Below are 57,671 nucleotides of genomic sequence, written 5' to 3'. Positions count from 1 at the left end.
CTGATTACCGGATTGGTTGATCTCCTGCCGTATCTCGGCACGGGAACCGTCTTCGTTCCCTGGATCATCTACATGTTTTTCAAAGGCAACTACACCATGGTCATCGGTCTGTCGATTTTGTACGCTGTCGTGCTCATCTTCCGCCAGATCATCGAGCCAAAGGTTGTAGCAGAGAGCGTCGGCCTCGATCCGCTGCTCACGCTGGTCGCCCTGTTCGTCGGGTTGCAGCTGTTCGGGTTCCTCGGACTGATCATCGGCCCCGTCTCCCTCGTGTTGATCAACGCCCTGGTCAAAGCCAATGTGTTCGTCGACATCTGGATGTACATCAAGGGAAAACGCATCTAAAGAAAAAACCGCTTGCGAGCTGCCTGCTGGCGCAAAGCTCGAAGCGGTTCTTTTTTTGCCATAACCTGTCTGTCTTCTACCTAGCGACTTAGCGACGGAACAAAAAGCGAATCCGTCCCGAAGAAATCAAATACCACAGCCATTGCTTCAGCAAGTGCCGCAGCATCATCCGGGTGTAGGGGATGAGAAAAATCAAACCGATCACATCCGACACAAACCCTGGGAGCAAGAGCAAAATGCCGCCAACCAAGATCAGCACACCGTCGATGATCGTCTCTGTCGGCATCTGCCCGCGAGACAGTTGGAACTGAAGCGTGCGAAACACTTGAACCCCTTGTTGCTTCGCGAGCCAAGCGCCCAACAGCCCCGTAACAATGACCAGCAAAACGGTGTTCCATCCGCCGATCAGCGAGCCTACTGTAATCAATCCCCACAGCTCCAGACCAAATCCGATCACAAACAGGATCACGAGAAAGCGCAACATGCTATTCCCCTCCTTTGTGCTGGGCATCCAGCCAAGCGTAAACTTCCGGCTCCGTTTTGGCCAGGCGTATCGGTCTAAGCTCGCTGTTCGTGAAGACGTGCATCGTCTCCCCCGACACAAGCAGCTCCTGATCCGACACGCGAATAACTTCGTAAGCAAACGTCAGGCGAACGGCAGTCAGTTCTTTGACCCGCGTCCTGATCTCCACCATATCATCGTAACGAGCAGGCTTTTTGTAAGAAATGGCGGCATCCGTAACCGGCAAAAGCACGCCTCTTTCCTCCAGCTCGCGATAGGTGAGTCCCGCTTGGCGGATCAACTCTGTTCGCCCCACCTCAAACCAGTTCAAGTAATTCGTATGGTAGACCACACCCATCTGATCGGTTTCGCCGTAGCGCACTCGCAATTGATGAGTATGAATAATTGGACTCACAAACCATCGCCCCTTTCTCTCTAAGGCTATTGTACCATAGACAAACTGCGCTTGCGGTTGACGATGGTATGGCATTTTTTCATTCGGTCAATACTCGAAGAAAAGACTGCCTAAATCAGGAAAGTAGGAAAAAAGGGAATGTGGGGAGCAGCGTTTGTTTTGGTCACAGCGGCCATCATCGCCTGGTTTGAAGTCCCGAAGCTTGTTCGAAGACGCTATCATCGGGAGCTCGTCGTGTTTTCCCTCTTGCTTCTGCTAGGCGCCATTACAGGAACGCTCAAGATATTGGACGTACCTGTCCCCAATCCGGGCGACTGGGTGAAAGTCATCTTGAGTCCCTTCGGAGAATTTTTGCAGAAACTGTTCGAATAGGAGGACGTCAGGTGCTGTCCACAGTCAAAATCTCGAATCGGCAAATGACGATCATTACTTGCCTATTCAGCATCGGCACGACGATTCTGGTCGCCCCTTCCACTCTGGCTGCGAACGCACAACAGGACGCCTGGATTTGCGCCCTCTTGGGAAATGCAGTCGGCTTGGGCCTGGCCTGGCTGTACATCTCCGTCGGCTTGTTTTATCCAAAAAACAACCTGCTGGAAATAAACGAACGGATCTTGGGCAAATGGCTCGGCTGGCTTGCTTCGTGCTTCTTTCTGTTCACCATGCTGCTCTCCTCCGCTCAGGTGCTTTTTTACATCGGCAATTTTTTAAAGACAAACATGTTCCCGGAGACGCCCATCATCGCGCTGCACATTCTTTTTTTGCTCGTCGTCATGCTCGCTGCCCACCTGGGACTGGAGACGTTTGCGCGAAGCATCGAGTTGTTTGTGCCGCTTTTGCTCTTGTTGTTTTTCTCCCTGATCTTTTTTCTTTTTCCGAGCATGGAGATCGAAAATATCCAGCCGATTCTGGAAGCGGACGGGAAAAGCCTCGTAAAAGGAACCTTGACGTTTGCCAGTATGACGTATTTGACACTTCCCACCTTGCTCGTCTTTTTTCCCGTTTGCCTCACTGATCCCCGCTCCGCGCGCAAATATTTTATTGCCGGAGGGCTGATTGCCGGTTTGAAATTATCCATGGTCATCCTGGTCAGCATTTTGGTACTGGGGCCGGATGGCTCGATCCTTTACGCCTACCCCAGCTATACGCTGGCCCAGCGGATCAGTATTGGAAATTTTTTGCAGAGGGTGGAGGCGATCGTCGCCATCCTCTGGTTCTTTACCATTTTTGTCAAACTGAGCATGTACTTTTACGCCGGATTAATCAGCATGACCCACGTGTTTCGGCTCCGCACCTACAAACCGTTGATCATCCCGACCGCTTTCGTCGTAGCCGTTTTTTCGCTGATTGTCTACCCGAACACAGCGTACATGGCAAAATGGGATGTCGATGCCTGGTTTCCCTACAGCCTGATCTTCGGACTGTTTTACCCGCTGCTCCTGCTCGTCGTCGGCCTGATCCGGGCCAAAACAAAACCAGGGAGAGACCCATCGTAACGGTCTCTCCCTGGTTGATGACTGACTGGATTAGCGAATCGGGCAAGCGCCGCCTTCGCAAGATTCTGCGGTCGACAGGTCTGCATCTGTGCCTGTCTCGTATTGCTGCAAAATAGCAGGATCGAACGGCTTCATCGACTGCTTGAGCGCTTCGTACTGCTCTTTGCTGCATTCCTCGTACGGAGCCAACTGGTAGTTTCCGCCATCGAGCTGCAAGAAAGACACGCCGACAAAATTGTCCCAGTTTGCATAGACGATCTCTTCCACTTCGTTCCATTCTTCCTTGCGAACGGTAATCGTATTAGAAGAATTGTGCTCGGTGTACTCCTTTTGGAAACGGAAGTACGTATCGAATTGGCGCTTGGCGCTCACTTCGTTTTTCGTTTCCTGCGCACCCGACGCTACCGGGAAGTCAATCACGAGCGTGCGGGCATTCGCCATGCGCTCCTCGTGCGTCTCCCCTTGTGTGCCGACCTCCGGGTGAACTGTCCAGCCGAGAGCTTGTACCGCTTTTGCCAACGGGTCTTGCGCGTTGATGCGAATGCGGCGGATGTAGTACGGCGAGTGCGACCAGTGCAAGCCGCTGGAAACCCCGCCAGCCACCTGTGACAGCGTTCCTTCCGGCTTCACTGTCGTGACCAGCAGCGGCGAATTGACGCGCAGCTCGTACGCATAGCGGTTCGCTTCGTCGCGGGCAGCATTTCCGAGCTGACGCAGCAGTTCAAGCTCCTGCTCCTCCGTATAGCCGAGAGACGCGAGCGCATCTTTCAAGCCAGTCAGCGACGTTCCTAGCAAACGGTCGCGCTGTTGCACCGTATCCCAATGTGGCAGCTCCAGTGTAACGAGCGTCATCCGCAGTCCTGCACGGGCAGATTTGCGTTGCGCATCCAAAAGTCCATCCAGATCCAAATACTTGGAGCCGTCTTCGTTCTCACGCACAAACTGAACGAGATTGACCGTAGTCAAGTTGCAAACGCCATATGAATCAAGCAAAATTTCCGCACAAGGATTCAAGCCCTCCGCATTTGGACGACGGCGATTGGCTTCTTCCAAGTTGATAAAGCCAGGCTCGCCTTCCAGTTGCATCAAGGTGAACACGAGATGCAAAAACTCTCTAGACGGTTGTTTCGTAAAGGCGATGGAGTTGTTGGACATGCGGCGGTGATCCAGGCCGAATCGTCCGTCCCCTACCTTTTCAATGCTGTCAAACCATACAGGCTTGTGCTCGCCCAAAAGTTCGCCGACGCGGCGGTGATGCGCCAACTGCTCTTCCGTCCAGAAGCCGTTGATGCCGTATTTCGCCAGCATGCACTCGTAGTCGTCGTGATCGAACAGGAAAATTTCCGCTGTGCGGCGCACGCCCCCAACTACGACGTTTGCTCCGATCAGATTGCCAATGTCGAGAATATGTACGGGGCGAATCTTGCCGTACCCTTTTTCGTCACTTTCAATCGGGGCCAGATGCTCGTCGATCTGGTTTTTCAGCACTTTGTCGATGCCTTCAAACATCTCGCGAAGCGGCTCATGTCCGCTTGCTGTACCGCCAAAACGCTTCAGTCGCTCTCCTTTTGGACGCACGCTGTTGTAGGAGATTTTCACTGTATGAATATGCTCGTAGGAACCGTCGGTCAAAATTTGCAGGTACAAGCGCAGCGACTCTACCCAGCCCTCTTTGCTGTCTCCCACGTAAATTTTGGCGAAACCGTTATCCAGCACATTCAGCTCGGAACGCTCCAGTCGCTGATGCTTGGGCAATGGGCGGTACTCGGAAGAAAGCAAGGCCACGTTGGTCCGGATCGGACCGAGTCCTGCTGCCATCGCTTTCGTGCATTTGAAGCCGACACCTGTTCCTACCAGCAGCAGGTAGAACAAATCGCCAAGGTCGTCCCACGATTTGATGTTCAGGAAAGAGCAGTTGAAGTTGGCCAGCGGGTACAAATCGGCCACGCCGTTTTCAGCTCCGCCCACCCACAGCGTCCGGCCGGACAAAAACTGACGCAGGTTGAACATGTTGTCAAACAGACCTTCCGCTTCTGCTTCCATCGCACGCTCATCCGGGTACAGGCCGATTTTTTGCAAATGTTGATACGCAAGCTTCATATTGTAATCCACCGAACGGCGGCATGTTTCTTTCCATGTTTCCCGTCTGCCTTTTTCCGGGATAAAACGAGAATAAGTCCGATAGTACACAAATTGTCCCAGAGGATTCATATGATCGGGAAAGTCTTTGTATTGTGCTAAAAATTCATCCCTCAAGAAAGCGGTGCGGGATACAGTTTCGGTCGCCAGCATAACGTTCCTCCTTCGAATAGTTCCTCTCTAGTTAACTATCTTTATGGGAAAAACTCAATAGTTTTATCTATATCTTGTACGCAATAAAATTCGACAACACTATATGTTGTGTTTTGCTTAAAAATAGTTCTTGACATCGCTCATCCTGCAACGGGAAGCGATTTTCGGTGTTTTCGCTCCTTGCAAACAGGCCATTACAGTGAAAACTCAACACTTTCCCGGCGCTTGCTCAGACGAACACCTGATCGATTTTATCAGATTCCCTCCCCGTTTGCACCACCTAAAAAACACCGTATTCTGGAAAATGCTATCAGCGAAAATCGCGTTGCCACCAGTCTGCCCAATGCAAAAAGGGGTGACAAGATGCCACCCCCAAAAAGTGCTTTTGCTATAAAAATGAGTCTGATGACCTACAGAACCCGCGTCTGCCCTGAATAAATATGCCCACGCTCGGAGTCAACCGTAACGATTTGGCCTTCCTTCAGCAAGTCGGTGGCAAACTGCACGCCTACGATCACTGGGACGCCCAAATTGAGCCCGACGATCGCTGCATGGGATGTCAGCCCGCCCTCTTCGCAAATGACCGCTCCTGCCTTGCTGAACGCTTCAATCATGTCCGAGTCCGTTCCGATCGTCACCAGGATCACGCCGTCTTCTACTTTTTGCAGCGCTTCTTCTGCCGAACGGGCGATGACGACTTTGCTCGTCACGACTTTGCGACCGATGCCTTGGCCTTTTGCCACGACATCGCCGATCACGTGAATCTTCATGAGGTTGGTTGTCCCTACTTCACGCACAGGCACACCCGCGGTAATGACTACGAGGTCGCCGTGACGCACGAAGCCTGCGTCGATTGCTTCCTGGACAGACATCTCCAGCATCTCATCGGTTGTGTTTGCCAGCACGCCTTTGACCGGATATACGCCGTTTACGAGCGCCAGTCGGCGAATGACAGCTTCGTGCGGTGTGACCGCTACGATGGGAGCTTTCGGACGGAATTTGGATACCATGCGCGCTGTATGTCCGCTCTCTGTCGCCGTAATGATCGCTGTCGCATCGAGATCGAGCGCTGCATTGGAGACAGCCTGGCTAATCGCATCGGTAATCGTCACTTGCTTGAGCTGCGCTTGCGCATACAAAATCTCACGGTAGTTAAGCTCTTGCTCTGCTCGTACCGCGATGCGGTCCATCGTTTCGACCGATTCTACCGGATATTTGCCCGCAGCCGTCTCACCGGACAGCATGATCGCGTCTGTGCCGTCAAAAATCGCATTGGCTACGTCGCTTGCTTCTGCGCGAGTAGGACGAGGGTTGCGCTGCATGGAATCGAGCATTTGCGTCGCCGTGATGACAGGTTTGGCCAGCTCGTTGCATTTTTTGATCAGCTTTTTCTGGACGAGCGGCACTTCCTCAGCAGGTATTTCCACGCCGAGGTCGCCACGCGCTACCATGATGCCGTCTGTTACGACGAGGATTTCATCGACATTGTCGACGCCTTCCTGGTTTTCGATCTTCGCGATGATGTCAATGCGCACGTTGTGGCGCTCCAAAATTTGGCGGATTTCGAGAATGTCGCTCGCCTTGCGGACAAAAGAAGCCGCAATGAAATCGACTTGCTGCGCAATCCCGAACTCGATATCTTGTGCGTCCTTTTCCGTAATTCCCGGCAAATTGATTTTGACGCCTGGCACGTTGACGCCTTTTTTGCTTTTCAGCGTTCCGCCGTTTTTGATTTGGCAAACGATCTCGTTGCCTTGCACTTCCAGAACCGTCAGCCCGATCAGGCCGTCATCAATCAAAATCGTGTCGCCCGGATTGACATCCTGAGGCAGTTCCGAATAAGTGATCGAAACTTTCTCTGCCGTTCCTGCCAGTTCTTCTGTCGTCAAAATCAGCGTCTTGCCTTCTTCCAGCTCGACCGAATCTGTAGCAAGCGTGCCTGTGCGGATTTCCGGCCCTTTTGTATCCAAAAGAATCGCCACCGGCTTGCCTGTCTCTTCGGACGCACGACGAATGTTCACGATCCGCGCTGCGTGCTCTTCATGGCTTCCGTGGGAAAAGTTCAGACGGGCTACGTTCATCCCCGCATGAATCAGCTTTTTCAACGTTTCAACGGACTCACTCGCCGGTCCGATTGTACACACGATTTTTGCTTTCCTTAACATAGGAATTATGCCTCCTCTATACACTGCTATCCAGGCTTTGCCTGATCAAATAGACAGTGTGCGCGCCAGTTGATATACGGATAAATCCAGTTGGTGTTTCTGGGACAATGCTTCATTGAAATCGACGTCGACGATTGTGTTGTTCTGGATGCCAACCATCCGGTCTTTTTTGCCTTCCAGGAGCAAGTCGACTGCGGCTGCTCCCATCCGGCTCGCCAGCATGCGGTCCATCGCGGTAGGTGAGCCTCCGCGCTGAATGTGTCCGAGCACGGTCACACGCGTCTCCCAGCCTGTTTCCTTGGTGATGGCTTCCGCGTACGAAGCAGCGCTGCCTACGCCTTCCGCCACTATAATGATGGAATGCTTTTTGCCACGGCGCTGTCCGGCATGCAGGCGTTCTATAATATCGCTCATGTCTTGGGATTCTTCCGGGATGATAATCGACTCGGCCCCAGCAGCAAGTCCTGCCCACAGTGCCAAATCGCCTGCATCCCGGCCCATTACTTCGATAATGTAGGTGCGCTCATGAGAGGTTGCCGTGTCGCGAATTTTATCGATCGCTTCCACAATCGTATTCAGAGCGGTATCGAACCCAATCGTAAAATCGGTGCACGGAATGTCGTTGTCAATCGTTCCCGGCACGCCGATGGTCGGGAAGCCTTTTTCCGTCAGCTTCTGTGCGCCACGGAACGACCCGTCTCCACCGATGACGATCAGCCCTTCAATCCCGAATTTGCGCAGCTGCTCCACTGCTTTTTGCTGCCCTTCCTCTGTTCTGAAGGCTTGGCTGCGGGCAGAGTAAAGGATGGTTCCTCCTCGCTGGATAATGTCCCCAACGGAGCCCAGTGTCATTTCCTGGATATCGCCATTCATCAGACCTTCGTAGCCGTGATACACCCCGTACATTTGCACTCCGTGGTAAGCAGCACGACGAACTGCCGCACGCACCGCGGCGTTCATGCCGGGCGAATCTCCTCCGCTGGTCAGAACCGCAAGCTTTTGCATGGAATCCACCTCTCCAATCCATTTCGTCTTTAGCATGTCATGAAACGGAAACAGTATGTACCATAACGACTATGAAACATGCTGTATTACTCCATTTCGTATATCTGTTATACACAGAACAGAAATGTGCCATACTTTTTGAAAGCTCTGATAACTCGCTTGTTCGAAATCGATTGTAGCAGATTTTCCGTGCCAAAAAAAGATAAGAAAACTTGGCTGTGCCATGATTTTATTGCGGTCTGTGTTCAGACCATACGATCGTCCATCAATAGACTCAGTCTTTTTACCGCACAAAAAACGCCCCCTGTGACTTACAGGGAGGCGTATTCGCCGATTCGTTTGAACTTCTCATATCGGTCCTGTATCAGTTCATCCGGGCTCAAACGACCCAACTGTTCCAATTGCTCGGCAATCACCGTCTTGACCGCTGTTGCCTGCGCAATCAAGTCTCGATGCGCCCCGCCGAACGGCTCGTCAATGATGCCGTCGATCACGCCGAGCGCGAGCAAATCAGGAGCCGTAATTTTCATCGACTCCGCTGCGCGCATGCCAAGGCTGGAATCTCTCCACAAAATGGCCGCCGCGCTCTCCGGTGCAATCACGGAGTAATAGGAATTCTCCAGCATATAGATGCGATTGCCGACGCTGATCGCCAGCGCACCGCCACTGCCGCCTTCGCCGATGACGATACAAATAATCGGCACGCGAAAAGTAGCCATTTCCCGCAAGTTGCGAGCAATCGCTTCGCTCTGGCCGCGCTCTTCTGCCGCTTTGCCCGGATACGCTCCCGATGTGTTGATGAAACAAATAATCGGACGTCCGAATTTGTCGGCCTGCTGCATGATGCGCAGAGCTTTTCTGTACCCTTCAGGATGCGCCATCCCGAAATTGCGCTTGATGTTGTCCTTGGTGTCTTTGCCTTTTTGATGGCCGATCACAGTCACCGGACGACCGTCCAGCTTGGCGATGCCGCCCACGATCGAATGGTCATCCCCGTACAACCTGTCCCCGTGTACTTCTATAAAATCAGTAAAAAGAAGTTGAATATAGTCCAAAGTCGTTGGTCTTTCCGGGTGACGGGCCAGTTGGACGCGCTGCCACGGCGTCAAGTTGCCATAAATTTGTTCGGCAAGCTCTTTTGCCTTTTGCTCCAGACGCTTTACTTCGTCGGAGAAATCAATGCCTTTTTCTTCGGTAAAGCGGCGCAATTCCTTAATCTTGTCTTGCAATTCTACTAATGGCTTTTCAAAGGGGAGTTCGCCTGCCATATTTCCACTCCTTCCCGTGACGTGTGCATCTCTACCAGTTTGGACAGCGTTTGACGCATGTCCTTGCGATGTACGACCATGTCGAGCTGACCGTTTTTCAGCAAAAACTCCGCAGTCTGGAAGTCTTTTGGCAGCTCCTGGCGAATCGTTTGCTCAATGACGCGACGTCCCGCAAAGCCGATCATGGCTCCCGGTTCTGCGATATTGTAGTCGCCAAGGGAAGAGAAGCTTGCAGATACACCGCCATATGTAGGATTCGTCATGACCGAAACGAACAGCAAGCGCTCGCGGTCCAGTCTGGACAAAGCGGCACTGGTCTTCGCCATCTGCATCAGACTCAGTACGCCTTCCTGCATGCGCGCACCGCCGGATGCGGAGAACAGGATGAAAGGCAGACGCCGTTCGATCGCTTGCTCAATTGCACGCGTAATTTTTTCCCCGACAACCGAGCCCATGCTGGCCATGCGGAAGCGGGAATCCATAACCCCGATCACGATGCGGTTGCCGCCGAGCAAGCCCTCGCCAGTGATGATCGCTTCGTTCAAATTCGTGTTTGCCATATCCTGCTCCAGCTTTTCCAGATAGTCAGGGAACCCGAGCGGATTGGACGCGATCAGGTTCGCGTCAAACTCCTCTGTCAGGACACCTTCATCCAAAAGGGATTGCAACCGCTCTGGCGCGGACATGGAATAGTGAAACTGGCAGCCTTTGCATACGCGCAAGTTTTTTTCCAAATCCTTCGAGTAGTGGATCGTCCCACAATGTGGGCATTTATTCATCAATCCCTCAGGGACTTCCTTCTCCTTCGTACCCGCTTCCTTGCTAGCGTCGGTGGAAGCAGGGACACGTGCCAGCGTCTCGGAAGGGACAGTGGCAAATTTGCGCTTTTTCCCAAAAAGATCTTTTAGCACAGGTACACCCCACCTTTCTCATCAGTGAAGGATCGAGCCGAGTACATCCCGGACTTCGTTCAGTTCGCCTTCGGGCACAAGAATCTCGTATTGCTTCGAAACTCTCGCCTCGCGAACCTTGACCAAAAATCCTTCATCTGTCAAACGTTGCTGTATCCGTTCAGCTATTCTAGCGCTAGGAGCGATGTAGATGACCGTCCACATGCTGGCTTCCTCCTTCATCGTCCAATACAGGTCTGCATCATCATATCACAGCGCCAGCGCCCCTCGCAAATAGGAGTAAAATCTAGAGCTTGCTGTTCTCCAAGTGGTGCCTCATTCTCTCAACCGCGACAGTGACATCGCCTTCGCGAATCGCTTCCATGATCTCGCGATGCTCCTCCAATGCCATGCGCGCCCTGCCTTCCCGCGACAACGATTCAATCCGCACACTGTTGCTGTACTCTACCAAAGGCGTCCAGATGCGGTGCAAAATGGAGTTGCGGCTGGATCGGCAAATCACGCGGTGGAACTGGTAGTCTTCTTCTGTAGGAACCTCGCCTCTCTCTACCCGCTCTTGTGCGATCGCGAGAATCCGTTCCATTTCCTCGAAATGCTTGGGCGTGGCCCGTCTACAGGCGAGACGGACAGCATCGATCTCCAGCATCTTGCGCATTTCGATCAAGTCCTTCTTGGTTTTCGTATCCCGTAGGATAAAAAAGCCAAGAATATCGATCAGTCGGTTGTGCCGATAATGCTTGAGGAAAGTGCCTTCCCCGCGGCGCGTCTCGATAAGCCCGAGCAGCTCCAGCGCACGGAGGGCTTCGCGTACAGAGGAGCGACCAGCCCCTAATTGCTCAGACAACTCTCGCTCCGACGGAAGCTTGTCGCCAGGCCGTAAGTTTTGCTCCTGAATGATTGCATGCAATTGCAGGAGTATGCCTTCGTAAACCTTTCGATCTTGAGTTGAGTCGAGCACAATGATCCCCCTTAATGGCTGCTACTGGTGAAGTGAAGCACCCCCCACATATTCACGTCTGATACAGATGCTCGTGGAGGGTGTTTGACTGCACTTCCTTACACTTGCTGATAGGAAATGGCTGCCAGACTGGCTGTTTTCTCTTTTACTGCTTCCGGATCGACAGTGATGCGGGCAACGCCGCTCTCCATCGCTGCTTTGGCTACGGCTGCCGCCACATTTGGAGCGACGCGCGGATCAAACGGAGCAGGGATGACTTTTTCTGCGGAAAGCTCTTCTGGCGTGATCAGGTCCGCGATTGCGTACACGGCTGCCAGCTTCATGTCCTCGTTGATTTCAGTCGCGCGCGTATCGAGCGCCCCACGGAAAATGCCCGGGAAGGCAAGTACGTTGTTCACCTGGTTCGGGAAGTCGGAACGGCCTGTACCGACTACGGCTGCCCCTGCTTCTTTCGCCTCGCTCGGCATGATTTCCGGAGTCGGGTTCGCCATCGCGAAGATGATCGCATCGCGGTTCATGGAGCGAACCATGTCAGGAGTTACCGCGCCTGCTACCGATACGCCGATGAAGACGTCAGCGCCTTTCATCGCGTCAGCGAGATCGCCTTGCAGCTTGCTGCGGTTCGTGATTTTCGCCATCTCTTCTTTTACCGGGTTCATCCCGAATTGACGGCCTTCGTACACGATTCCTTTTGTATCAACCATGATCACTTCTTTTACGCCCATGGAAATCAAAAGTTTCATGATCGCGATACCAGCAGCGCCCGCACCGTTCGCTACCACGCGGATATCTTCGAGCTTTTTGTCAACCACGCGCAGGGCGTTGATCAGGCCCGCAGCCGTTACGATTGCTGTACCGTGCTGATCGTCGTGGAAAATCGGAATGTTTGTTTCGCGCTTCAGGCGCTCTTCTACCTCGAAGCATGCCGGAGCTGCGATATCTTCAAGGTTAACACCGCCAAAAGTCGGTTCGAGCAGCTTCACAGTTTCTACGATTTTGTCTACATCAGTCGTGTTCAGGCAGATCGGGAATGCGTCCACGCCTGCGAACGATTTGAACAGTACGGCTTTTCCTTCCATCACCGGCATAGCGGCTTCCGGTCCGATGTTGCCGAGACCGAGAACAGCGGTACCATCGCTCACGACTGCAACGAGGTTGCCCTTCATGGTGTATTCGTAAACTTTGGATTTGTCGTCAAAAATGTCTTTGCAAGGCTCAGCAACACCAGGAGAATAAGCAAGGCTCAGATCGCGAGCATTGCGAACGGGAACCTTGGTCACTGCCTCCAGCTTCCCTTTATTTTTTCGGTGAAGTTCCAGCGCTTCCTCTCTCAAACTAGACATCCATTACCACTCCATTTCACGATAGTCTTTCTATGATTGCCTGAACAGCCTCTTTATTGCTTGAAAGCCCTAAGTGGTCTGACCACTTAACGAGTTATGAATTCAATATATAGCAAAACCTGTTATCCTGTAAACCTGCCGAAAACGGCGAAAAAGGGAGGACATTCCTCATCCTCCCCAATTTATGGGCAATTCTTTCTGGATTACGCTGTCACGTCCCACAATATCTCGCGCTTGCTCCAAAAATGACTCGTCCACCTCGACCCGAATGTCCTCCGGCAGGCGAATTGTCTGTCTTTTTCCCTCGTAAAACAGAATCACAGGAATCGTTCCTTTTTTTTCGACAAACAGCCGTTGCAAACGTTGCAGTGTCGAATCGTGCTCCTGCTGGGCGGAAATTTTGACAAACAACACCGTCTCGGCGGTCGGCGCTTGCAGTGTCTCGGCATCCCAAAAGCGCGATGCGAGCAGCTTCACCATGTCATCCTGATGATCCACCCGCGCTTCGGCTACGACCATCCGCTCTTTGCCGAGCAAGTCGCCGTACTTGGCAAACACTTGCGGAAAGACGACCAGCTCCACCTGCGCGGTTTTGTCCTCCAGCACCAAAAACGCCATCGGGTCGCCCTTTTTCGTCTGGATGCGCTTTTCTTCCGCAATCATTCCGAACACTTTCACCGTTTTGTCGCGGGCCAGCTCGCTGAGCGCTGAAACAGCCGTCACTTCGGGGCGGGCAGCCACGTGCGCATACTGGTCGAGCGGATGGCCGGAAATGTACACGCCGATCAGTTCCCGTTCTTCTTTCAGTTGCTGGGCGCGTGACATCGGCGGCACTTCCGGATATTCAGCCGGCTCGCGCAATGGCGCCGCTTGTTCTTCTCCCGCAAACAGGTCGAGCTGATTCGCGTCGCGCTCGATCCGCTTCGCATTCGTCTTGCCGACCGCCTCGTCCAAAAGCAGCAGCAACTGGCTGCGGTGACCAGGCAGCGAATCCAGCGCCCCGCAGAGCGTCAGCGATTCTACGACTCGTCTGTTCACGAGACGCGCATCTACTCTGGCGCAAAAATCGAAAACGTCCCGATACGGACGCACAGCCCGTTCTTTTACAATCGATTCGATCGCTCCATAGCCGACGTTTTTGACGGCAGCAAGCCCGAAACGAATCGCATCTTGTTCGACTGCAAAGGACGCCGTGCTTTTGTTGACATCCGGCCCCAGCACGCGAAGCCCCAGGCGCCGCGCCTCCTCCGTGTACTCGGCGATTCTCGTCTGCGAGCCGATCGACAGCGACAAAAGGGCTGCCATAAAAGCAAGCGGATAGGTCGCTTTCAAATACGCCATCTGGTAGGCGATGACCGCGTAGGCGACAGAGTGCGCTTTATTGAAGCCGTAATCGGCAAAGCGGACGATCAGATCGTACACTTGATGACCAAGCTCTTCGCCGTAGCCTTGACGGACGCAACCAGCCACGAACTTTTCCCGCTGCTCGGCCAACAGCTCGCGTTTTTTCTTTCCGACCGCCCGGCGCAAAATGTCTGCCTCACCCAAGCTGAAGCCAGCGAGCGTAGACGAGATTTGCATAATTTGCTCCTGGTAGATCATGAAGCCGTGCGTCTCGCGCAAGATCGGCTCAAGCACCGGATGCGCGTAATGCACAGCGCTCTGGCCGTGCTTGGCGGCGATGTACTGCGGGATAATTTCCATCGGTCCCGGCCGATACAAGGCCAGCACAGCGATAATATCGTCCAGACTGGTCGGCTTCAGGTCGCGGAGCACGTTGCGCATCCCGCCGGACTCCAGCTGGAATACCCCTGTCGTCTCGCCGCGCGACAACATGCGGAACGTATTCGGATCATCCGTCGGAATGCTCTCCAGCTCAATCGCAATCCCCTGTTCATGCAGATGACGAAGTGTCTCCTGAATGATCGTCAAGTTGCGCAAGCCGAGAAAATCCATTTTCAACAGACCGACTTCCTCCAGCACCTCCATCGGATACTGCGTCAGTGCCAAGCCTTCGCTGCCCGTCTGCAACGGAACGTAGCTGGTCAGCGGCTCCCGCGAGATCACGACGCCCGCCGCATGTGTCGAAGCATGGCGCGGCAAACCTTCCACGCCTTTTGCCGTCTCGATCAAAAGGGCGGCCTGTCTGTTTTCCTGGCACAGCTTGCCGATGTCCGGAATGAGCTTCATGGCGCGGTCAATCGTCATGCCGGGAGATTGCGGAATCATTTTCGCTACCCGGTCGACGATCCCGACGGACAGGCCGAGTGCCCTGCCTACGTCGCGCACCGCAGCGCGAGCCGCCATCGTTCCAAACGTAATAATCTGAGCCACGCGGTCGTGACCGTATTTTTTCGCCACGTAATGGATGACTTCGTCGCGCCGCTCCACGGAAAAGTCGATGTCGATATCGGGCATCGTCACCCGCTCCGGATTGAGAAACCGTTCAAACAGCAGATTGAAATGAAGCGGGTCTACGTTCGTTATTTTTAATACGTAGGCGACGAGGCTTCCGGCAGCAGAGCCTCGCCCTGGTCCGGTCGGAATCCCGTGCTGATGGGCGTAGCGCATGAAGTCCCAGACGATCAGGAAGTAATCGGTAAAGCCCGTGCCTGTAATGATCGACAGCTCGTGATCGAGACGCGCCTGTATGTCCGGCGTGATTGTCTTGTACCGCTCCCGGCAGCCTTGCTCGCATAGCGAACGCAAATATTGCGTCGAATCCTGGCCCTCCGGCAAGGGAAATTCCGGCAAAATGTGCGCCCCAAACGACAATGTGAGATTGCATCTGTCCGCGATTTTTCCCGTGTTGGCAAGCGCTTCGGGTACGTAAGAAAAGGCGGCGGCCATTTCTGCTTCGCTTTTCAAATAGTATTGGTCGGTTTCGTAGCGGAAGCGGTTTTCCTCGTCGATGGTCTTGCCCTCTTTGATCGCGAGCAAAATATCGTGCTGGCGATGCTCGTTTTGCTTCACGTAGTGCACATTGTTCGTGACGACCAGCGGGATGCCCGTCTCCTGGCTCAGCTTGACCAAACGGGCATTGAGTCTGCGCTCGCTCTCCAGGCCGTGGTCAGCCAGCTCCAAAAAGTAATTCGCCTCGCCAAAAACGCGAAGGTGCCACAAGGCTGCTTCTTTCGCTGCCTCGGCTTCGCCAGCCAGCAAAAGCTGCGCAACCTCGCCCTGCTGGCAGCCGCTAAGGGCGATCAACCCTTCCGCATGCCGGGCCAGCACTTCTTTGTTCAGGCGGGGAATCATGTAGTTTCCATCCGTATTGGCGATCGTGGCGAGCTTCAACAGATTGCGATAGCCCGCCTCATTTTCGGCAAGCACGTTCAAATGGCTCGGGGGAGGCGCATTGCGCACGCGATCTTGCAAATTTCCTTCGATCACGTACAATTCCATCCCGATAATCGGCTTGATCTGGTTTTCTGTACATGCTTTATAAAAAGGGACAGCGCCATACAGATTGGCGTGATCCGTAATCGCCAGCGCAGTCATGCCCAGCTCTTTGGCACGCTCCACCAGCGCATCAATCCGCGCCGCTCCGTCTAGCAGGCTGTACTCCGTATGAACATGCAAATGGACAAAGGAGGTCATCTGGTTCCTTCCTCTCCTGTTTACGACTCGAATCGTGTAGTAGCTTTCTCTCTATCATTATACCGAAAGTAAGAGGATCGTGGGGAAACAAGAACGAACGTTCTTGTTTGAATTTGACCTTTCTTGCTTTGATTTGGTAGGATAATACCAGATTTGTTGGAAAGGATGAAGCCATCTATGTGGTCGGCCTTTTATTTGACCGGCGTTCTCGCTTCACTTGTAGCCAGCGTCTACTTCAGCATCCACGCACGCAGAAGAGGCATCCACCCGCTGGAATCCAGAATGACGCTGGGAAAAATGAACATCGCACTCGGCATTCTCGTATCTTTGTTCGGGCTTAACCAGCTTACGTTTGATACGCTCGATACGATCCGCATCGTGGTCGCGATCATCATGCTGATCGTCGGTGTGCTGAACCTGTACCTGGGAACCCGCAACTTTTTGCACTATCGCAGCGCCTGGCAGGCAGAATTGAAAAAAGGCAGCTGAGAGCTAAAAAAGCATGAGAACAGAGCGATTGTTCCACATGCTTTTTTCTGTATGGGGGCCTATGTGAAGCGAAGCCGAGAACAACAGGCGAGCAGCTTGCTACCAGTTCTGCATCGCTTGTGCTGCTGCTTTTTGCCAGCAACACGTTCCTTCTCACGTCGAATACGCGAGCCCTTCGCTAAATGGGAAAATCGTGCGTTTTTGAAAGAGGGTGACCAACGTGAAATTCAATTTTATGTTCAGCCTGTCGCTGATATGTGGTTTGCTTGCTTCTGTTGGAACCATGATTCTTTGGTACTTTTTGCTTTACAACAAACCAACTGTTTCTGTCTTTACTGCACTTTGTTTGTTACTTCCCGCGATATTCGGTTTACTTACCTCGTTCCTTAAACAACCGCTGATCATTATTTCTTTTGTGATTTCCTTACCTTTAAGTCTTTACTTATTGATGACCGGAGATATGTTTACTCTATTTTTTATTGCTTCCATCCTGTATTTCATCTCTGCGGCTCTTAAATGGAAAATATCAAAAGTGAATTGGAATTAAGCGAAGAAGCAGCATGCTGAAATACTTTTCCTGTTTTCCCAATCGTTTGCCATGGCTAAACGCAATTAGTTCTCGCTATAATCAGTTTGTGTGACATTCTATTGTTTCCGACAACCTGAGCGCAGTGCCGACGGTTGTCTTTTTTTATGCTTTTTCAAAAGGAATCATTTTCCTGTTAGCGCAATTCTTCTGCCTTGGCCCACATCTCTTCCGGATTCAGCTCGTAGATGCCCTCTTCGCGGTACATATAGTGGTTCATGACAAATTCGCGGCGAATCGTCGCGTAATCGTCGTGAAACTGGCGGATGTAGTCATTGATTTCCTGTTCCTTGTATTTGCGGCCAAACTCCAGCCCCCGCACCATGTATTCGAACACGATCAGCTTTTTCTTGCGCTGGGCCGGAATCTGCTTGAGCTTGCCGTCGGGGGTCAGGAAGCTTTTGATTACGTGCATCTGATCCGCTGCCATCTGGGACCTCCTCTGCTCCTGGATCGTTTTGGTTTCCTCATCTGCAAAAAGGTCTTCCTCCATCGTACCTTTCGCCCGTTCCAACACATTCAAAATCGCCTGGGTTTGCCGCTTCATGTTCGCTTCGTGCAAATAAAAGTAAATCGTGTTTTTGTCACGCCGCTCGTAGACGATTCCTGCATCGCGCAGCTTTGCCATATGGTGTGTAATCGTCGGCGGCGTCACTCCGAGCTTCCCTGCCAGCGCCTGCCCGTGCAGCGGTCCATTTGCCAACATGGCCAAAATCCGCACGCGAGTTGGGTCGCCGAGCGCTTTGTAAAAGGTGACGAGTTTATCGAGTTGCAAAAGAGATTCTCCTTTCTTCGCGGGAATGAACTCCAAAATCTAATTAGATATTTTTCTAATTAGATGATAGGTTATTTTTGTTTGGTTTGTCAATCAGGAGGGCGGGAAAGACGCCGCGGCTCGCGAAGCCCTGCACTGCGGCCACTTCCCCAATCAAAAAGCAAAAAAGAGCAGCCCCCCAAAGAGACTGCCCTCACCAACGATCCACTATTACCGATCAATAATCTGCGCCGTAATCATAGCCTGACCTACAAGCTGCTCGCCGTGGTAAACCGACACCTCGACCTTACCGAAGCGGCGGCTGATGTCCAAAAGTCGCGGCTGCACCTGTATGTGGCTCTCCATCTGCACAGGCTTCAAAAAGTACACCGTAATATTTTCCGGCACCATGTCGCCGCGGCGATGCTGACGCAGCAAGTTACAGGCCGCTTCGACCATCACTGTCGTCATGATGCCACTGGCGATCGTTCCTAGGTGATTCGTCATCTGCGGCGTGACGTCGCCCAAGTAAATCAGCTCGTCTGCCTGACGCTCCTCGCGGAAATGCGACATGATCAGGTTCGGAAATGTTTCACTCATCTGCGGCTGCTTCGCCGTAAACTGGAGCGCCTTCAACACGTCGTTGCGGCTCAGCACGCCCACCAGCTTGCGATAATTGTCCACGACCGGCAACAGCTCGATCCCTTCCCACACCATCATGTGCGCCGACGAAGCGACAGACACGCGCGGCGAGGTCGTGATCGGATTTTTCGTCATGACCTTGTCGATCGTCGCCGTCTCCTCGTGGCCGATAATATCTTTCGAAGTCACGATCCCGATGAGCCGCATTTGCTCATCGACAACCGGAAAGCGCGTATCCTGATACAGCTCCGTGTACTGGTGCCATTTGGCGACTGTGTCGGACGGCAGCAGCACGGGCGTTTCCGCCAGCGGCTTCAGCACATCCTCGACCATGACGATTTCTTTTTTGATCAAACGGTCGTAGATGGCCCGGTTGATCATCGATGCTACTGTAAAAGAGTCGTAGCTCGACGAAATGATCGGCAAAGCCAAACGATCCGCCAACTGCTTGATTTCCTCGCTCGTATCGAAGCCGCCCGTGATCAGGACGGCCGCTCCTTGCTGCAAGGCAATTTTGTGCGCCTGATAACGGTTTCCTACAATTAATAGACTGCCCGCGTCGATATAGCGCATCATCGCTTCCAGCTGCATCGCACCGATGACGAATTTGTTCAGCGTCTTGTGCAGCCCTTCCCGTCCGCCAAGCACATGGCCGTCGACGATGTTCACCACTTCCGCGAAAGTCAGCCGCTCTATGTTTTCTTTGTGCTTCTTCTCGATTCTCACTGTGCCGACACGTTCGATCGTACTGACGTATCCTTGTGTTTCCGCTTCCTTGATTGCGCGGTAGGCCGTACCCTCACTCACATCCAGGTCTTTGGCGATCTGCCGCACGGAAATCTTCGAACCGATCGGAAGGCGATCAATATGTTGCAAGATTTGTTCATGTTTCGTTGCCATATTGCTAATCCCCCTTCCTGGTCTCCCACCCGTTCCAATGTACGTGCGCTCCTTCGACCAATATACCCGAAGGCGCGACAAAAAAAAAGGGTAGCTTTTTTCAAGCTACCAACTCAGAAAGTATATCATTAAGGGGGTTTTCATCGTGCTTTTATCTTACCCAAGGAATATTACAGGATTATTACAGAGCCGTTACAGTTTCGTTTCAGTTTTCCTATCCCAGCCAATTCGCCAAAAGTCCCTGAACCAGTCCGATAATCCCGCCAAGAATAAAGCCGAGGACCGTAATCATGCGGAACTCTTTTCCCGAGATGCCGACCACCATTTCTTCGATCCGTTCGATCGGGAAGCCTTCCACCTGTCTCGTAACAATATCGCGAATCGCTAGACGGGAAAAGATTTTCTCGACGTTTGTCTGCAAAGACTCTACCATCCATTTCGCCAGGCGCGGAACGAGATCGTTTGTGACGGTTTGCTGAATCGGCGCGGTCAGGCGCGACATAGGCTGATCCACGAGTTGCAGGCTCTGCGCTTCGATTCTCGCAAAAAGCGCGCGGGACCAGTCGTCGAGCTGATCGTGGCCGAGCCACTCCACCAGTTCCCCGACCGTTTTATCCAGCAGCTTGTCCGCCTCCTTGCGCAAAAACTGCTGCAAGCGCTCAGCCATCTCCGGGCTTTGCAAAAGCTCATCGAGATGCGGAACAATTTTGCCAATGATCTTGTCGTCTCCAAGAAACATGCCGACCAGCCCACCGAACATGCCCCCGCCTCCGCCGAGCATGCCTTTGACCATGCCTTGCAACGTTTGCTGTCCTTGCGGGGAGTACAAATACTCGCGAATCCGGCCCAGCATATGGTGACTCGCCGAAGTCACCGCCCCGTCCAGGCGATCTATGCCTGCTTGTGGAAGCAGATCGCGCAGTTTTGTTTCTTCATATTGTGTAAACAACTGCTGGACAAAAGAATGCCATTTTTGCTGGACAGGGACGCGTACCGCTTCGCTCCATCCTCCGTCCTCGGTAAAAAGCTGGGGCACTGCCCGTTGCAGCGTTTGGCGCAACGTACGCTCATCCGCCATCCAGTCCGCAGCCAGGTTGTTCATCCAGCCCGCCAGCGTATTTTCCAGGTCGCCCTGGGCCAGCGCCCGCCTGACGCCTTCTGTCGTAAGCAAATGCTCCTCCACTAATCTGCCCATTTGTATCGCGATATCGTCCCGCCTTCTCGGGATCAGTCCCGGGGTGAACGGAAGCTTCCAACTGCCGATATACCAAGGCTTGAGCGGTCGAAACAGCATGCGGATGGCGAGTTCGTTCGTAACGCCGCCGATCACAGAGCCTACGCCGATATTCACTAATACTATCCACAAGTTCATAAATACTAACAACCTTTCTTCTCTGCATGGCACCAAACGATTTGGCTACTCATACCATAGACTAACTTTATGCCTGATGGGAAGGGGATAGCCATGTCTTACGTTCCAACCATCGTCGTCGGATACGAGCCAAAGACGGAAGTAGACCTTTACCTGCCCCAGGCGCAAATGCGCAAATGGAATCTTTCTTCGCCCACAGCTACTGTCCAATTCGGAAGCAAAACGGTTCGCGCCCGTATCAGCGGCATTGATCGCAGCAACCAAACGCTTATCCGGCCTGCCTTGGCCCAGTCGCTCCGGCTGCCTACAGGAGGGCCCATGCTTGTGCGCTACAACGCAGATCAGCAAACTCTTGTTGTCGGGCCGTATGTAGGGATTCTCGTATCCTCTTACAATGCCCAATTTCCGCAATCCCCGTTTGGACCATTGTCCCCTTTTTTCAACGAAGTAGCCGATATTTGCCGCAAGCGCGGAGGGATTATCTGCGCATTCCGCCTACAGGACGTCAACTGGGATGCCGGGATCGTGCGCGGTCTTGTTCGCCGGGGCGGAGTGTGGCGCCAAAGAGTCTTGCCGTTGCCCCAATGTATTTACAATCGGCTCGTATCCCGTCAGCGGGAGCGCAGCGAGCAGATGGCCAACTGGTTGCAGCGGTGCAAAGACGCCAACATTCCGTTTTTCAACGAGCACTTTTTAAACAAGTGGCACGTGCATTCCGCTCTGCAAGATCAGGAGAGTGCTTCCGAACATCTTCCAGCCATGGTTCGCTATCAAAGTCTGGAAGATTTGCGGACGATGCTGTCCGAGCACCGGACGGTTTATGCAAAGCCGGCAAACGGCAGCATGGGTCGAGGGATTATCCGGCTGCGCCGAACGCAGGAGGGATATCAGCTCGCTCGCCCGGGCGGGTTTGGCAAAACATTTTCCAGCATAACGGGCTTGCATCAATATTTGAGCAAACAGACAAAAGGCAAACCTTATTTGCTGCAACAAGGTTTACCATTGATCGGCCTTCACGGACGGCCGACTGATTTTCGTGTATTGGTGCAAAAAAACCGGGCAGGCGAATGGGCCGTTACATCTATGGTTGCCCGTTTGGGATTGAATCGCATCGTTTCCAATATATCCAGAGGCGGCCAGATGATGACGCCCCTCCAGGCTCTGCGTGCCTGTGGGCCTTGGGCCAGTTCGGTTCGCCCATCCCCAGCCACACTAAAAGCTGTGGCGTTGAAGCTGTCTGTCTTGCTCGAAGAGGCGCTGCCCGGCCATTACGCTGAATTTGGTGTCGATCTCGGCGTCGATGTCCGCGGGCAAGTATGGCTATTGGAGGTTAACAGCAAGCCGTCCAAAACGGCCAATACCGTTCCTTTGCCTGAAGGCGTGGAAGAACCGCCCCGCCGCGCCCGGCCTTCCGTCGTACGCATGCTGGAATACGCATCATACATCAGTGGTTTTCCCCGGTCAGCCAAAACTAAAACCAGAACGGCAGCAGGAAAACCGAAGAGCAAGAAAAACAGGCGAAGGTGACCCACATGAGAGCAGACGAGCGAAGTCTTGGCATCATGACGCGCTGCCAAGGCTCCCACTTTGTAGACAAAGGCTATTACAAAAAGCTGACGCTTTACGGACGCAAGCACGGGATGCGTGTCTTCGTGTTCTCGCCGCGTCAGGTCAACTTTTCCTCGCGAACCGTAAGAGGCTTCGAGTACCGCAACGGATCATGGCAGCCGAACACTTTCCCGCTCCCCGCCTTGATCTACGATCGGTGCTTCGTTGGCCCATCTTATCGCCACTATAAACCATTTGTGGAAAAGTTGCAAAACGATCGCAACATTACATTTTTGGGGCATGGCCTGTCCGGCAAGTGGCAGGTGCACCAGATGCTGACCCAATCGCCGCAACTGGCTTCCCTGTTGCCGCCGACCGAAATTTTATCGCTCGCCACGGTGAACGACATGCTGCAACAATACGGCGCCGTCGTCATCAAGCCAATGGCGGGAACGCATGGAATCGGCGTCGTGCGCATCAAGGAAACCAAAAGCGGCTACGAGGCCACAGGGCGGAACCGGGAGAACCAGCCGTTCCGCAGACTGATCCGCGACTCCGCCGGATTGAAAACTTTTATCGCCTCGTTCACTTCTGGTCGCAAGTTCCTTGTACAGCCCTATCTGAAGCTGCACACACCGGACGGCACCCCTTTTGATGTGAGGGTGCTCGTGCAAAAAAACGGGCAGGGTGATTGGGAGACAACCGGCAAGGCGGTCCGCTTGGGCGACAAGCGAAGTATCACCTCCAACCTGCACGGAGGCGGTAAAGCACAGCCGCTCTCCGCTTTCCTATCTCGTCATTTCAAGCCTGCCGTCCACTCCAAAATCGAGACGACCATCAATCAGGTGGCAGAAAAATTGCCACGCTTTTTGGAGGAGTGCCACGGCAGACTGGTGGAGCTGGGAATCGATGTCGGGATTGATACATCCGGAAACGTCTGGATTATCGAAGTCAACAGCAGGCCCGGCAGGACTGTCTTTCGCTTGATTGACGACCCGATCGCCAAACGTCACTCGATTACCCAGCCCGTACGATACGCCCACTATCTCATGAAAGAGCGCGTAGGAGGTTACTAAGCATGGAAACGTTCAGAATGCGACTCCGCTTCCTTTCCAATCCCCGTGTCAGCGGGATCATCCTGCCGACTAATCTCTTCTCCAAGCTACAGCTGCGCCATCGGCAAAAAATCAAGGTCATGCTGGGCAAAAAGGAAGTCGTCGCAACCGTACTGCAAGACAAGCGGAATCCGGAAGCAAACGTCATCAAGGTGACGACGCTGTTGCAATCCGAGCTTGGCATTCCTCACGGCGGCTTGATCCAGCTCAAGCAAGAAGACTCGGCGCTGCGCATCGGTCCGGCTATCGGGATTGTCACCACAGGAATCCGCAGGGACTCGCGGCAGCCAATCGGCCCGCGCACCTCTTTTTTCTACAAGCTGCTACAGGCTCAGGAAGGAAAAGGCGTCTTTTACTACATCTTCTCCCCGCACGACGTGGACTGGAGCACGAATACCGTCAATGCCTGGTTTTTGCGCAAGGGCAAAACAGGCGGATACTTCTGGAAAAAGATGGTCACAGCCATGCCGGATGTGGTCTACGACCGAATCCCTTCCCGTTCAGCGGAGAAGCATGAAGCTGTCAGGGAGTTCAAATACAAGCTCGCCAGCTACCCGAACATGCCGATGTTCAACCAGGGCTTTTTCAACAAGTGGGGAGTTCACCAATTGCTCTATCCGAACCCGGAAGTCAATGAGCATATCCCGGAAACGTACACCTCCCCGTCCCTCACCACTGTGCGCAATTTGCTGCGCAAGTATCCGATCGTCTATTTGAAGCCGAAAAACGGCAGCCTCGGTTACGGCATCGTGAAGGTCGTCAGACAATCCGGCGGCGGCTATACCGCTTCTTACCACAACGGCAGCGGAAATGTGAAACGTCAGTTTTCCAAGCTGTCCAGTCTGTACCAGCATGTGTTCCGCAGCCGTCGCGTAGGCGGTTATTTGGCGCAGCAAGGCATTCCGCTCAAAACATTCCACGGACGCCCGTTTGATTTCCGCGTCCATTTGCATAAAAACCAGCAAAACGAATGGGTCGTGTCCTGCACGGCCGCCAAAGTAGCCGGTTCCGGCAGCGTGACGACACACGTGCGCACAGGCGGCACCGTCATCCCTGGCGACGAATTGCTGCACCATCTGTACGGAAAACAAAAAGAATTGATGTCCGAGCGGGTCAGCGAAGCATCCATCCGCCTCGCTACCGCGATTGAGCAGGCAAAAGGAATCGACCTTGGCGAACTCGGTCTGGACATGGGAATCGACATCCACGGCCATGTCTGGATGTTCGAAGCCAACTCCAAGCCGGGACGCTCCATCTTCAAGCATTCCAGACTGAGGCAGGCAGACCAGGAATCCCGCAAGCTTCTCGTCGACTACAGTTGTTATTTGGCCAATTTCTAGGCGCATGCAACTAGCACCGTTTTTCAGGAAGGAGGAACACCCATGCTTCAGCAGCGCTCCGGGTGGCTGACCATCCTCCCAAGCGGCAAATGGTTCATACAGCTACCTCGGCAAGCTCTAGGCAAGCGGTCGCAAAAAAAGTTATTCGCAAGCCTCGGCCCCTTTTCTCATCACAAACGGGTGTACACGGGCTTGCCGGCAATGCAGCCAGGGCGTTTTCGAACGAGAATCAACTGGAAAATGATCAACAGCGAGTCACTGAAGCTAGGTCCGCTCATCGGCATTTTGACCGTTGGTGAAGGCACGACCTTTGTGGGAAATCGCGAAAACTTCAAAGACATCTCACAATCCGGCAAGCGATGGGGCGCACTCGTGTACGTCTTCACTCCCCAAGGCATCAACTGGGAGAAAAAGAAGGTTCGCGGCTATTTGTACAACCAAAAGCAAAATTTGTGGCAAGAAGTCATCCTTCCTTTCCCGCATGTCGTCTACAACCGCATCCCAACCCGCAAAGCCGAGCAGCGGCCCGACGTCAAAAAAGCTTTGGCCCGCATCGACGAACTGCCTAACGTCACCTTGTTCAACCGTTGCTTTTTTGACAAGCAAGAGCTTTTCTCCATGCTGAAAAAACACCCTGAGGTGCAGACCTACTTGCCGGAGACGAAAAAGCTCGATACGCTCGCCCGCTTCAAAGGCTTTTGCAACGAGCATCGCTTTGTGTACCTCAAACCCGTGCGCGGCAAAGCCGGAGAAGGAATCATGCGCATTGAATACAAAAATGACGGCTGGCGTCTTCAGCGGCTGAAGGAACAAAAGGCCGTCACGCGCCGTTTTTCCAATCTGGACGATTTATGGAAGCATGTGAAGAGCCATGTGCGGCAGCAGCGGTACATCATGCAGCAGGGGATACGCAGGGCACGCTTCAACGGCAAGCCGTTTGACGTTCGGGTGCTGGTGCAAAAAGACGGCAAAGGCGAATGGGGCGTAACCGGGGTCGGCATCCGGCGTTCCGGGTCGCAAAGCATTACTACGCACGTGCCTCGCGGCGGCTCCATCCACTCTTTGTCTTCCGTTCTCCAGTCTTTGTTCAAGGCAGATCCGGAAAAGATGGAAAACTCGATTCACGAGACAGCACTTGCCATCGCCCGCGCTTTGAATGAGGAAATCCCGGATCTGGCGGAAATGTCGATGGACCTCGGCCTGACAGAAGACGGCAGTCTGTGGTTTTTTGAAGCCAATGCCAAACCGGAGAAGTTCGATGAGCCTTCCATCAGGCGATTGTCTTTGTCCAACCTCATCCACTACGCTCAGTACGTGTCGCGATTGCAAAACGGGCGTGAAGCCGCCGCAGGGTAATCGCCATGATAAAATCGTTGAAATACGTACTCCTGCCTCCACAAGCACTGGCCGAATCTCAGGCAACCTTGGTGAGATTTGCCCGTCAGGAAGGGGAGCGGCGCATCACCCAGCACGCAATCGAATGGCTCGCGCGCCTGACCCCCAAGATGCTTTCCAAACAGGAAACCAGTGTCGCTCTTGCCATGAACGGGAAGCACGTAGTCGGACTGTTCGCTGTTTCTCGCTGTGGACTGGGTCATTCCTTCCTGGTTGTAGATAAGCGCTACCGCCATCGCGGAATCGGCAAGGCACTGACGGAACACATCTGTCAGTGTCTGCCCAAACTGTATGTGCGCGTAGGTCTGGATAATGAGGCAAGTCTTTCCTTTTTCCGAACGTTGGGCTTTGAGCCTGTCAAAGCGAGCATCGGGCCAGCGGGCAAACCTACGCTTTGGCTCGCCTATGGCCATTGGACTCTCACCGATTTACAGGAACATGCCGGCTGATGGTCCGGCATGTTTTTTCTTCCTAATGCGAATTCTTTTGCTTCATCGATTCGTGCATGAGTAAAACCACCTTGGTAAAAATACCTCGTGGAGGTGGTCTTACCCATGACCTACACAAACAACCAAAATCAAATGCAATCTGGACAACAACAATTTCTCGGAGCGATGACTCCAGCAGGGGCTATGCTTCAACCAGGGTACGCCGGAACAAACGTTCAGGAGGTACAACACTGGAATCACGGTGGACATGCCCAATCGATCGGGACTCCTACATACGGCATGCCTGCGGGCGGCGGTATCGGCCAAGGACAGTCCATTTTCTCTCCAGGCTTCGCGGGCACCAATGCACAGGAGGTCAGACAGCTGAACCACAGCTATCAGGCTCCGCAAGCACAAGGCTACAACCAGCAACAAGCTTATGGTCAGCAACAGCAAGGCTATGGACAAAACCAGGCATTGCAATCCATCATGCACCAATCGGGAGGCTACATTCCGGCTCAGCCTGCGTACCAGCAATCGTACGGCGCCGGCATCAATTCGATTTTCTCTCCCGGTTTTGCCGGAACAAACGCGCAGGAAGTGCGCCAGCAAAATCAACCGGGATACGCTGGCTACACAGGTCAGCAGCACTATGCTGCACAAACTTCCTATCCTCCTGCGCTGACAGGCAGCATCTTCTCTCCTGGATTCGCGAATACAAACGTTCAGGAAGTGCGTCAGCTCAACCAAGGCGGCTATGCTTCCCCAACCGCGCAAGGCGGATATGGCATGCAGGCAAACTACAACCAGCCGCAGCAATATCAGCAACACCAGCCTTCGATCGGCCTTGGGGCACAATCGATTTTCTCTCCTGGCTTCGCCGGAACCAACGTGCAAGAAGTTCGTCAGTTGAACGCGCCTGGTCAGGCAGCAGCGCCACATACAGGTTCGATCTTCCCGGGATCTTACTAGACTGCGACTTCTTCACACTATCGAGAAACGTAACAATCAGCTAAACATTGTATAGGAACGAAAAATAACAAAAAGAATGCTGGCGTAACTTTCTACGTGCAGCATTCTTTTTTGTTAAAGTAATCCGTTACTTATTACTTGGGACGGTTCAGTTTCACAATCAAAGCTACAATTGCTGCTATAAATAGGATCAGGATTATGATTCCTGGCACCCCAATAGCCGACATTCATACCCCTCCTTTCACAGCCCTTATAAATACCATTTTTCACCAAAAATACTAGAAAGTAAAGTTGTCATTATATTTTATCAATTAATAATTAACAAAAATTAACTATATTATTTACAAATAAATAAAATTAAGGTTAATATTGTAAATGGAAATATTTTCATGCATAGGAGGATGATTAATTTGAAAAAGATTTTTTCAGTTATGTCTGCAACAACATTGTCTCTAGCACTATTAACAGGAAGCGCTTTTGCTGCCGAAACACCCTCTACAAAAGCCTCTGCTAGCATAGATTATTCAACCGTAAGTAACGAAATGATTAAACAAAAGCTTATAGAAATTGCTAATAAATATGATATTAACGAAGTAATTGAGGGTGAGGATCTGGAATTTATCAAGACGTACGGAACTAGAGTTATTTCAGTCCCCCAAAAAACCACCAGTAACCAAATACAAGCAAAAGCTGTTACTGATTCGGTAAAAACACACAAAGTAAAAGGTGCAGCCGACAATGACGTGTTCGCTGGCTCTATAAAAGGTACTCTCGAAACAGCTCTAGGCATTTGGCAAAATACTATTGAAGGAGATATAACCACCAAAGTGACCAGCGGAACTCCTGACTCCTATAAAACAGATGTACGGATTGTGGGATACGGTGTTGTTGGTACTAGCGGTACATATATTGGCAAAACTGTTGACGAGACTTACACAAGTGGTTGGACAAAGAGCAAGAAAAAATCTTGGACATATACTTTAGATCGAGTTTTTTACGGGAGTGTAGCTTACCTTACAATTGATGTTGTTGCTTCTGTAAGTGGAGAAGATGGTGAATTAGAAATTACATCTGACTAAAGTGTGCCTTTAACTACGAGAAACGTAAAACACCAGGTTCAACTTGCCTATAACGAAACAATGCAAATTACACGACAATCAATGAACCGAATAAAAGGACTACTGCCACCTGAAACGGAACCAGCAAGGTTAACTATACAGACCGTCCCCTCACATTGGCATCAACAGACCGCAAGCCTGTCGATCAAAAAAAGCGTGACCGCCCTTACAGACGGTCACGCTTTTTCACTTGTAGACATGGTGCGCTGTTCCTCGACGGCGGCAAACAGGGCGTGCAACTGTGCCAGGCTCGTCTCGTCGACTGTGAACGTGAAGCGGTCGAACAAATAGGCGTCGCGTTCCACCCCGACACAGGACAAGCCGGAGCTTCCCGCTGCGAATTGGGCGGCTACACATGCCTCTGTCTGCTCCAGTTGCTCGCGGACAGCCACATGCGTTTCCAGTGCGGTCCGAAACGTATCCATCACCTTCGCCAGCCGCTCATCCTGACGGGCCAAGCGGTACAGCGCCAACTCGATTTGCAGCCAGCAAGTCGTGTAAAAATGAAATTCCAAAAACAGAGTCGCAAGAGCGGCACGCAACGGCTGATCGTCACCAGTAGCTTGCATCTGTTCAAAACAGGCGTAAGCCTCCTGCTTTTTCTCCTGGATCAGGTCGTAATGGCTGACGGCACCGCGGTAAAACTTGCGAACGACGTTGTACAAAAGCTCAGGCGTGCGAGGCGGAAGACCCCGATGTCTGTTGGAACTGTCACGCATGATCGTTTCCCCTCTCTTCCACCGACCTTCCTCTCTTCATTGTACAACACTCGCCAGCTCGTAGCGCGTCTTGCCTGCTTTTTACTCTTTCCCGTTTTTCCAGTAATCGTAAGCGTGGATGGCGTGGCCCATGTACGATTCGTACGGCGCAAGCGATTTCGTCACCTGCTTTAGCTGCCGCTCCATCTCGGTCATCCCTTCCTCGTAAAACGAGATGCCGCTCCCTTCGTGACTTTCCTTCGTTTCCACGGCGACGACAATATTTTTCTGGATGCTTTGCGCGTACGCCAGCTGCTGCTCTACCAGTCCGACGATTCGGTCTGCTGAATCGCGAAAAGCCATCAAGGTCGTATGATCCATCTGCTGAATCATCCAGTGGGAAAACGGCAGATCAGGCTGTCCCGGCACTGGCGTATGATCCAGCCACGCTGCGAGATCGACGCTTGCTTCCAGTTCGCCGTCTCGCTTCGTCTCCTCCACGAACGCTTCAATATTGCCCATCCACTGGCGCAATACCTCGTCCTTGTCTTCCCGCCAGACAGGCATGACATATGGCTCGATATCGAGGTGGATGCCGTGAAACTGTTCGTCCTCGCTGACGGAGCGGTTGTACGCCTTCACCCAGTTGACGAGCTTCATGATTTTCCCTTTGCTCTCAGCCAGCGCCCAGATCGGATGACCGCCCATGGCGTGCACTTCGATCCCCGCAGCTTTAGCTTGGCGGACAAAATCACGATAATAGGAAGGCGGCTGTTCCAAATCAAGCCGGACGTACAACAGGTTGACCCCGTTCTGTTTGGCAAAGGCGAGAATTTCCGCTTTTTCTGTGCCGATCAATTCGGCTCGCCATATATAGGTGCCTCTGTAACGCGCTTTCGGAACCGGCTCCAACGGCGCAGCCTCCTTCCAATGCCGATAATCGTGGATCGCCACACCGGAAAAGGAGGGATGATCTCCCAGCTTTTCCGGCAAAAGCGCAAGCTGGCGGTTCATCTCCATCGCACCTTCTTCGGCGAAGGAAGCGTGATCGTCGCTGAGCTTTTTCATGTTGACTGCCACCATCACCCGTTTGCCCAGCTTGTCCGCTTCTCTCAGCTCATCCTCGACCAGCGCAAGGATGCCGTTGTTCCCGGCGAGCGTATCGCGGTACGCCATGATGCACACCGTATCAAACTGCTCGATCATCCACTCGGACACAAAAACATCTTTTTGATCCGGCATGGATATATCGTCGAGCCAAAAAGCGATCGCCGCACTCGCCACAAGGTCGGGCTGCCGTTTCACTTCCCGCGTGAATGCCTGCATGTTCGCTTGCCACTCGCGGAGCACCCGTTCGCGATCGGTGTCCCAAAACGGCAGCAAATACGGCTCGATATCCAGTTGAATACCGCGGATTCGCTCCTGATCAGTCGCCTCCAGATTGTATGCCTTCACCCACTTGACGATGTTGAGCATTCGCTTTTCGTTGCTGGCAAGCGCCCAGGCGGGATGACCAGCGACAGCGTGAACCTCGATCCCCAGCGCACTTGCTTCGCGAATAAAAGCCTGGTAGTAATCAAACGGCTTGTTCATTTCGATCCGCAAGTAAATCAAATTGATCTCGTTTTCCTGGCAAAAGGCCAGAATTTCCCGTTTCTCGTCTCCAATCATCTCGGATTGCCAAATCCACGTGGCCTTACTCTTTTTTTCCGCTGGGGAAAAGCCGAACAGAAAGCCGAGCGTCAGGCAGAGTGCACTAAGGTAGATGGGCGCGGCTTTCATGTATGTTAGCTACTCCTCTCGTTGGCTTCTATACTTTGCTTCCAGCTTTCGTAGTCGTGAATGGCGCTTCCCGCGAAGGCAGGATTGTCTGACAGCACTTCTTGCAAAATGACCAGCTGGTTTTTCATCTCCGTCGGGCCGTCAGCAAAAAAGCTGACATGTGCGCCTTCCGCCGATTCCATGATGTTGACCCCGACGATGACGGAGCCTTTTTTTCGGGAATTGGCATCGGCGACGATCTTTTTGACAAGCTCCACAATGCCGTTGTTCCCCTCGGCACGATTGCGGTACGCCATGAGCGTGATGCTGTCGAGCCGTTCCACCATCCAGTTGCTCACTTTTTCTTCGCTCCCCGGAACCGACACGGAGTCGATCCAGAACGGCAAGTCCGCGCTGACCGTCAAATCGGTGTCTTTTTTCGTCTCAGCCACCAAGTATGTAACATTTTTCAGCCACTCCCGGACGACTTCTTGCCGGGATTCCTTCCAGTCCGGCAGCAAATACGGCTCGATGTCGACATGGATGCCTGAGAAGCGTTCGTTTGCCTTCGCCTGCTTGTTGTACGCCTTCACCCAGGAGATCAGCTCATCGATACTTTGGCGATTCTTGGTCAGCGCCCAGTTGGGATCGCCGCCAAGCGCCTCCACCAAAATGCCAGCCTGTCCCGCTTTGCGGACGAAGGAGCGGTACGTGTGCGGAGCAACCGCAGTCGGTTCAATGTGCAGGTAAATCAGATTGATCTCATTTTGCCTGGCGAAGTCGATCATTTCGTCGGTCTGTGTCTCGATCTGTTTGGCATCCCATATCCAGGTAGCTGTCGTCAGGGCTTGACGGGTTTGATTTGCGAGTGTGAGCATGAGAATGGAGGCTGCCACGAGCAGCGCAACGCCTGCCCAGAGCGGGCCGTATTTGCGTAGTGCGCGCATCATTTCTGCTCGTAGCTCTGCCCGCTTGTCGCCGCCCCTGCATATGCCAATGCCCTGTCTGTGTGCCTGTTCCCGTCAAACGCCGAAAATGGCGGAACTCTCGTGTAATCCTCGATATTCATGTCTTTTACCTGGGCATGCGGCCCAATCTGGCAGCCTTCCCCGATCCGGGTTTGTCCCAGCAAAACGGTGCCGGGATAGAGCACCGTGTCACGGCCAATCGTCACGGTAGAATCGATATAGGTGGCGTTGGGATCAACCATCGTTACCCCTCTGCGCATGTGGCGCTCGTTGATCCGCTTGCGCATGAGCTGCTCCATGTAGGCGAGCTGCACCCGGTCGTTGACTCCCGCGCCTTCTTCCGCATCCGCTGCCACCGATGCAGCCACCAGCTCGCCTTGCTCCTGCAACAATGCGAGGACGTCCGGCAAGTAATATTCACCTTGGGCGTTCTCGTTGGAAACGTGCGGGAGAGTGGCAAACAGCTTCCGGTTGTCGAAGCAAAAAATTCCCGTGCTGATTTCGTTCACCTTTTTTTGTCCCAGCGTCGCGTCTTTCTCCTCGACGATTTTGCGGACGGCTCCATTCTCATCGCGGATAATTCTCCCGTAGCCTGTCGGGTTGTCCACGACGGCGGTCAGCACGGTGGCCGCAGCCTGTTTGGCCTGATGGCAGTCGAGCAGCTCCTGCAATGTTTCGCTCTGGACGAGAGGTGTATCGCCGTTCAGGACAATCGTTACACCTTCTTGCTCCCCGAGAATGCCGCTGCTCATCCAGAGGGCGTGCGCTGTGCCAAGCTGCTCTTTTTGCAAGGCGTACTGCACGCGGTTGCCCAACTGCTCTTTCACCGCTTCCGCTCCGTGGCCGACGATCACTACCAGATTTCGCAATGCCAATGGAACAAGCGCATCGACAACATGCTCAATCATCGGCTTTCCGCACAGCGGATGCATCACTTTGTAGAGCGATGAGTTCATTCGGGTGCCTTTTCCTGCTGCAAGCACTACTGCGTGTATGTTCATCCTGTCGCCTCCACTTTGGCCCCTTGACTGGATGCAAGCGGGCCTTGCTGGATTTGTGGTTCCAAATACGGTTTCAATTCATACGTCAATGTGTGGATCATCATGTTCAAATCAACATCTTTCCTCTGCACGCCCAGCTGATAGGCTTGGAGCATGATCGCAAGCAATACTTCCTGATTCAACTCCGGCTTCGAGGTGCTCATTCGCTCGTTCCTCCCAGTCAGTCCCGTATTGTGGTTCTTAACCATGGACGGATCAGCCTACTCAACTGTTACACTTTTGGCCAAATTGCGTGGACGGTCTACATCATTGCCCAAGACGACTGACGTGTAGTAAGCGATGAGCTGTAGCGGAATGACGCTAAGCACAGGGGAGAGCAGCGCATCTGTCTTCGGAATCAGGCACACATCATCCACTGTCCGGTGCAAGTCGAGGTGGTCTTCGTGCGTAATGCCGAGCACGTTGGCGCCGCGCGCTTTTACTTCCGTAATGTTGCTGATCATTTTCTCATGCAGCGCGTCCTGCGTGGACAGCGCGATCACCCGCGTCCCTTCTTCGATCAAGGCCAAAGTGCCGTGCTTCAACTCTCCCGCCGCGTACGCCTCGGAGTGGATGTAGGAGATTTCCTTGAGCTTGAGCGAGCCTTCCATGGAAACGGCGAAGTCGATTCCGCGCCCGATGAAAAACAACTGGCGCTCGTCCTTGATCGACTCGGCAAAATGCCGCAACTGCTTGGCATGGGTCAAAATCTCTGCGACTTGCTCTGGCAACTCTTTCAGCTTCCCGAGCAGCGCAGCAATCTCTTGCGGGGCCATCGTCGCTTTTTGTTGCGCCAAATACATTCCCCACAAATAAAAGGCGATCAGCTGGGAAGTGTACGCTTTCGTGGAAGCGACGGCGATTTCTGGCCCGGCATTGGTCGTGATCACATCGTCTGCTTCACGGGCAATCGAGCTGCCGACCACGTTGGTGATGGCGAGGACAGCCGATCCGTTGCGCTTCGCCTCTCGCATGGCAGCGAGCGTATCCGCCGTTTCCCCGGACTGGCTGACGGCAATCGTCAACGTATTTTTCGCAAACAACGGTCGGCGGTAGCGGAACTCGGAAGCGACATCCACCTCGACCGGGATTTGGGCAAGACTCTCGATGACGTGCTTGCCGATCAAGCCCGCGTGATAGGCGGTGCCGCATGCGACGATGTATATTTTCTCGATTTGCTTGACAGATCGAGACGATAACTGAAGATTAGGAAAAATAACCTTCTGTCCTGTCTCGTCGATCCGCCCTGTCATCGTATTGCGCAGAGCGCGCGGCTGCTCATGGATTTCCTTTTCCATGTAATGGGCGTACCCGTCTTTTTCCGCCTGCTCCTTGTCCCAGTCAATGCGGACGAGTTCGCGCTTGACAGGATCGTCTGTCAAAAGGCTCATGACCCGCACAGAATCACTCGTCAGCACAGCCAGATCGCCGTCCTCCAAAACGTACACATCGCGCGTATGCTCCAGAATAGCGGGAATGTCAGAGCCGATAAAATTCTCGTTCTCCCCCACTCCGATGATCAGCGGACTCGCCACGCGTACCGCGACGAGCTTGTCTGGTTCGTATTCCGACATGACTCCGAGAGCAAACGCTCCGCGAATTTTCCCTGCCACTGCGCGTACCGCCGCGACCAGATCGCCAGCGTATTCCCGCGCCAGCAGGTGGGCGATCACTTCCGTGTCTGTCTCCGAGCGAAACGCGACACCCTGCTCGATCAGCTCCTGCTTGATCTCCAGGTAGTTTTCGATAATGCCGTTGTGGACAATCGAAAACTTGTTGGTCGCATCCAAGTGAGGATGTGAATTTTCATCGGAAGGACGCCCGTGCGTAGCCCAGCGCGTGTGCCCGATGCCGATGGAGCCGGATAGCCCGGATTGCTCGGTCTTTTGCACCAGCGCATCGATTCTTCCTTTCGCCTTGCGCACGGCGATAGACTCTCCATCGCAAATCGCGATGCCAGCCGAGTCATAGCCTCTGTATTCCAGCTTTTTCAGGCCGTTGATCAAAATGGGTTGTGCTTGTCTGTACCCGATGTATCCCATGATTCCGCACATGTTCGTAACTCCTCCTTCTGTTGCCCGGCGCTGTTTACGCCAGCAAGCTTACAATCTGTTTTTCCTCCTGGATCGCTACCGAGGTGCCGATGCGATACACATTCGGATTCTTGATTCCGTCGAAGGCATTGCGTGTATCGATAATCGCGATGCCCAAATCAGCCAGCTCCTGATAATCAAAGCATTTGTGGTTGGTGATGAGCACCATGCAATCGTACGTTTTGAACAAGTCGTAGTCATTATTAATGGAAGAAACAACTTGCCCCTTTTTGTCGAGGAAGCTTTGCGCGTACGGATCGAAATAGTCCACCTGCGCACCGCTCTTTTTGAACAGCTCGTAAATTTCCAGGCCCGGGGACTCGCGCAGATCGTCGATATCCGGCTTGTAGGCCATGCCCAAAATGAGGATGCGCGAGCTGTTGATCGCCTTGGCGTAAATGTTCAGCACTTGTGCCGTCTTGTTCAGCACGTAGTCTGGCATATTGTCGTTGATCGATTGGGCAATTTCGATGAACTGGCTGTGGAAGCGATAGCCTTTTGCTTTCCAAGACAGATACATCGGATCGAGCGGTATGCAATGCCCACCGATCCCAGGTCCCGGATAAAACGGCATGAACCCGAATGGCTTGGTCGATGCGGCCTTGATTACCTCCCAGACGTTGATGCCCATTCTGTCGCACATCATCGCCATTTCATTCATGAACGCGATGTTGACGCTGCGAAACGTGTTTTCCAAAAGCTTGGACATTTCCGCCACTTTTGGCGAGGAGACAGGAACCACTGTTTTGACCAGATTGCCGTACAACAGCGTTCCCAGCTCGATGCAACGCTCCGTTGTCCCTCCGATAATTTTCGGCGTGTTGTACGTGTTGAACTTGCGATTGCCCGGATCGACCCGCTCCGGCGAGTAGCAAAGGAAAAAGTCGACACCTGTGACATAGCCGAGCTTCTCCAGCTCGCGTCCGATCAGCTCGTCGGTCGTTCCCGGATACGTCGTGCTCTCCAGAGTGATGAGCAGCCCTTGTCGCATGTACGTTTTAATTTGTTCCACGACATTCGTGATGTAGGACGTGTCCGGGTCCTGATTCGGACTGAGCGGCGTCGGAACGCAAATGCTGATCGCGTCCAGCTCCCCGATGACGCGATATTCGCTCGTTGGCAAAAAGCGCTCGGTTGCCAGGCACTCCTGCAACGTTTCATTGGCGATGTCCTGGACGTAGGACTGTCCGTTTTTCAAGCTCTCGATTTTTCCTTCGTGCAAATCAATTCCTACTACGGTGTACCCGCTTTTCACAATTTCCACTGCGAGCGGCAGCCCGACGTAGCCAAGTCCAATTACGCCGATTCTCGCTGTTTTGTCGGCAATTTTTTTCTGTAGCTCCTCGTATCTAGTCATCCCGGTTTCTCTCCCTTTTTCTTTATGAAATCAAGCGCTTGACTCTGGCTTCCAGCTCTACTGGCGAAAATGGCTTCGTCATGTAGTCGGACGCCCCGAGGGCAAACGATTTTTGCACGTCTTCTTCCAGCTTTTTGTCCGTCAGCACCATGATTTTGCTCATCGCTTCCTGACCGAGGTGGCGAATTTTTTCCATCAGCTGGTAGCCGTTTAATACAGGCAAATTCAGATCGGTAATGACGAGATCAAAAGCGGCCTGGCGCAGCTTTTCCACGCCGTCTCCTCCATCGTGGGCGACCGTGATCTGGTAGCCTTTGCGCTGCAAATAGATGCGCAAAAACTCGTTGACCGTCTCATCCGGATTGACGAGCAAGATGCTCGCCTGCTCCTGCTGTCTCTGATTGCCGTGCTGCTCGTATACGCTGATGCTGCCCGGCTCGCTCTGCTCCTTCATTTCCTGGATCATTCGCATCAGCATTTGCGCTGTGGAACGGGAGCTTTCCGGGAAGCTGGCGATGTACATGCCGCCAGTCAGCAGCTTGCGCGAGAGCATGTAATCCCTGATTTGCAGGGCGTAAAAATGGGTATCTGCCAGTTTCTTCTGTTCTAGCAAAATACCGAGAATTTGCTTGTTTTTGTCGTATGCGGCATGCAACGTAAGCCCGTCTTTTAGCTGTGCCTCCATGTCCCGTTTGACCAGCTCCAGCGACTCCGCCGAAACGTTTTTGCAAGCAGCCAAAATGACGCCGCACGCCACGCTTCGCTCTTCCATTTTGCTCAGAAGCTCATAAAAAGCAGGTACGAGATTACTCATGATCAAGCCTCCAGACTGGAAATGTTTTTATTGCTTTTCGACTGCCAGCTCGTCCGGGTCATCGTTCCCCACGAATTGTTGTTCCGCAAATATTCAATGTGTCCGAGGAATCTCCAGATGACGCCGATTTGCCGATAGCCGAAAAACATGAGTATGGTATAGAAAAGCATTTTGACGATGTCCTGAAAACGGGGATAGCGTCGAAATGCGATTTCCTCTAGCAACAGGGACCCGATGCCGAGCAGTACGCCGTACAGCACGTTGAGCAAGCCGTAAATCAGAAGAACGTGGCTGTTCGTCATGTCCAAAAGCGTATAGCCGATCAGCGCCAGCAGTCCCGTAATGCGGAAATACGGATTCAATGTCTCAAACAAAATGTTGAAAGGCAGCGTCAGCATCCCGAACAGCTTGTATTTCGGGCGCAGTACCATATGCTTGCCGTATTCGATCATGTTTTTCAGGTTGCCCCGCCCCCAGCGGCGGCGCTGACTGCCCAAAATTTTCAACGAGTCGGGCGCTTGCGTCCAGCAGACGGCGTCCGGGCAAAACGCTACCCGGTACGGCAGCTTGTTTTCCAGCATGTATTTGTGCAGCTTGATGATGATGTTCATGTCCTCGCCCGGATACCCCTCGCGATAGCCGCCGACTTTGACCACGTAGTCTTTGCGGAAGACGCCGAACGCCCCCGAGACGATGATCAGGCCGTTGATCGCGCTCCAGCCGATGCGTCCGCCGAGAAACGCCTTCAAGTATTCCACCGACTGCATCATCGGCAAAAATTTGTCCGGCAGGCGAATTTCTTTGACCACGCCGTTCTCGATTTTGCAGCCGTTGGCAATCCGAATGTCGCCGCCGATCGCCACGGTTTCCTCCGGGTTTTCCATGTACACCTTGGCAATGCGAATGAGCGCATCTTTTTCCAGCAACGAGTCGGCATCAATCGAAGCGATCAGCGGATAGTGCGACAAATTGATTCCGGCGTTCAGCGAGTCCGCTTTGCCCCCGTTTTCTTTGTCGATCAAGTACAAGTTGGGGAAATCCGGGTTGTGGTAAATGCCCCTGACCTGTGAAGTGTGCAGCAGCGGCTGAACTGGCAAATGTTTGGATATCGTCAAGGAAAACTCTTGGATCAACACTTGCAAAGTATCATCCTTGGAGCCGTCATTGACCACGATCACCTCATACCGCGGATAGTTCAGCGCAAGCAGCGATCGCACATTCTCAATGATTGTCAGCTCTTCGTTATAGGCAGGCACGAGAATCGAAATCGGCGGTACGTGCTCCGAGCCGGACAATGCCTGGAAGCGCGAATAAATCGAGCTTTTCAAAATCCCCATGATGCTTTTGAACGAAAACAGCATGATGATAAAATACAAGGAATTGATCGCCATGACGTAGTAGATGGCAAACATTCCGTAGTACAGCAAAAACTCTCTCATGCGGGCCTCCTTTCTGCTTATCCTTCCATCGCCTGAACGGTGGAAATGGTTTTTTTGCACGACTTGCGGTACAAATGCAGCTTTTCATTGTAATCCAACAGCTTTTCTGTGCTTGGCTCGCCACCGAGGCTGCGCTCTGCTTTTTCCAGCTCTTCCTGGATAATTTGCTGAGCCATCTCGCTTTTCGGATTGCTGCCCTCTTCCCGCAATATGTCGCACAGAGCCGAAAAGCCTTTTGCTTGCAGCTGCGTCAAGCTGCGGGCGCTGTGATGCCGCACCCACCAGTTGGCATCGCCAACCGCTTTTTTCAGGGCGGGCACATAGTCCGCAAGCTGCATCGCCCCGATTGCTTTGACGATCAAGGCGCGTATTTCCCAATCTTTGTGGTTCAAAAAGTCTTTGATCGTCTGGTCGTTCAAATAGCGGATGTCGCGGCACATGAGCTTCACGGCCTTGATCCGCACCTCTTTGTCAGCAGAGAGCGCCAGCCTGGACAATCCCGGCTCCAGTTCGAGCTGAGCGTGCACGGCGAAGCCGATCAACCCGATTTTGACCAATTCCGGATTTTTGTCGCGGATCCATTCGGTATAAAACGAAGTCGTGTCCAGCTGCGAGTCGCTGATCATGTCGACAATGAGCTGGTGAACGTTCTTTTTCATCCGCACGACATACTCCGCCATCTGCCGCAGGTCTTCCGCATCTCGGGCGCATTTGGCAATCGCCCTGGCAAAGATGAACAGGCTCGGATCGTTTACCCCGCTTTTTTGCAACAGAACGAGCAAATCAGGCGCTGCCTGGCCGGATCGCATGACCCCCAAATTGTAGGCGGCGTCGACTCGCGTCCATTTCCAGCCGCTCCGCAGCCGTTCGAGATCGTGTGCAACGAGTCCCATATCTTCGCAGAGCTGGATCAATTTCTGCCTATGGACGCCCGTAAAGCGTTCCATCAGTTCAAACAGCTTTTTTTGAATGAGCTGCTTTTCCTTTTGCGTCACCTCGCCGTAGGGCACCTTCAGGCGTTCTTCCTCTTCGCCGTAAGCTTGCAAGTAGACGAAGTAATCGCGGTATTTTTCTTCGCACATGCGTGCCTGCTTCTCTGCCGATAAATTTCGCAGCTTCAGTGCGAACAAGGCAAGCAATCCCAGCACGGTAATCCCGCTTAGCGTGTACACAAAAACAATTGCTGTCGCCAAAGGTGTTTGCACATTTGCCACTCTCCTGTCCAACATTTAAGGTTGAGCTTTGTCTGTCACGGGAGCCTGTATCTGTTTCCATGCTTTTTGGATGATCGAATAGCTTTGCTTTTTCCGCTCGTGGTAACCGACCTGCTCCCAGGCTGGCCAGGAGTAGATCGGAAGCTGCGACACCGGATAAGGGGAAGGCAGCTCGTTTTTCCCGACAATGCTTTGCGTCGAGCGCTCGACGAGAATGGGCAAAAGCCTGATTCCTTTGCTCGTCTCTGATGAAAAGCTTTTGCCAGCATCCTTGTAGCTCATGACCGCAAGCGAACTCGGATCGGTGAATCCAAGCAGCATCCACGGCACTCTCAGCTCTACCACATCGCCTTTTGCCTGCCAGGCCGTCCGCGAGTCGTACTGCGGGTCCTGGGCATCGGTCGTTCCCCGCAAAAGCTTCCCGACCAGCACTTCTTCCAGCGGATGGTACGTCTTGCTGTCGGGCGGCTCCATCTCCAGTCCCACGGCGAGTTTCCACGGCTTGAATACACCGGAATCGTCGCGCAGTTCCTCTTCCTTCACTTCAAGCATCCCGTACCGTTTCCCGTAAAGCCGCGTGTGGAAGTCGTAGTTTGCCGCAATCTGAATCTGGCTCTCCTCGGCTTTGCCCAGCTCGATCAGCGTCTCCCATCCTTCGTCCAGCGTAAGTCCGGGCAGTTGTGCCGTGTGCTTGTTGCCTCCCTGAATCGTATCGACACCGAAATACAGCTTTGCTTTTTCCGGGTCAAAAGGGTGCGCAAGCTTCGCCAGCATATACACATAGCCTTCGTCGTGCGTCATCCAGATTTCGTCGATACCGGGAACACGGATGTCGAGCTTCTGCTTCTCCTCCGGTTTGAGCTGATCCCAGTCGGAACGATCGCCATCCATGACGAGCACGCCTTCTTTGTTCGGATACATCCCCAGGACGCCGAACAACGACTCGTTGGTCAGGACGTTGAGCCAAAAGGAACGGCGATCTTCCGGCAGTTCGAAGCGCATCGTGTTCCACGTTTTCTTGAACCATTCATCCTGCCAGACGAACAGGATGCCGCCGGCGTATCCTTCCTGATGAATTTCGCGCATGAGCGCCGCGTCGATCTCGCCTTGCTGCCGCTCGGAGTGCCCGCCCTGATTGCGTCCGAGATTGCCCAGGTGAGCGATTCCGACTGACGCCGGGACACCGAACTCCGTAACCATGACTGGCATGTTTTTGTGATGCGCCTTCAATTGCCGCAAATACGCCTTGTACGTGTCGATTTGCCCTGCGTCGTTTTTCACTTGTTGCAGGGCCGGATCGTAACGGAACAAATCCGGATAGTACGGATAGACGTGGTAGGACGCGAAGTAGCCCGCCTCCCATTTCACTGGCTGAATATGCATAGGGTCCACACTGACCAAATCTTCGTGATGCAACGGTTCTCCCGGATGCGACAGCGGATCGGTCGTCACCCAGTTGGTAAACGTCATCGGGTGCTGCCAGCCGTACTTGCTTTCTTCTGTTGCGACCGTATCGACCATTTCGGCGATCCAGGTCTCAAAAGCGGTAGCATCCGCCGTGGCGTTAAAATGCTTCCCCTGATACGGCGGCAGCTTCTGGTGCAAACGGTTTGTGTTTTGCACCATGACCGGGTCCCACTCCGTTCCGGTGTGCCAGCCAATCAAGTATTTGCCTGCATTCGCCGCATATTTGCCGCTCGCCTTGCCTGACTTCTCCGGCAGAGTGACCTCGCCGTAAACAGCCCCGACCGCGTCCTTGATCTCTTGGCGAAACTGCTCGCGAATCTCTGGCAAATACGCGTCTTTTTTCTCGATCAACAACTCCTCCGGGCTCCAGATGCCCTGCATCAAATAGAGCGGTGATCCTGCCTTGCTGCGATTGAACTCAACGAGCGCCTCATAAAAAGCAGGCGGGTGAATCGTGTATACGCGGATGACATTCGCGCCCATCTCGTCGATCATCGCGAACCAGCGCAAGTAGTCTTCTTTTTGAATGGGCAGCTCTCCCGGATAATGTCCTGGCAGCGACGCCCCCAGATTGACGCCTTTTGCAAAGAACGGCTGCCATTTTTCCGCTTGGAATACCTGGAGCTGATCGCCTTCCGTGCGAAACTTGATTTGGATGCCAGACGTCGTCTCCATGCTCTCGACCCGGTCTGCGTCCCAGAACCACCACACCGCGCTTGCGCCTATCACCATCAGGGCCATGAGACTCGCCCAACGCTTGCGTCTATTCTTTTTTGGTTCCAATTCCCGTCAACCTCCGATAAGCTGCCGCTGCCGCGAGCGGCTGCCGGCTCTCTCGCCCAACATCACTGTCATTGTAAACATAGGGGGCAAACGGTTCCCATAGACGAAATTCACTAATGTCTCTTTTGCCTATTTGTCATGAAAATGTAATGCAAAAGCATATTCGCCCCCATCGGCCTACTTTTTTTGGTGCGAAGTCCTGCAACCCGACCGTCCATCTGACCCATATTTTTCTGACAATTAGGTATATGTGCTTGAAGTTTTCCATTTGGGAAAGGCAGGAAAAATAGTAGGTTGCTACTATTTGGAAATGACTGATTTTTGCCGATATCGTCTGATCTTTACATAAAAATTACAGGAGAAAAGTTGTAAAAGCCGTTTCGAATCGGCGAATAGCCCTACTCTTCTGTTTTTCGTGGTAAGGAAGACTGCAAAAAAAGAGGCAATCTCCGCCTTACCAGGACGGTGAGATTGCCTCTTTTTTCACGCTTATGCTGTTTGACTAGACGAAATTACAAAGTTTTCATGCCAGGCTTCCAGTTTGCAGGGCACAGTCCGCCTGCCTGGAGAGCTTGCAGCACGCGAGTTGTTTCGTCGACGCTGCGGCCTACGTTCATGTCTGTAACGACTTGATAGCGCAAGATTCCTTCCGGGTCGATAATGAACAGTCCGCGGTGAGCTGCGCCTGTTTCTTCATCCAGTACGCCGTACGCACGCGCTGTGTCTTTGTTGAAGTCGCTCGCTATCGGGAAGTTGACTGGACCGATTCCGTTTTGGTCGCGCGGCGTTTTGATCCATGCGCGGTGAGTGTGTACGCTGTCTGTGGACACGCCGAGCACTTCGCAATCGAGATCCTCAAATTCTTCCATGTTGTCGCTGAAGGAAGTGACTTCGGTAGGGCAAACGAAGGTGAAGTCGAACGGCCAGAAGAACAGGATCAGCCATTTGCCTTTGTAATCAGCCAGCGTCACGCGCTCTTCCAATGTCTCCAAGTTTTTCGTGGAGAGCATGTTGAAGTCTGGTGCCGGTTTTCCTACTTGCAGTTGTACAGTTTGTTGCGTTGTCATCATCAATCGCTCCTTTTCCTGTTGCGCTTTTTATAGTCAGTGGGCGTAAGTGATCGAAACAGCGGCGATGAATTACTGTGCAGTCTCTTCCAGAGCTGCCAGCGCTTTTTTGATGCGGGTCGGGTTGAAGCCGAGGATTTGCTTTTCACCGATGACCGTCAAAGGGACGGACATCACGCCGAGACGGTTCAGTTCTTGGGCAAATTCTTCTTTTTCGTCAATGTTGCGCTCTTCAAAAGCGATGTTTTGTTCGGTCAAATATGTTTTCAGTTGTTTGCAGAAGCTGCAGTTTGTGCTGGAGTATACGATTGCTTGTGCCATGAGAAAATCTCTCCTTTATAGTCGTCGATTATTTGTATTGGGGAACCACTTTGGAACGTTTGTTGATGTACTTGTCGACAGCCATCGCCGCAATCGCTCCGTCAGCCGCAGCCACGACAGCTTGCTTGACCGGAGTTTTGCGAACCTCTCCTGCTCCGAACACGCCCGGAACAGAAGACTGCATGTATTCGTCGAGGATCATGAAGCCTTCGTCGTCGAGCGGAACCTGTCCGTCCAGAAAATCCGTCCCGGGCTTGCTGCCGGACAAAAAGACGAACACACCGTCTACCGCAAGCAGCTCTTCGTTGCCTTCCGCTGTGCGGACGCGCAAGCCCTCTACTGCCTTTTCACCGACAATCTCCAAAGGTCGGGAGCGGAAAAAGATTTCCGTATTAGGCAGCTCAGGCACTTCTTCGACTCCTTGCAGGTCGCCACGCGGTACGAGGAAAGTAATTTTATCTGCAAATTTGGTCAGCGCATGCGCTTCTTCCAACGCTTCCTCCGAATCGCCGATCACAGCGACATGCTTTCCTTCATAAAAAGCGCCGTCGCATGTCGCACATGTGCTGACACCGCGACCGAGCAGCGCCTCTTCGCCTGGCAGCATCCGGTTGCGACCTTTGGAGCCGGTAGCGACGATGACAGCCTTCGCTTCAAAAGTGCCATGCGCCGTGAAGATGCTTTTCACCTCATCTTCGACATCGACAGCGGAAATCGTCGTCTGGATAAATTCAGCGCCGAAGCTCTCTGCCTGTCTGCGCATTTTATCCAGCAGTTCTTTTCCAGTCATTTCGCCTTCTACACCAGGGTAGTTGGCGATTTTATGTGTCAGGGCAAGCGCACCTGTGCCGGGTGCCTTGTCGATTACGAGTGTTTTCAAATTTCCCCGGGCTGTGTATATGGCAGCGGATGTACCAGCCGGACCGCCACCAATGATGATGACATCATACATGTATGGCTCCCCCTTTCTCGCATCCAAATTATAATTATTATCAACTAGGAACATTTCTCATTTTACTAGATATAAAGTAAAAGTCAATATCTTTTTGTAATCATTTTAAATAAGCTTTTTCCCATGGAGCGATATGCCAGCCAAGCTTATGATCGCAAGAAATGTGCTACTACTCCGTATTATTTTGCTATTCTGAATTTATTTGAACGCGTTGACGAAGCTGGGCATTCAGGATAAAGTCAGCCTATCGCTTGAACGCACAAAAGCAAAAAAGCCAAAAAGCGACAAAGCACAAAAGTGGAAAGCTGTGCAGCTTGTCCGCTTTTGCTTGCCAGTCTTTGCAAGGAGTTGCCATCATGAACAAAACTATTTCCTTTTCCCAAAGTCTCTGGGTGCTCTTGATCATATTCGGCATCCTGTTTCCCGCCTTATTCTGGGGGAAAGTAGAACCACACATGCCGCTTTTTGCCGCCACGATTGCGGCAGCCACTCTGCTGCGCCTGTTCGGCGTGCCTTGGAAGCAGATGGAGGAAGGCTTGGTCAAAGGCATTCAAACCGCGATCGCGCCGATGCTGATTTTGTGCCTGATCGGCATTTTGATCGGCGTCTGGATGATGAGCGGAACTGTGCCGATGATCCTGCACCTCGGCATTTCCTTGATTTCGCCGGAATATTTTACGATCAGCGCCCTCTTTTTGACTGTGATTGTCTCGACTGTCACTGGCAGCTCGTTTACGACGATCAGCACGATCGGCGTGGCGATGATGGGTGTCTCCACTGCGCTTGGGCTTGATCCGTTGATGACCGCCGGAGCGATTATTTGCGGAGCCTGTTTTGGGGACAAGATGTCTCCCCTGTCGGACACGACCAACTTTGCTGCGGCTATCGCCAATGTCTCGCTGATGAATCACGTCAAATTCATGTCGCATACCGCGATTCCGGCGCTGGCGATTACTGCGATTTTCTTCGTCCTTCAAGGGCAGTCCGCGAATGTGAGCCTCGATGCCATCCAAGCGATCCAGTTGTCTTTGGAACAAAACTTTTCGCTTGGCATAGCGACTTTGTTGCCTGCTGCCGTCGTGCTCGTCTGCTCTGCCCTGCGCAAGCCGATCCTCCCGACGCTCGTCTTCGGGATTTTGAGCGGAATCGCCACAGCTGCCCTGATGCAAGGTGTTCATTCCCCTGTCGAATGGATGAACGTCATGCAAAACGGCTTCGCCAGCGAGATCGCCAACGAAGCCGTTGCTTCTATCGTAAACCGGGGAGGGCTGTTGTCCATGACCTGGTCCCTCGCCTTGATTTTGATTGCCCTGTCTCTCGGCGGCATCCTGCAATACAGCGGTGTGTTCCACGCCTTGTTCGCAGGTATGATCAAACGAATCAAAAAAGCGGCAGGCATGGTCGGACTGGCCGGATCGTCCTCCATCCTCGTCAATGTGCTGACAGGGGAGCAATACTTGTCGATCCTGCTGCCGGGACAAATGTTCCGCGATGCGTTTGCCGAGCAAGGAATCGAGGGCCGACGTCTTTCCCGCACATTGGAAGACTGCGGTACATTGGTTAACCCGCTCATCCCCTGGGGCGTCAGCGGAGCCTTTTTCACCTCTACGTTGCACGTAGCGACGATCGATTACTTGCCGTATGTGATCTACCTGTGGATTTCGCCGCTGCTCACTTTCCTTTTTGCCCTGCGACAGCCGAAAGCCTAGCCTGTCGCGTACACGGTCGTGCAGTTTTTGCCTCTGCGCTTGGAGCGGTACAGTGCCTCATCGGCTGCCCGCTTCAAGCCGTCCGCCGTGTTGCTGTCGTCCGGAAACCGGGCGATGCCGACACTGACCCCGATTGGAATACAGCAATTGTCCTGAAGCAAGGGATGCAAACGCAAAAAGTCGCGAATCGCCCTCACCTTTTCTTCCGCCTCTTTCATGCTCGCCTGTGGACACAGCAGCATAAACTCGTCTCCTGCATAACGATAGGCGTTCTCTTTTTTGTCCGCCACCGTCCGCATCGCTTGGGCAATTCTGCGGATCAGCTCATCCCCGGCATGATGCCCGTACAGATCGTTCACCGATTTCAGGCTGTCCGAATCGAGCATGATCAAGGCAACCGCCGAATCCTCTTCTCCCAGCAACTGCTCCAAATCGCGGTGAAACGCCCGGTAGTTGGCAAGCCCCGTCAATTCATCCTGAAAAGACATCTGGTACATGCGATCGTACAGACGCGCCGTCTCAATCGCGCTCGCCACCTGGAAGCCGATCATTTTCAAAAGCTCCTCGTGCTCTTTTTTATAGGCAAATTCGAGATACGACTGGGCCGAGATCACGCCTTTGATTTGATTCCCCAGCATCAAGGGAACGAAAATACAAGTGTTGGTGTCGATCTCCGGGCTGCCCCAGCGGATCATTTCCGGCTCGCTCGGCTCTCCCTTCATCGTTCGGATGTGGATCGTTTGCTTCGTCTCGATCACTCTGGAGATGAGCGCCTGTCCGTACGGAATGACAAGCGGCCCGTAATTGACACCGTCGTCGATGCTGATCGGAATCCTGATCTCACTGTCGCCCTCGTCAAAAAACGCAATGAAAAACGCATCTGTGCGCATCACGCGCGAAACCAGCTCGAACGCTTTCCACAAAATCTTGTCCTCTTCAAACGTCTTCGCAAAAATGTGGCTCAAGTCGTGCAAAATCTTCATGTGCTCCGACATCCACATCATTTCGGACACTTTGTCGCGCAAGGCGCTGATTTTGCCCAGCAGCTCCTTGTGCAGCTGTCCGACATCTGCGGAAAATACTTCGTCTATCTCGACAGCGACTGCCTCGATTTCCTGCGGATCTACTGATTCCACACGGCTGAGCCAGTCGCTGTAACGCTCCAACAACTGCTTTGCATACGCTTCTTTTACGGCGTGGTCTTCATGCATGAACAACCCTCCGACTATTGGGTAGTCTTACGATTTTTTCTCATGATATCGATCGACAGCTGCACGAATTGCCTGCAAAACAGCTCCCTGGCCGGGGGCGAGGAAACGCTCCTGAATCGTCTGCGTAATTTCCTGCATCCCTGCTGCCACAGACTTGCCCACGAGCAAACTGACCAAAAACTCACTGGTCTTGTCCATCACAAAAGTAAAGCTGGCATCGCATATCACACCGTCATCCGCGTCGATGATGAGCACACAGCCGACCATCGTCGACACCTCGTACAGTGTCGTCCCTTTGGGAATTTGGGCAAACCCCGCTGTCAGCACCGTATTTCTGTTTTTCCAGTCAGCCATTTGCTTGTCCTCCCCTTCGCCGCTCGCGCCCTGTTAACTGATAATGGGCAAACATACCTCTACCGTCGTACCTCTGCCCTGGGTGCTCATGAGCCGTAATGTCCCGCGATGGTTTTCGATGATTCTGCGGCTGACCATCAATCCCAGTCCGGTTCCTGACTCTTTGGTCGTGAAAAACGCCTCGCCCAGACGAGCAAGCTGCTCCTCGGGTATCCCTACTCCATTGTCCTCAAAACGGATGACGACCTTGTCCCTCTCGCACCACAGCCGGATGACGATTTCTCCGCTGCCGGATGTGGCTTCGATCCCGTTTTTCAAAAAGTTGATGAATGCCTGCTTCAACTGGTTCTCATCGCAATGCACCATCGGCAGCGGCGACTCCATGACCATGCGAATCGTCACTTTTTGCAGGATCGCTTCCGTTTCCAAAAGCGTCACGACGTGGTTCATCAAGTTGGTCAAGTCCCGTACCTCGAAGGCGGAAGCGTGCGGTTTGGCCAGCACCAGCAGTTCGCTGACGATCAACTCAATCCGGGCCAGCTCCGAGCTCATGATGGAAAAATACTCCTGCTTTCTCATGCCATCTTCTTGCATCAGCTGCACAAAGCCTTTCAAGGAAGTCAGCGGATTGCGAATCTCATGAGCGATCCCGGCAGCCAATTGCCCAACCAATGCCAGTTTTTCCGAGTTTTGCAAAAATTCATGCGCTCTTTTCCGCTCGGTCATATCGCGAATGAGTATGTATTTGCACAGCTTGTCCTGAATCATGACAGATGTTCCGCAGACCTCGACTTCAATGCGCGCCCCGTCCAGCCGGATCAGCTCCGCCTCGATCGGAGCCGCTGTCTCTCCCCACTCCAGCCGCTTTTGCAACTCGCGAATCAACGGCATGTCTCGCGGATGAAAAAAGGATGTGAAAGGATACGGCAACAGTTCCTCGAAACGCTGTGCCCCGATGAGCCTGATGCCAGACTGGTTGACATAGCGCAGCACGCCCTTTTCATAGACAAAAGCCGCTTCCAGAGACAGGTCCAGTATTTTGCACTGTTTGACCTCGCTGGCCTCTGTCATGGCTTGCGACATCTTTTGCACCATCGCGTAGTATCCGATCGTTGTCCCTTCGGAAAAAAACTCGCCATATGTAATATGTACGTGAACAGGCGGGCCATTCTTGCGGGAAAAATAGGTGCAAAACGGCTTCGGCTCCCCTTTTACCGCGCACTGCGTTTGCAGACGCACTCTTTCCTGTTCTTCTGCAACTGCCAGCTTCCAGAACGGGTCGCCTTCCCACTCGTCTGCTGAAAAGCCTGTCAGTGCTTCGCAAGCCGGATTTCCCTTGCAAACGCTTCCTGATTGATCTAGCAAAAAAGCGGCTTGCACCATTTGATCAAAGAAGGAGCGATAGAGAAGACTGCTCCTGCATTCATTATCTACCAAGTCTTTCATTGTGCCCCTCCCCTCCTGGGACGAGAAAACGGCTACTCCACTCCGGAAATAGCCTAACCGTTCTCAAATGCTATTCATACCCAATTTTACCCTATTCCCTGGGTCGTTTCCAACCCTTGGGTTTGCGAAATGCACATAAATCTTCTTTTATATAAGTTCGATTGCTTCTCTGACCTTGTGGCCGACACGCGCCAGACGCTCTTGTGCTGCCTTGGCTGCCAGTCCTGTTTTCTGCATCACAATCGCCACTTTCACATCGCCCGCCGCTTCCGCAAGCAGTCGGTCGGCAACCGCGTACGAGACACCCGTCGCCTGCATCACAATATGTTTGGCCCGCTCGCGCAGCTTCTGGTTGGTCGCCTGGACGTTGACCATCAAATTTTGGTAGACCTTGCCCAGCTTCACCATGCTGGCTGTCGTCAGCATGTTCAGCACCATCTTCGTCGCGCTGCCCGCCTTGAGCCTTGTCGAGCCTGTCACCACTTCCGGGCCGACTGCGAGATTGATCGCAATATCCGCGCTTTTGCCAATATCCGGGTCAGAGTTGCAGGAGAGCGAAATCGTTCCCGCCTGCCGCGTCTTTGCTTCCTGAAGCGCGCCCCATACGTACGGTGTCCGCCCGCTGGCGGCTATTCCGACCACGACATCTTTTTGGCTCACTCCTGCCTCCTGCACATCTTGACAGCCCAGCTCGCGGGAATCCTCGGCTCCTTCGATCGCCTCTGTCATCGCTTTGACTCCGCCCGCGATGATTCCTTGCACGACAGAAGGCTCCGTGCCAAAAGTCGGAGGGCATTCTGCCGCATCCAGAATCCCCAGCCTGCCACTCGTACCCGCCCCGAAGTAAAGCAGCCGCCCTCCGCCGGACAAGGAGCGCACGATCATGTCGACGGACTGAGCTATTTGTGGCAGCACACGCTTCACGGCCAAGGCGACCTTTTGATCTTCTTCGTTCATCAAAGTGACGATTTCCAGCGCACTCATCTGATCCAGCCGCTCGCTTGCCGCATTGCGCTTTTCGGTCTGAAGCTGATACAAGTTCTCATCCATGGTGAGGCTCACCTCTTCTCCAAGGCTGTACCGCTTTCTCGCAACTGCTCTGCCACGCTTTCGTCCACCCGGTGGCCTGCGCGGGTCATGGCTGCAACCAACGCCCCGATCACAGGCGAAACCTCAGGGATCACAACCGGAAATGAAGCTTCTGCGAGCACGCGCTGTCTGACCAGCGTGTCTTGTGCAAGCACCCCGCCAGCGAGGACAACCGGGAGCGCTTCCTGCGTCTTTTTCAAGCAAGTATGCGCCAGTTCGCACAGCGCAGCCGCCGCTTCCCGGATCAGTCCGTTCGCGAGACGGTCCTTCTGCCTTGCCGCCTGCTCCACCAGCTCACTGGCCCTGGCAAGCTGCATGCGCGGGTTGTCGTCACCGTAAATGAATGCGATCAACTCTTCCGGACTGGACACATGGTAATGGGCAAGAAACAGCTCGGTTAAAACCGTCGGCTCCCCGCGCCCGTCATGTGCGCGCAAAACGGCCGCGGCCGCTTTTTTTCCCAGATCAAAGCCGCTGCCTTCATCTCCGAGCAAATAGCCCCAGCCACCTACGCGATGCCGCACTCCTTCGCTCGTCAACGCACACGCGATCGAGCCTGTGCCTGAGATAAGAACGATCCCCGGCTGCCCCCACGTCCCGGAGTAAAGCGCCGGGATCACATCGTTGTCAAAGAACAACCGCTCCTGCCACGCCTCAGCAAACGCAGCATCGATTTTTTCCCGAACAAACGGGCGATCTGCACCGCCCAGGCCGATGAACAGGCCCGAAACCTCTTCATCCCTGATCCGGGCCTCTTGGCATACGGTTGTGACGAGCTGTTTGAGCGTCGCTTCCACCTCAGCCCAAGGACGCGACAACGGATTGGAAGAATCGCCTGTCGCGATCGTCTGCACCTGACCTCGCTCATCGCAAATCGCCGCTTTTGTCTTTGTTCCCCCTCCATCTATCCCGATAAACCATTTTTTTTCGTCATTTGACAGCACCTGCGGTCAACCCCTCCATGAACTGCTTCGACGCCAGCAAAAATACGACGATCATCGGCAAAGCAGACAATGTCAATCCGGCAAAAAGCAGACTCCAATCTGTTTCGTATTCTCCGAACAAAACCATCATGCCCACCGGAATCGTCTTCAGCGCTTCTTCCTGAATGAAAATCAGCGGGAAAAAGAAGTCGTTCCAGGCGTGGATGAAATTAATGATCACAACGGTCGCAAGCGCTGGCCGGATCAACGGCAAAAGCACCCGCCAAAACACTTGAAGATGATTGCAGCCATCGATTCGCGCCGCTTCCTCCAGTTCCACAGGCAAGGTCCGGAAAAACCCTGTCAAAATAAACACGGAAATGGGAATCCCGCTTGCTGTGTAGATGAGAATCAGCGACCAGAGCGAATTTAATAGCCCGATATTTTTCATCAGCAAAAACAACGGCACAATCCCCAGTTTAATCGGAATCATCAGCCCGATAATGAAAAAGAAGTAGAGCGCCCCCGTCCATTTGTAGGAAAAGCGAGACAAGTAAAAGGCCGCCATCGCGGAAAAAACGGTGATGAGCAGGACCGACATGCCACTGACGAAAACACTGTTCAGCAAAAAGTCGGCAAAGGGCACGGCTTCCCACAGCTTTTTATACGTATCCAGACTGAAAGAGTTGGGAAGAGACAGAGGACTTGAAAATATTTCCAAGTTCGTTTTCAAGGAAGAAAGAATCATCAGGACGATCGGATACAGCGACAGTAATGCAAACACATACGCGGCGACATACGAGATCGCCTTGCTGCCCACGTTCGTTTTCACCCGCATCCCTCCCTTCACGTTCCATTTGCCACACGCCTGATCGCTCAATGCTGGACTTCACGCTTGCGCATCAAGTAGAGCGAGACGGCCGATACGGATGCGACGATGAAAAACAGCACGACAGCCAGGGCAGAACCGAGTCCGACTGCCACGTCTCCCGCCCCGCCCGCGCTGGAAAACGCCAATCGGTAAAAATAGACGGCAAGCGTATCCGTCGACCGAAACGGCTCGCCCATCGAGCCTTGCATCGCATACACCAGCTCAAAAGCTTCAAACGCCTGGATAAAGGTGAAAATGGTCATAATCGTAATCGCAGGCATGCACAACGGCAGGATGATTTTCCACAACAGCCGGAAGCCCGTAGCGCCATCCAGCCTGGCTGCCTCAATCAGCTCCTCCGGGATCGCCTGAAGCCCCGCCAAAAATATGAGCATGGCAAAGCCGATGCCGAACCAGCAGTTGATCAAAATGATCGCGAGCAGCGCCGTATCCGGGTCGCCCAACCACGGTTTGGCCCATTGTTGCAGCCCGATTTCTGTCAGCAGCGTATTCAACGCGCCATAATTCGGATTCAAAATCAATTTCCACAAAAACCCAATCACAATAACCGACAGAAGTCTCGGCATGAAGTACGCCATCTTGAGAAAAGCCGCGCCGCGAATTTTGCGGTAGATGAGAAAAGCCAGGCCAAAGGCGATGCCGTTTTGCACGATCATCTCGATGACAAAATAGTAGACGTTGTGCCCGAAAGCATTCCAGAACATTTCATGAAACGGCTCCACCGTAAACAGCGTGACGAAATTTTTCAGCCCGACAAATACTCCGCGCTTGATCCCATCCCAATCGTACAAGCTGTACAAAAAGGCGCTCACAATCGGGTACAGGACAAACAGCGTGTAAATGATCAGCGCGGGCAAAGGAAACAGGTGGATCAACCAGCGAGCCCGCCCCTTCGGTTGAATCGTGTGCCTGTTCATCGTACCGATGTTCTCCACCCCCTTAACAAATCAACAGGCGGGAGTTTTGCCCTGCCTTTGCCTCCCGCCTGTTGTCATCACGGCCTACTTTTTAAATGGAGGGAACCAGGTGGCAGCTGACTTTTGAATTTCCTCTGCAACCTGTTCCGGTGTGAGCTTGCCCAAATACATGCCTTGCAGTGCATTTTCCAGCGCTTGCTTCGTCGTCGGTTTGCCCTCGGCAAAATGAACGACCATCAAATACGGTGTCGAGCTGGATTGGGACAGCTCCGCCATTTTGTTCACCAACGGATCATCAGTCGACACGCCCGGCACTGCACTGATCCGCTTGAATTGGTTGGCAAACAGCTCCCCGAATTTTTTCGTCGCCATAAACTCCATGAACTTCAACGCTTCCGGCTTATGCTTCGACTTGGCGTTCACCGCATAAGAGCCGTCTACCCAAGTCGTAATGACTGCTTTTTGATCGTTGGTCGGCATCGGGAAGAAATCGAGCTGCAAGTCAGGGTTGAGCTTTTTCAGTCCTTCCAGCTCAAAGCTGCCATTGATGAACATCGCCGCTTTTTCTGTCGCAAACAGCGTGCGCATATCATTCAACTCAAGCCCAACATAATTTTCCGGGAAATAAGGGATGAGTTCCTGCATTCGTGAAATGGATTGGAGAAACTCGGGACTTTGCAAATTGCTCTCGCCTTTTAGCAGCTTGTCGATGTAACCGCTGCCGCTGTAGCTCGCTGGCGCAATGACGCCGTGACTCAAGGAGAGCAGCCAGCCTTCTTTTGCTCCAAACGAAATCGGAACGATTCCTTTTTCCTTCAACGTTTTGGCCGTTGCAATCAGTTCATCCCAGCTTTTCGGTTCCTTCAGGCCGTTTTGCTCGAAAATTTTCTTGTTGTAGAAAAATTGCGTGGAGTTCAGGGAGAGTGGGACGCCGTAGACTTTGCCGTCTTTGCCTGTCGCTGCTGCGAGGACGTCTTTGGGGAAAGCCGAGATGCCTGCTATGTTGTCCAGCGGTTCCAAATACCCTGCTTCCGCAAGCGAAATGCCCGGGGCGTATGGCCGCAACTGGAGAATGTCCGGCCCGCTGTCGCTTTGCAGCGCCGTGTTGAGAATCGTGTTGTACTCCGTCGCTTTGAACGGCTTGAAGTCGATCTTGATATTCGGATTTTCGGCCTCGAATGCTTGGATAATCGCCTTGTAGCCTTCCGTGTCCTCGACGCGCCAGCTATGCATGGACAGCGTCACTTGCTGTCCGCTCCCTTCACTTGCGCCTGGCTGAGTGCCTGGCGCGGCTTTCTCCCCTCCTTGCGAGCTGCAACCAATAAGCGCCATGGCTGCAATCAAACAGACAGATGCCACCTTGTGAAGACGGAACTGCTTCATCCGCAAACCCTCCCCCTTTTTCTTCGAACCGATCCTTCCTGCTGCTCTCGCTTTATCCAGTCAGACCGTTTGCAAAGCGGTCGTGACAGCGTCATGCAGAATAGGCCGCAGTTGCCTAAGCTGATGATTGCGCCCGAGGTGAACGGCATTGGTGAGGAAAATGACAGCAAGCTCGCGTACCGGATCGAGCCAGATGCTTGTTCCGGTAAAGCCTGTATGTCCGTAGCTGGTAGAGTGAAAATTTTGGCCGCAACTGAGCAACGTTCCCGACTGATTCAGCTCCCAGCCGTAACCGCGACTGCCATTGGCGTGCGCCGTATGGTTGCGGACAGCCTGATCGCGCCACTGCTTTGCCAGCAAGGGAGGGTCGGCGTACAGCCAGCTTTTGGCGTACAGGCACAAGTCGTCAGCCGTCGAAAACAATCCGGCATGACCTGCGACGCCTCCCATGGCGAATGCTTTTTCATCGTGCACTTCCCCGCAAATGTACGCGTCTGTGAGCGAACAATACTCTGTTTGCGCAATATTCGGAAAACAACTGGCACTTGGACGGAAACAGGTGCGTTCCATTTTCAAAGGAGCAAATACGCGCTGCGTGACAAACTCATCCAGCGGCTTCTCTGCCAGTTTTTCAATGAGCAAACCGAGCCAGATCATGCCGAGATCGCTGTAAACGACCTGCTCGCCTGGCTTGTAAAGCAACGGCTGGCGATACAAAAGCCCCGGCAGGTCAATGTCGCTGTTCCTTGTGCGCACCTCCAGATCAGCGGGCAAACCGGATGTGTGCGTGAGCAATTGCCCAATCGTAATCTCAGCCTTATCTGCTGGACAATCCGCAAAAAAGGCGCCAATCCGCTCATCGGCCGCAAGCTTTCCGTCCTGCATCAAGAGCAGCACGGCGGGCAATGTCGCCGTCACCTTCGTCAGGGACGCCAAATCGAATAACGTGTCTTTTGTAATCGGTTGGCCGCAAGCTACACTCGTGGCGCCAACATCGAGAGAAAAGCAGGTCCGCCCTTCCCGTACGATGCGCAGGGCGGCTCCTGGCAACAATTTCTCGTCGATCCAGCTTTGCAACAATGTTTCGATCGCCTTCATGCTTTCCCCTCCTTCCGCTGTCAATTGGATGAACGCTTCGTACGGCTGACAGCCAGCCTGGTTTTTTCCAGCAATGGTATGACCTCTTCCTGCTTTCTGCTGACCATGGTCATGAACAAAATATCGATGACATTCAGCTGTGCGATGCGTGATGCCATCGCTCCGCTGCGAATGCTTTTTTCGACCGAACTGGTAAAGAGCCGAATGTGGGCCAGCTCCGCTACGGGAGAAGGGCCGAACTTGGTCAGCGTAATGACGGTAGCCCCTTGCTGTCTCGCTTCCGTCAGCGACTGAATGATGTCTTCTGTCTGCCCGGAATAGGAGATGCCGATCACTACATCGTTTGGCGTCAAATTGACTGCCGATGTCAATTGGGCGTGAAAATCGGAGTACGCCTCGCACCACAGATTGATCCGGCAAAATTTTTGCTTGATGTCATCGGCAATGACGGCGGAAGCTCCCACGCCGTATACATCTATTTTTCTCGCTGTAGACAGCGCTTCGACCGCTCGCTTCACTTCCTCGCTTGATAAAACCGAGAGAGTGTCCTGGATCGACTGGATGTTGTTCCAGCTGACCGCCTGCATGATCGATTCTACCGAGCCTTCCATCATGATTTCCTGATAGCTCGTGGGAGTCGTCTGCTTGTTCAGATCGCCCGCGATTCGCAGCTTCAGCTCCTGATAGCCTTTCATATTGAGCGAGCGAGCCAGACGAATGATCGTCGCCTCGGACACTCCGCTCAGCTCCGCCAGCTTTTGCACCGACAGCTTCACCACGTCTTCCGGGTGAGCTACTATATACTCTGCCACCTTGCGTTCGGATGGTTTCAACTCATCCAAAATCGCCTGCAAGCTGACAAGTCCTCCGTTTAACATATGCGCCACCGCTTTCTTCCTCCGAATCTTACTTCCATTTTATGTAGCATTATTTCCTGCGTCAATTGTTATCTAATAAACAATATTACAGAAGCCTGCAAATCAGCACTGCTTTTCCGCCCGATGCTGTTTTTTTCACGGCAAAACGTCCTTGACTCTGCCGTGGCGTGAAGCTTTACGCTAACAACCGAACAAGATACCAAGGAGGAAGCGGAAATGAAAACATTGCTGATTAAAGGCTGCCACATCATGACGATGGTGGAAAAGGAAAAGCCGTGGATCGGAGACATTTTGATCGAGAATGGCCGGATCGTCCGAATGGCGGAAGCGATTGAGGCGAGTGCAAGCACCGTCACCGTGATCGAGGCGAAAAATAGGATAGCCATGCCAGGGCTGATCAACGCGCACAACCATGCCAGCATGTCGCTGTTGCGCGCTTTTTCCGACGACCTGAAGCTGATGGATTGGCTGGACAAAAAAATGCTGCCTGCCGAGGCGCGCATGACGCGAGAAGACGTCTACTGGGGAACGTTGCTTGGCATTGCCGAGATGATCGCATCCGGCACGACTGCTTTTGCCGACATGTACGTGCACATGGATGCTGTCGCCGAAGCGGTGCAGGACAGCGGAATCAGAGCTTCCCTGACTCGCGGGCTCGTCTTTTTGCAAGATGACGGCGGCCGCCGCATGACAGAAGCCCTCGATTTGATTGATAAATGGTCGGGTGCAGCAGACGGCCGAATCACGACCATGCTCGGGCCGCACGCGCCTTACACGTGCCCTCCGCAACCGCTGCAAGAAGTATCCGCCCTGGCCAGAAGCCGGCAAATCCCGTTGCATA

General features: G+C 53.1%; 52 protein-coding genes (2 of these 52 running past the window's edge). 14 read left to right on the top strand and 38 right to left on the bottom strand.

Annotated features, from left to right (window positions below; genetic code table 11):
* Positions 1-345: the end of a sporulation integral membrane protein YtvI gene (gene ytvI / locus EDM60_RS04705; RefSeq protein ID WP_122962913.1), read on the top strand. The gene continues 786 nt to the left of window position 1, outside the view; only the last 345 of its 1,131 coding nucleotides appear in the window; its start codon lies beyond the left edge, outside the window; its stop codon occupies positions 343-345.
* Positions 346-433: 88 nt separating this feature from the next.
* Here the strand turns inward: ytvI and EDM60_RS04700 are convergent, their stop codons facing one another.
* Both EDM60_RS04700 and EDM60_RS04695 read right to left on the bottom strand, forming a co-directional pair.
* Positions 434-829, bottom strand: coding sequence for an FxsA family protein (locus EDM60_RS04700; RefSeq protein WP_122962912.1), 396 nt, complete (start codon positions 827-829; stop codon positions 434-436).
* A gap of 1 nt (position 830) precedes the next feature.
* Entirely contained in the window at positions 831-1,262 is a 432-nt protein-coding gene (locus tag EDM60_RS04695) for an acyl-CoA thioesterase (RefSeq protein WP_122962911.1), read from the bottom strand.
* A gap of 138 nt (positions 1,263-1,400) precedes the next feature.
* Between EDM60_RS04695 and EDM60_RS04690 the strand changes: the two genes are divergently transcribed.
* A complete protein-coding gene (locus tag EDM60_RS04690; protein WP_122962910.1) occupies positions 1,401-1,634 on the top strand; it encodes a hypothetical protein in 234 nt (77 codons plus the stop codon).
* Between the two features lie 11 nt (positions 1,635-1,645).
* On the top strand, positions 1,646-2,758 hold the full coding sequence (locus tag EDM60_RS04685) for a GerAB/ArcD/ProY family transporter (RefSeq protein ID WP_122962909.1): 1,113 nt from the start codon (positions 1,646-1,648) through the stop codon (positions 2,756-2,758).
* 30 nt (positions 2,759-2,788) lie between these two features.
* Here the strand turns inward: EDM60_RS04685 and nrdJ are convergent, their stop codons facing one another.
* From nrdJ to EDM60_RS04640, 9 genes are all read right to left on the bottom strand, one after another.
* Positions 2,789-5,050, bottom strand: coding sequence for a ribonucleoside-triphosphate reductase, adenosylcobalamin-dependent (gene nrdJ, locus EDM60_RS04680; protein WP_122962908.1), 2,262 nt, complete (start codon positions 5,048-5,050; stop codon positions 2,789-2,791).
* Between the two features lie 410 nt (positions 5,051-5,460).
* Entirely contained in the window at positions 5,461-7,215 is a 1,755-nt protein-coding gene (gene pyk, locus EDM60_RS04675) for a pyruvate kinase (RefSeq protein ID WP_122962907.1), read from the bottom strand.
* 45 nt (positions 7,216-7,260) lie between these two features.
* On the bottom strand, positions 7,261-8,220 hold the full coding sequence (gene pfkA, locus EDM60_RS04670; protein WP_122962906.1) for a 6-phosphofructokinase: 960 nt from the start codon (positions 8,218-8,220) through the stop codon (positions 7,261-7,263).
* Between the two features lie 311 nt (positions 8,221-8,531).
* The gene (gene accA / locus EDM60_RS04665; RefSeq protein WP_063229170.1) at positions 8,532-9,488 is read right to left on the bottom strand and encodes an acetyl-CoA carboxylase carboxyl transferase subunit alpha; all 957 of its coding nucleotides are present in this window, start codon (positions 9,486-9,488) and stop codon (positions 8,532-8,534) included.
* Positions 9,455-10,399 (bottom strand): acetyl-CoA carboxylase, carboxyltransferase subunit beta, encoded by a 945-nt coding sequence (gene accD, locus EDM60_RS04660; RefSeq protein ID WP_122962905.1) that lies wholly within the window; start codon positions 10,397-10,399, stop codon positions 9,455-9,457. The genes accA and accD overlap by 34 nt, the downstream gene beginning before the upstream one ends.
* 21 nt (positions 10,400-10,420) lie before the next feature.
* Positions 10,421-10,603, bottom strand: coding sequence for a glutamate decarboxylase (locus tag EDM60_RS04655; protein ID WP_122962904.1), 183 nt, complete (start codon positions 10,601-10,603; stop codon positions 10,421-10,423).
* A gap of 82 nt (positions 10,604-10,685) precedes the next feature.
* Positions 10,686-11,357 (bottom strand): FadR/GntR family transcriptional regulator, encoded by a 672-nt coding sequence (locus tag EDM60_RS04650; RefSeq protein WP_122962903.1) that lies wholly within the window; start codon positions 11,355-11,357, stop codon positions 10,686-10,688.
* 98 nt (positions 11,358-11,455) lie between these two features.
* A complete protein-coding gene (gene ystJ / locus EDM60_RS04645) occupies positions 11,456-12,700 on the bottom strand; it encodes an NADP-dependent malic enzyme (RefSeq protein WP_122962902.1) in 1,245 nt (414 codons plus the stop codon).
* Between the two features lie 168 nt (positions 12,701-12,868).
* Positions 12,869-16,297, bottom strand: a complete 3,429-nt coding sequence (locus EDM60_RS04640; RefSeq protein ID WP_122962901.1) for a DNA polymerase III subunit alpha — start codon at positions 16,295-16,297, stop codon at positions 12,869-12,871.
* A 177-nt stretch (positions 16,298-16,474) separates the two neighbouring features.
* Here EDM60_RS04640 and EDM60_RS04635 point away from each other — a divergent pair, with 177 nt between their 5' ends.
* Both EDM60_RS04635 and EDM60_RS04630 read left to right on the top strand, forming a co-directional pair.
* On the top strand, positions 16,475-16,786 hold the full coding sequence (locus EDM60_RS04635; protein ID WP_122962900.1) for a YtpI family protein: 312 nt from the start codon (positions 16,475-16,477) through the stop codon (positions 16,784-16,786).
* Between the two features lie 220 nt (positions 16,787-17,006).
* Positions 17,007-17,333, top strand: coding sequence for a hypothetical protein (locus EDM60_RS04630; RefSeq protein WP_122962899.1), 327 nt, complete (start codon positions 17,007-17,009; stop codon positions 17,331-17,333).
* A 175-nt stretch (positions 17,334-17,508) separates the two neighbouring features.
* On the opposite strand, the gene EDM60_RS04625 is transcribed toward EDM60_RS04630, so the two are convergent.
* The 3 genes from EDM60_RS04625 to EDM60_RS04615 form a co-directional block, all read right to left on the bottom strand.
* Positions 17,509-18,147 (bottom strand): DUF2087 domain-containing protein, encoded by a 639-nt coding sequence (locus EDM60_RS04625; RefSeq protein WP_122962898.1) that lies wholly within the window; start codon positions 18,145-18,147, stop codon positions 17,509-17,511.
* Between the two features lie 210 nt (positions 18,148-18,357).
* A complete protein-coding gene (locus EDM60_RS04620; RefSeq protein WP_063229161.1) occupies positions 18,358-19,668 on the bottom strand; it encodes a DRTGG domain-containing protein in 1,311 nt (436 codons plus the stop codon).
* Between the two features lie 214 nt (positions 19,669-19,882).
* Positions 19,883-21,040 carry a DUF445 domain-containing protein gene (locus EDM60_RS04615; protein ID WP_122962897.1) on the bottom strand — a complete coding sequence of 386 codons (1,158 nt, stop codon included), beginning with the start codon at positions 21,038-21,040 and terminating at the stop codon, positions 19,883-19,885.
* Between the two features lie 93 nt (positions 21,041-21,133).
* Here EDM60_RS04615 and EDM60_RS04610 point away from each other — a divergent pair, with 93 nt between their 5' ends.
* From EDM60_RS04610 to EDM60_RS04580, 7 genes are all read left to right on the top strand, one after another.
* Positions 21,134-22,567: a YheC/YheD family endospore coat-associated protein gene (locus EDM60_RS04610; protein WP_122962896.1), complete on the top strand. Its 1,434-nt coding sequence runs from the start codon at positions 21,134-21,136 to the stop codon at positions 22,565-22,567.
* A gap of 5 nt (positions 22,568-22,572) precedes the next feature.
* The gene (locus tag EDM60_RS04605; RefSeq protein ID WP_122962895.1) at positions 22,573-23,664 is read left to right on the top strand and encodes a YheC/YheD family endospore coat-associated protein; all 1,092 of its coding nucleotides are present in this window, start codon (positions 22,573-22,575) and stop codon (positions 23,662-23,664) included.
* Positions 23,665-23,666: 2 nt separating this feature from the next.
* A complete protein-coding gene (locus EDM60_RS04600; RefSeq protein WP_122962894.1) occupies positions 23,667-25,043 on the top strand; it encodes a YheC/YheD family endospore coat-associated protein in 1,377 nt (458 codons plus the stop codon).
* Between the two features lie 42 nt (positions 25,044-25,085).
* Positions 25,086-26,399: a YheC/YheD family endospore coat-associated protein gene (locus EDM60_RS04595; protein WP_122962893.1), complete on the top strand. Its 1,314-nt coding sequence runs from the start codon at positions 25,086-25,088 to the stop codon at positions 26,397-26,399.
* Positions 26,400-26,404: 5 nt separating this feature from the next.
* Entirely contained in the window at positions 26,405-26,887 is a 483-nt protein-coding gene (locus EDM60_RS04590; RefSeq protein ID WP_122962892.1) for a GNAT family N-acetyltransferase, read from the top strand.
* Positions 26,888-26,992: 105 nt separating this feature from the next.
* Positions 26,993-27,838 (top strand): hypothetical protein, encoded by an 846-nt coding sequence (locus EDM60_RS04585; RefSeq protein ID WP_122962891.1) that lies wholly within the window; start codon positions 26,993-26,995, stop codon positions 27,836-27,838.
* 410 nt (positions 27,839-28,248) lie between these two features.
* A complete protein-coding gene (locus EDM60_RS04580) occupies positions 28,249-28,917 on the top strand; it encodes a hypothetical protein (RefSeq protein ID WP_122962890.1) in 669 nt (222 codons plus the stop codon).
* A gap of 215 nt (positions 28,918-29,132) precedes the next feature.
* On the opposite strand, the gene EDM60_RS04575 is transcribed toward EDM60_RS04580, so the two are convergent.
* The 14 genes from EDM60_RS04575 to EDM60_RS04510 form a co-directional block, all read right to left on the bottom strand.
* Positions 29,133-29,675 (bottom strand): hypothetical protein, encoded by a 543-nt coding sequence (locus EDM60_RS04575; protein WP_122962889.1) that lies wholly within the window; start codon positions 29,673-29,675, stop codon positions 29,133-29,135.
* 81 nt (positions 29,676-29,756) lie between these two features.
* Positions 29,757-31,436: a hypothetical protein gene (locus EDM60_RS04570; protein ID WP_122962888.1), complete on the bottom strand. Its 1,680-nt coding sequence runs from the start codon at positions 31,434-31,436 to the stop codon at positions 29,757-29,759.
* Between the two features lie 5 nt (positions 31,437-31,441).
* Entirely contained in the window at positions 31,442-32,362 is a 921-nt protein-coding gene (locus EDM60_RS04565) for a hypothetical protein (protein WP_122963252.1), read from the bottom strand.
* Positions 32,362-33,384 carry a bifunctional UDP-N-acetylglucosamine diphosphorylase/glucosamine-1-phosphate N-acetyltransferase GlmU gene (glmU, locus tag EDM60_RS04560; protein WP_122962887.1) on the bottom strand — a complete coding sequence of 341 codons (1,023 nt, stop codon included), beginning with the start codon at positions 33,382-33,384 and terminating at the stop codon, positions 32,362-32,364. The genes EDM60_RS04565 and glmU overlap by 1 nt, the downstream gene beginning before the upstream one ends.
* Positions 33,381-33,587 (bottom strand): hypothetical protein, encoded by a 207-nt coding sequence (locus EDM60_RS04555; protein ID WP_122962886.1) that lies wholly within the window; start codon positions 33,585-33,587, stop codon positions 33,381-33,383. The genes glmU and EDM60_RS04555 overlap by 4 nt, the downstream gene beginning before the upstream one ends.
* Positions 33,588-33,644: 57 nt before the next feature.
* Positions 33,645-35,477 carry a glutamine--fructose-6-phosphate transaminase (isomerizing) gene (gene glmS / locus EDM60_RS04550; RefSeq protein WP_122962885.1) on the bottom strand — a complete coding sequence of 611 codons (1,833 nt, stop codon included), beginning with the start codon at positions 35,475-35,477 and terminating at the stop codon, positions 33,645-33,647.
* Positions 35,478-35,511: 34 nt separating this feature from the next.
* Positions 35,512-36,873: a nucleotide sugar dehydrogenase gene (locus EDM60_RS04545; RefSeq protein ID WP_122962884.1), complete on the bottom strand. Its 1,362-nt coding sequence runs from the start codon at positions 36,871-36,873 to the stop codon at positions 35,512-35,514.
* 22 nt (positions 36,874-36,895) lie between these two features.
* Positions 36,896-37,687, bottom strand: a complete 792-nt coding sequence (locus tag EDM60_RS04540) for a response regulator transcription factor (protein WP_122962883.1) — start codon at positions 37,685-37,687, stop codon at positions 36,896-36,898.
* Between the two features lie 2 nt (positions 37,688-37,689).
* Positions 37,690-39,126 (bottom strand): glycosyltransferase family 2 protein, encoded by a 1,437-nt coding sequence (locus tag EDM60_RS04535; protein ID WP_122962882.1) that lies wholly within the window; start codon positions 39,124-39,126, stop codon positions 37,690-37,692.
* A gap of 17 nt (positions 39,127-39,143) precedes the next feature.
* A complete protein-coding gene (locus EDM60_RS04530) occupies positions 39,144-40,331 on the bottom strand; it encodes a HEAT repeat domain-containing protein (RefSeq protein ID WP_122962881.1) in 1,188 nt (395 codons plus the stop codon).
* A gap of 24 nt (positions 40,332-40,355) precedes the next feature.
* Complete coding sequence (locus EDM60_RS04525; RefSeq protein WP_122962880.1) at positions 40,356-42,590, bottom strand: hypothetical protein; 2,235 nt, start codon at positions 42,588-42,590, stop codon at positions 40,356-40,358.
* Between the two features lie 512 nt (positions 42,591-43,102).
* Entirely contained in the window at positions 43,103-43,657 is a 555-nt protein-coding gene (locus EDM60_RS04520; RefSeq protein ID WP_173596084.1) for a peroxiredoxin, read from the bottom strand.
* 72 nt (positions 43,658-43,729) lie between these two features.
* Entirely contained in the window at positions 43,730-43,978 is a 249-nt protein-coding gene (locus tag EDM60_RS04515; protein WP_122962878.1) for a glutaredoxin family protein, read from the bottom strand.
* Between the two features lie 28 nt (positions 43,979-44,006).
* The gene (locus EDM60_RS04510; RefSeq protein ID WP_122962877.1) at positions 44,007-44,930 is read right to left on the bottom strand and encodes an NAD(P)/FAD-dependent oxidoreductase; all 924 of its coding nucleotides are present in this window, start codon (positions 44,928-44,930) and stop codon (positions 44,007-44,009) included.
* A gap of 356 nt (positions 44,931-45,286) precedes the next feature.
* Between EDM60_RS04510 and nhaC the strand changes: the two genes are divergently transcribed.
* Positions 45,287-46,639 carry a Na+/H+ antiporter NhaC gene (gene nhaC, locus EDM60_RS04505; RefSeq protein WP_122963251.1) on the top strand — a complete coding sequence of 451 codons (1,353 nt, stop codon included), beginning with the start codon at positions 45,287-45,289 and terminating at the stop codon, positions 46,637-46,639.
* Here the strand turns inward: nhaC and EDM60_RS04500 are convergent.
* The 10 genes from EDM60_RS04500 to EDM60_RS04455 form a co-directional block, all read right to left on the bottom strand.
* Entirely contained in the window at positions 46,636-47,850 is a 1,215-nt protein-coding gene (locus EDM60_RS04500) for a sensor domain-containing diguanylate cyclase (RefSeq protein WP_122962876.1), read from the bottom strand. The two genes, nhaC and EDM60_RS04500, sit on opposite strands and share 4 nt — an antisense overlap.
* 27 nt (positions 47,851-47,877) lie before the next feature.
* On the bottom strand, positions 47,878-48,204 hold the full coding sequence (locus EDM60_RS04495) for a DUF3870 domain-containing protein (RefSeq protein ID WP_063229137.1): 327 nt from the start codon (positions 48,202-48,204) through the stop codon (positions 47,878-47,880).
* Positions 48,205-48,237: 33 nt separating this feature from the next.
* Entirely contained in the window at positions 48,238-49,650 is a 1,413-nt protein-coding gene (locus EDM60_RS04490; protein ID WP_122962875.1) for a PAS domain-containing sensor histidine kinase, read from the bottom strand.
* Between the two features lie 147 nt (positions 49,651-49,797).
* Entirely contained in the window at positions 49,798-50,700 is a 903-nt protein-coding gene (gene murQ, locus EDM60_RS04485) for an N-acetylmuramic acid 6-phosphate etherase (protein WP_122962874.1), read from the bottom strand.
* A gap of 8 nt (positions 50,701-50,708) precedes the next feature.
* The gene (locus tag EDM60_RS04480) at positions 50,709-51,683 is read right to left on the bottom strand and encodes an N-acetylglucosamine kinase (protein WP_122962873.1); all 975 of its coding nucleotides are present in this window, start codon (positions 51,681-51,683) and stop codon (positions 50,709-50,711) included.
* A complete protein-coding gene (locus EDM60_RS04475) occupies positions 51,670-52,494 on the bottom strand; it encodes a carbohydrate ABC transporter permease (protein ID WP_122962872.1) in 825 nt (274 codons plus the stop codon). Before EDM60_RS04475 ends, EDM60_RS04480 begins: the two co-directional genes overlap by 14 nt.
* Positions 52,495-52,538: 44 nt before the next feature.
* Positions 52,539-53,471, bottom strand: a complete 933-nt coding sequence (locus tag EDM60_RS04470; protein WP_122962871.1) for a carbohydrate ABC transporter permease — start codon at positions 53,469-53,471, stop codon at positions 52,539-52,541.
* A gap of 84 nt (positions 53,472-53,555) precedes the next feature.
* On the bottom strand, positions 53,556-54,854 hold the full coding sequence (locus EDM60_RS04465) for an ABC transporter substrate-binding protein (protein WP_122962870.1): 1,299 nt from the start codon (positions 54,852-54,854) through the stop codon (positions 53,556-53,558).
* Positions 54,855-54,914: 60 nt separating this feature from the next.
* Positions 54,915-55,952: a serine hydrolase domain-containing protein gene (locus EDM60_RS04460; RefSeq protein WP_122962869.1), complete on the bottom strand. Its 1,038-nt coding sequence runs from the start codon at positions 55,950-55,952 to the stop codon at positions 54,915-54,917.
* A 20-nt stretch (positions 55,953-55,972) separates the two neighbouring features.
* A complete protein-coding gene (locus EDM60_RS04455) occupies positions 55,973-56,830 on the bottom strand; it encodes a MurR/RpiR family transcriptional regulator (protein WP_122963250.1) in 858 nt (285 codons plus the stop codon).
* 216 nt (positions 56,831-57,046) lie between these two features.
* On the opposite strand from EDM60_RS04455, the gene EDM60_RS04450 reads away from it, so the two are divergent.
* Positions 57,047-57,671, top strand: partial view of an amidohydrolase gene (locus EDM60_RS04450; protein ID WP_122962868.1) — the 5' end (the start) only. The gene runs 674 nt beyond the window's last position; only the first 625 of its 1,299 coding nucleotides appear in the window; the start codon lies at positions 57,047-57,049; the stop codon falls past the right edge of the window.

Origin of the sequence: Brevibacillus parabrevis (assembly GCF_003710905.1) — a bacterium.
GTDB lineage: Bacteria > Bacillota > Bacilli > Brevibacillales > Brevibacillaceae > Brevibacillus > Brevibacillus parabrevis.
This window is presented reverse-complemented; position numbering and strand designations above follow the sequence as displayed.

Coding starts and splice junctions, on each gene's coding strand:
- EDM60_RS04615 (WP_122962897.1), bottom strand. CDS start 21,040: ATGAACTTGTGGATAGTATTAGTGAATATCGGCGTAGGCTCTGTGATC.
- EDM60_RS04700 (WP_122962912.1), bottom strand. CDS start 829: ATGTTGCGCTTTCTCGTGATCCTGTTTGTGATCGGATTTGGTCTGGAG.
- pyk (WP_122962907.1), bottom strand. CDS start 7,215: ATGTTAAGGAAAGCAAAAATCGTGTGTACAATCGGACCGGCGAGTGAG.
- EDM60_RS04605 (WP_122962895.1), top strand. CDS start 22,573: ATGAGAGCAGACGAGCGAAGTCTTGGCATCATGACGCGCTGCCAAGGC.
- EDM60_RS04500 (WP_122962876.1), bottom strand. CDS start 47,850: ATGCATGAAGACCACGCCGTAAAAGAAGCGTATGCAAAGCAGTTGTTG.
- murQ (WP_122962874.1), bottom strand. CDS start 50,700: ATGGATGAGAACTTGTATCAGCTTCAGACCGAAAAGCGCAATGCGGCA.
- EDM60_RS04460 (WP_122962869.1), bottom strand. CDS start 55,952: ATGAAGGCGATCGAAACATTGTTGCAAAGCTGGATCGACGAGAAATTG.
- EDM60_RS04490 (WP_122962875.1), bottom strand. CDS start 49,650: ATGAAAGACTTGGTAGATAATGAATGCAGGAGCAGTCTTCTCTATCGC.
- EDM60_RS04610 (WP_122962896.1), top strand. CDS start 21,134: ATGTCTTACGTTCCAACCATCGTCGTCGGATACGAGCCAAAGACGGAA.
- nrdJ (WP_122962908.1), bottom strand. CDS start 5,050: ATGCTGGCGACCGAAACTGTATCCCGCACCGCTTTCTTGAGGGATGAA.
- EDM60_RS04495 (WP_063229137.1), bottom strand. CDS start 48,204: ATGGCTGACTGGAAAAACAGAAATACGGTGCTGACAGCGGGGTTTGCC.
- EDM60_RS04470 (WP_122962871.1), bottom strand. CDS start 53,471: ATGAACAGGCACACGATTCAACCGAAGGGGCGGGCTCGCTGGTTGATC.
- accA (WP_063229170.1), bottom strand. CDS start 9,488: ATGGCAGGCGAACTCCCCTTTGAAAAGCCATTAGTAGAATTGCAAGAC.
- EDM60_RS04600 (WP_122962894.1), top strand. CDS start 23,667: ATGGAAACGTTCAGAATGCGACTCCGCTTCCTTTCCAATCCCCGTGTC.
- EDM60_RS04640 (WP_122962901.1), bottom strand. CDS start 16,297: ATGACCTCCTTTGTCCATTTGCATGTTCATACGGAGTACAGCCTGCTA.
- EDM60_RS04635 (WP_122962900.1), top strand. CDS start 16,475: ATGTGGTCGGCCTTTTATTTGACCGGCGTTCTCGCTTCACTTGTAGCC.
- EDM60_RS04575 (WP_122962889.1), bottom strand. CDS start 29,675: ATGCGTGACAGTTCCAACAGACATCGGGGTCTTCCGCCTCGCACGCCT.
- EDM60_RS04465 (WP_122962870.1), bottom strand. CDS start 54,854: ATGAAGCAGTTCCGTCTTCACAAGGTGGCATCTGTCTGTTTGATTGCA.
- EDM60_RS04545 (WP_122962884.1), bottom strand. CDS start 36,873: ATGACTAGATACGAGGAGCTACAGAAAAAAATTGCCGACAAAACAGCG.
- EDM60_RS04565 (WP_122963252.1), bottom strand. CDS start 32,362: ATGCGCGCACTACGCAAATACGGCCCGCTCTGGGCAGGCGTTGCGCTG.
- pfkA (WP_122962906.1), bottom strand. CDS start 8,220: ATGCAAAAGCTTGCGGTTCTGACCAGCGGAGGAGATTCGCCCGGCATG.
- EDM60_RS04510 (WP_122962877.1), bottom strand. CDS start 44,930: ATGTATGATGTCATCATCATTGGTGGCGGTCCGGCTGGTACATCCGCT.
- EDM60_RS04690 (WP_122962910.1), top strand. CDS start 1,401: ATGTGGGGAGCAGCGTTTGTTTTGGTCACAGCGGCCATCATCGCCTGG.
- EDM60_RS04595 (WP_122962893.1), top strand. CDS start 25,086: ATGCTTCAGCAGCGCTCCGGGTGGCTGACCATCCTCCCAAGCGGCAAA.
- EDM60_RS04585 (WP_122962891.1), top strand. CDS start 26,993: ATGACCTACACAAACAACCAAAATCAAATGCAATCTGGACAACAACAA.
- EDM60_RS04540 (WP_122962883.1), bottom strand. CDS start 37,687: ATGAGTAATCTCGTACCTGCTTTTTATGAGCTTCTGAGCAAAATGGAA.
- EDM60_RS04520 (WP_173596084.1), bottom strand. CDS start 43,657: ATGACAACGCAACAAACTGTACAACTGCAAGTAGGAAAACCGGCACCA.
- EDM60_RS04515 (WP_122962878.1), bottom strand. CDS start 43,978: ATGGCACAAGCAATCGTATACTCCAGCACAAACTGCAGCTTCTGCAAA.
- EDM60_RS04570 (WP_122962888.1), bottom strand. CDS start 31,436: ATGAAAGCCGCGCCCATCTACCTTAGTGCACTCTGCCTGACGCTCGGC.
- EDM60_RS04620 (WP_063229161.1), bottom strand. CDS start 19,668: ATGGCAACGAAACATGAACAAATCTTGCAACATATTGATCGCCTTCCG.
- EDM60_RS04535 (WP_122962882.1), bottom strand. CDS start 39,126: ATGAGAGAGTTTTTGCTGTACTACGGAATGTTTGCCATCTACTACGTC.
- glmS (WP_122962885.1), bottom strand. CDS start 35,477: ATGTGCGGAATCATGGGATACATCGGGTACAGACAAGCACAACCCATT.
- EDM60_RS04590 (WP_122962892.1), top strand. CDS start 26,405: ATGATAAAATCGTTGAAATACGTACTCCTGCCTCCACAAGCACTGGCC.
- nhaC (WP_122963251.1), top strand. CDS start 45,287: ATGAACAAAACTATTTCCTTTTCCCAAAGTCTCTGGGTGCTCTTGATC.
- EDM60_RS04555 (WP_122962886.1), bottom strand. CDS start 33,587: ATGAGCACCTCGAAGCCGGAGTTGAATCAGGAAGTATTGCTTGCGATC.
- glmU (WP_122962887.1), bottom strand. CDS start 33,384: ATGAACATACACGCAGTAGTGCTTGCAGCAGGAAAAGGCACCCGAATG.
- EDM60_RS04455 (WP_122963250.1), bottom strand. CDS start 56,830: ATGTTAAACGGAGGACTTGTCAGCTTGCAGGCGATTTTGGATGAGTTG.
- EDM60_RS04655 (WP_122962904.1), bottom strand. CDS start 10,603: ATGTGGACGGTCATCTACATCGCTCCTAGCGCTAGAATAGCTGAACGG.
- ystJ (WP_122962902.1), bottom strand. CDS start 12,700: ATGTCTAGTTTGAGAGAGGAAGCGCTGGAACTTCACCGAAAAAATAAA.